At 64.8% G+C, this 56,144-nt stretch carries 54 protein-coding genes (2 of these 54 only partly in view); 23 read left to right on the top strand and 31 right to left on the bottom strand.

What is annotated here, in order from left to right; translation table 11 throughout:
• The 13 genes from EAE28_RS06040 to EAE28_RS05980 form a co-directional block, all read right to left on the bottom strand.
• On the bottom strand, positions 1 to 1,058 hold the 5' portion of the coding sequence (locus EAE28_RS06040) for a HAMP domain-containing protein (RefSeq protein ID WP_127104934.1). It extends 223 nt beyond the left edge of the window; the window shows 1,058 of its 1,281 coding nt (coding positions 1-1,058); it begins with the start codon at positions 1,056 to 1,058; its stop codon lies off the left edge, out of view.
• A gap of 25 nt (positions 1,059 to 1,083) precedes the next feature.
• Entirely contained in the window at positions 1,084 to 1,515 is a 432-nt protein-coding gene (locus EAE28_RS06035) for a hypothetical protein (protein ID WP_127104933.1), read from the bottom strand.
• Positions 1,512 to 1,898, bottom strand: a complete 387-nt coding sequence (locus EAE28_RS06030; RefSeq protein ID WP_127105323.1) for a response regulator — start codon at positions 1,896 to 1,898, stop codon at positions 1,512 to 1,514. Before EAE28_RS06030 ends, EAE28_RS06035 begins: the two co-directional genes overlap by 4 nt.
• A gap of 13 nt (positions 1,899 to 1,911) precedes the next feature.
• The gene (locus EAE28_RS06025) at positions 1,912 to 2,796 is read right to left on the bottom strand and encodes a CheR family methyltransferase (RefSeq protein WP_127104932.1); all 885 of its coding nucleotides are present in this window, start codon (positions 2,794 to 2,796) and stop codon (positions 1,912 to 1,914) included.
• Positions 2,793 to 3,260 carry a chemotaxis protein CheW gene (locus EAE28_RS06020; RefSeq protein ID WP_127104931.1) on the bottom strand — a complete coding sequence of 156 codons (468 nt, stop codon included), beginning with the start codon at positions 3,258 to 3,260 and terminating at the stop codon, positions 2,793 to 2,795. The genes EAE28_RS06025 and EAE28_RS06020 overlap by 4 nt, the downstream gene beginning before the upstream one ends.
• Before the next feature lies 1 nt (position 3,261).
• The gene (locus EAE28_RS06015; RefSeq protein WP_127104930.1) at positions 3,262 to 5,382 is read right to left on the bottom strand and encodes a chemotaxis protein CheA; all 2,121 of its coding nucleotides are present in this window, start codon (positions 5,380 to 5,382) and stop codon (positions 3,262 to 3,264) included.
• The gene (locus EAE28_RS06010) at positions 5,379 to 5,759 is read right to left on the bottom strand and encodes a response regulator (protein WP_127104929.1); all 381 of its coding nucleotides are present in this window, start codon (positions 5,757 to 5,759) and stop codon (positions 5,379 to 5,381) included. Before EAE28_RS06010 ends, EAE28_RS06015 begins: the two co-directional genes overlap by 4 nt.
• Positions 5,756 to 6,040 carry an STAS domain-containing protein gene (locus tag EAE28_RS06005; RefSeq protein WP_127104928.1) on the bottom strand — a complete coding sequence of 95 codons (285 nt, stop codon included), beginning with the start codon at positions 6,038 to 6,040 and terminating at the stop codon, positions 5,756 to 5,758. Before EAE28_RS06005 ends, EAE28_RS06010 begins: the two co-directional genes overlap by 4 nt.
• 336 nt (positions 6,041 to 6,376) lie before the next feature.
• A complete protein-coding gene (locus EAE28_RS06000; protein ID WP_127104927.1) occupies positions 6,377 to 7,360 on the bottom strand; it encodes a TonB family protein in 984 nt (327 codons plus the stop codon).
• Positions 7,357 to 7,740: an ExbD/TolR family protein gene (locus EAE28_RS05995; protein ID WP_127104926.1), complete on the bottom strand. Its 384-nt coding sequence runs from the start codon at positions 7,738 to 7,740 to the stop codon at positions 7,357 to 7,359. Before EAE28_RS05995 ends, EAE28_RS06000 begins: the two co-directional genes overlap by 4 nt.
• Entirely contained in the window at positions 7,737 to 8,099 is a 363-nt protein-coding gene (locus EAE28_RS05990; protein WP_127104925.1) for an ExbD/TolR family protein, read from the bottom strand. Before EAE28_RS05990 ends, EAE28_RS05995 begins: the two co-directional genes overlap by 4 nt.
• Entirely contained in the window at positions 8,092 to 8,748 is a 657-nt protein-coding gene (locus tag EAE28_RS05985; RefSeq protein ID WP_127104924.1) for a MotA/TolQ/ExbB proton channel family protein, read from the bottom strand. Before EAE28_RS05985 ends, EAE28_RS05990 begins: the two co-directional genes overlap by 8 nt.
• A complete protein-coding gene (locus tag EAE28_RS05980; protein WP_127104923.1) occupies positions 8,745 to 9,158 on the bottom strand; it encodes a hypothetical protein in 414 nt (137 codons plus the stop codon). The genes EAE28_RS05985 and EAE28_RS05980 overlap by 4 nt, the downstream gene beginning before the upstream one ends.
• Positions 9,159 to 9,379: 221 nt before the next feature.
• On the opposite strand from EAE28_RS05980, the gene EAE28_RS05975 reads away from it, so the two are divergent.
• From EAE28_RS05975 to EAE28_RS05955, 5 genes are read left to right on the top strand one after another with little or no spacing between them, the layout of a single operon-like run.
• Positions 9,380 to 10,420: a hemin-degrading factor gene (locus EAE28_RS05975; protein ID WP_127104922.1), complete on the top strand. Its 1,041-nt coding sequence runs from the start codon at positions 9,380 to 9,382 to the stop codon at positions 10,418 to 10,420.
• Between the two features lie 3 nt (positions 10,421 to 10,423).
• Positions 10,424 to 11,239 (top strand): heme/hemin ABC transporter substrate-binding protein, encoded by an 816-nt coding sequence (locus EAE28_RS05970; RefSeq protein ID WP_127104921.1) that lies wholly within the window; start codon positions 10,424 to 10,426, stop codon positions 11,237 to 11,239.
• A 4-nt stretch (positions 11,240 to 11,243) separates the two neighbouring features.
• Positions 11,244 to 12,299, top strand: a complete 1,056-nt coding sequence (locus tag EAE28_RS05965; protein WP_127104920.1) for a FecCD family ABC transporter permease — start codon at positions 11,244 to 11,246, stop codon at positions 12,297 to 12,299.
• Positions 12,300 to 12,301: 2 nt separating this feature from the next.
• Positions 12,302 to 13,084, top strand: coding sequence for a heme ABC transporter ATP-binding protein (locus EAE28_RS05960; RefSeq protein WP_127105322.1), 783 nt, complete (start codon positions 12,302 to 12,304; stop codon positions 13,082 to 13,084).
• 52 nt (positions 13,085 to 13,136) lie between these two features.
• Positions 13,137 to 15,224 carry a TonB-dependent receptor domain-containing protein gene (locus EAE28_RS05955; RefSeq protein WP_127104919.1) on the top strand — a complete coding sequence of 696 codons (2,088 nt, stop codon included), beginning with the start codon at positions 13,137 to 13,139 and terminating at the stop codon, positions 15,222 to 15,224.
• Positions 15,225 to 15,258: 34 nt separating this feature from the next.
• Here the strand turns inward: EAE28_RS05955 and EAE28_RS05950 are convergent, their stop codons facing one another.
• Positions 15,259 to 16,173, bottom strand: coding sequence for a hydrogen peroxide-inducible genes activator (locus EAE28_RS05950; RefSeq protein ID WP_127104918.1), 915 nt, complete (start codon positions 16,171 to 16,173; stop codon positions 15,259 to 15,261).
• A gap of 187 nt (positions 16,174 to 16,360) precedes the next feature.
• Between EAE28_RS05950 and katG the strand changes: the two genes are divergently transcribed.
• The gene (gene katG, locus EAE28_RS05945) at positions 16,361 to 18,523 is read left to right on the top strand and encodes a catalase/peroxidase HPI (RefSeq protein ID WP_127104917.1); all 2,163 of its coding nucleotides are present in this window, start codon (positions 16,361 to 16,363) and stop codon (positions 18,521 to 18,523) included.
• A gap of 69 nt (positions 18,524 to 18,592) precedes the next feature.
• Here katG and galE read toward each other — a convergent pair whose 3' ends face one another.
• The 7 genes from galE to EAE28_RS05910 all read right to left on the bottom strand — a co-directional run bounded on the left by galE (position 18,593) and on the right by EAE28_RS05910 (position 25,735).
• Positions 18,593 to 19,576 (bottom strand): UDP-glucose 4-epimerase GalE, encoded by a 984-nt coding sequence (galE, locus tag EAE28_RS05940; RefSeq protein WP_127104916.1) that lies wholly within the window; start codon positions 19,574 to 19,576, stop codon positions 18,593 to 18,595.
• 15 nt (positions 19,577 to 19,591) lie between these two features.
• Positions 19,592 to 20,485, bottom strand: a complete 894-nt coding sequence (gene galU / locus EAE28_RS05935) for a UTP--glucose-1-phosphate uridylyltransferase GalU (protein WP_127104915.1) — start codon at positions 20,483 to 20,485, stop codon at positions 19,592 to 19,594.
• 182 nt (positions 20,486 to 20,667) lie between these two features.
• On the bottom strand, positions 20,668 to 22,092 hold the full coding sequence (locus tag EAE28_RS05930; protein ID WP_164736558.1) for an MFS transporter: 1,425 nt from the start codon (positions 22,090 to 22,092) through the stop codon (positions 20,668 to 20,670).
• A 74-nt stretch (positions 22,093 to 22,166) separates the two neighbouring features.
• On the bottom strand, positions 22,167 to 23,111 hold the full coding sequence (locus tag EAE28_RS05925) for a Gfo/Idh/MocA family oxidoreductase (protein WP_127104913.1): 945 nt from the start codon (positions 23,109 to 23,111) through the stop codon (positions 22,167 to 22,169).
• Between the two features lie 12 nt (positions 23,112 to 23,123).
• Complete coding sequence (locus EAE28_RS05920; RefSeq protein ID WP_127104912.1) at positions 23,124 to 23,978, bottom strand: class III extradiol dioxygenase subunit beta; 855 nt, start codon at positions 23,976 to 23,978, stop codon at positions 23,124 to 23,126.
• Positions 23,978 to 24,367, bottom strand: a complete 390-nt coding sequence (gene ligA / locus EAE28_RS05915) for a protocatechuate 4,5-dioxygenase subunit alpha (RefSeq protein ID WP_127104911.1) — start codon at positions 24,365 to 24,367, stop codon at positions 23,978 to 23,980. Before ligA ends, EAE28_RS05920 begins: the two co-directional genes overlap by 1 nt.
• Before the next feature lie 132 nt (positions 24,368 to 24,499).
• A complete protein-coding gene (locus EAE28_RS05910; RefSeq protein ID WP_127104910.1) occupies positions 24,500 to 25,735 on the bottom strand; it encodes a LysR family transcriptional regulator in 1,236 nt (411 codons plus the stop codon).
• A gap of 126 nt (positions 25,736 to 25,861) precedes the next feature.
• Here EAE28_RS05910 and EAE28_RS05905 point away from each other — a divergent pair, with 126 nt between their 5' ends.
• The 3 genes from EAE28_RS05905 to EAE28_RS05895 all read left to right on the top strand — a co-directional run bounded on the left by EAE28_RS05905 (position 25,862) and on the right by EAE28_RS05895 (position 28,166).
• Complete coding sequence (locus tag EAE28_RS05905; RefSeq protein WP_246022287.1) at positions 25,862 to 26,755, top strand: amidohydrolase family protein; 894 nt, start codon at positions 25,862 to 25,864, stop codon at positions 26,753 to 26,755.
• A 193-nt stretch (positions 26,756 to 26,948) separates the two neighbouring features.
• Positions 26,949 to 27,305: a protocatechuate 4,5-dioxygenase subunit alpha gene (locus EAE28_RS05900; protein ID WP_127104909.1), complete on the top strand. Its 357-nt coding sequence runs from the start codon at positions 26,949 to 26,951 to the stop codon at positions 27,303 to 27,305.
• 12 nt (positions 27,306 to 27,317) lie between these two features.
• Positions 27,318 to 28,166: a class III extradiol dioxygenase family protein gene (locus EAE28_RS05895; protein ID WP_127104908.1), complete on the top strand. Its 849-nt coding sequence runs from the start codon at positions 27,318 to 27,320 to the stop codon at positions 28,164 to 28,166.
• 17 nt (positions 28,167 to 28,183) lie between these two features.
• On the opposite strand, the gene EAE28_RS05890 is transcribed toward EAE28_RS05895, so the two are convergent.
• Genes EAE28_RS05890 through EAE28_RS05880 form a run of 3 tightly spaced genes read right to left on the bottom strand, consistent with a single transcriptional unit; the run spans position 28,184 to position 30,214 of the window.
• Positions 28,184 to 28,984 (bottom strand): iron chelate uptake ABC transporter family permease subunit, encoded by an 801-nt coding sequence (locus EAE28_RS05890; protein WP_220443895.1) that lies wholly within the window; start codon positions 28,982 to 28,984, stop codon positions 28,184 to 28,186.
• Positions 28,974 to 29,735: an ATP-binding cassette domain-containing protein gene (locus EAE28_RS05885; RefSeq protein ID WP_127104907.1), complete on the bottom strand. Its 762-nt coding sequence runs from the start codon at positions 29,733 to 29,735 to the stop codon at positions 28,974 to 28,976. Before EAE28_RS05885 ends, EAE28_RS05890 begins: the two co-directional genes overlap by 11 nt.
• Entirely contained in the window at positions 29,732 to 30,214 is a 483-nt protein-coding gene (locus EAE28_RS05880) for a Fur family transcriptional regulator (protein WP_127104906.1), read from the bottom strand. Before EAE28_RS05880 ends, EAE28_RS05885 begins: the two co-directional genes overlap by 4 nt.
• 75 nt (positions 30,215 to 30,289) lie before the next feature.
• On the opposite strand from EAE28_RS05880, the gene EAE28_RS05875 reads away from it, so the two are divergent.
• Positions 30,290 to 31,249 carry a zinc ABC transporter substrate-binding protein gene (locus tag EAE28_RS05875; protein WP_127104905.1) on the top strand — a complete coding sequence of 320 codons (960 nt, stop codon included), beginning with the start codon at positions 30,290 to 30,292 and terminating at the stop codon, positions 31,247 to 31,249.
• A gap of 39 nt (positions 31,250 to 31,288) precedes the next feature.
• Positions 31,289 to 31,954: an SOS response-associated peptidase gene (locus EAE28_RS05870; RefSeq protein ID WP_127104904.1), complete on the top strand. Its 666-nt coding sequence runs from the start codon at positions 31,289 to 31,291 to the stop codon at positions 31,952 to 31,954.
• A 322-nt stretch (positions 31,955 to 32,276) separates the two neighbouring features.
• Here the strand turns inward: EAE28_RS05870 and gltA are convergent, their stop codons facing one another.
• Together gltA and gltX are read right to left on the bottom strand one after the other, a co-directional pair.
• Complete coding sequence (gltA, locus tag EAE28_RS05865) at positions 32,277 to 33,572, bottom strand: citrate synthase (protein WP_127105319.1); 1,296 nt, start codon at positions 33,570 to 33,572, stop codon at positions 32,277 to 32,279.
• A 61-nt stretch (positions 33,573 to 33,633) separates the two neighbouring features.
• On the bottom strand, positions 33,634 to 35,040 hold the full coding sequence (gltX, locus tag EAE28_RS05860; RefSeq protein WP_127104903.1) for a glutamate--tRNA ligase: 1,407 nt from the start codon (positions 35,038 to 35,040) through the stop codon (positions 33,634 to 33,636).
• Between the two features lie 76 nt (positions 35,041 to 35,116).
• Here gltX and EAE28_RS05855 point away from each other — a divergent pair, with 76 nt between their 5' ends.
• Together EAE28_RS05855 and EAE28_RS05850 are read left to right on the top strand one after the other, a co-directional pair.
• Positions 35,117 to 37,264 (top strand): ComEC/Rec2 family competence protein, encoded by a 2,148-nt coding sequence (locus EAE28_RS05855; RefSeq protein WP_246022286.1) that lies wholly within the window; start codon positions 35,117 to 35,119, stop codon positions 37,262 to 37,264.
• Between the two features lie 128 nt (positions 37,265 to 37,392).
• Positions 37,393 to 38,427, top strand: coding sequence for a Hint domain-containing protein (locus EAE28_RS05850; RefSeq protein WP_127104902.1), 1,035 nt, complete (start codon positions 37,393 to 37,395; stop codon positions 38,425 to 38,427).
• Here EAE28_RS05850 and EAE28_RS05845 read toward each other — a convergent pair.
• Positions 38,424 to 38,717: a hypothetical protein gene (locus tag EAE28_RS05845; protein WP_127104901.1), complete on the bottom strand. Its 294-nt coding sequence runs from the start codon at positions 38,715 to 38,717 to the stop codon at positions 38,424 to 38,426. The two genes, EAE28_RS05850 and EAE28_RS05845, sit on opposite strands and share 4 nt — an antisense overlap.
• 249 nt (positions 38,718 to 38,966) lie before the next feature.
• Between EAE28_RS05845 and rpsD the strand changes: the two genes are divergently transcribed.
• The 8 genes from rpsD (at position 38,967) to recQ (ending at position 48,789) form a co-directional block, all read left to right on the top strand.
• Complete coding sequence (rpsD, locus tag EAE28_RS05840; protein ID WP_127104900.1) at positions 38,967 to 39,587, top strand: 30S ribosomal protein S4; 621 nt, start codon at positions 38,967 to 38,969, stop codon at positions 39,585 to 39,587.
• Positions 39,588 to 39,796: 209 nt separating this feature from the next.
• A complete protein-coding gene (gene hisC, locus EAE28_RS05835; RefSeq protein WP_127104899.1) occupies positions 39,797 to 40,900 on the top strand; it encodes a histidinol-phosphate transaminase in 1,104 nt (367 codons plus the stop codon).
• Positions 40,900 to 41,817 (top strand): prephenate/arogenate dehydrogenase family protein, encoded by a 918-nt coding sequence (locus EAE28_RS05830; protein WP_127104898.1) that lies wholly within the window; start codon positions 40,900 to 40,902, stop codon positions 41,815 to 41,817. Before hisC ends, EAE28_RS05830 begins: the two co-directional genes overlap by 1 nt.
• Before the next feature lie 4 nt (positions 41,818 to 41,821).
• Complete coding sequence (locus tag EAE28_RS05825; protein ID WP_127104897.1) at positions 41,822 to 42,751, top strand: extensin-like domain-containing protein; 930 nt, start codon at positions 41,822 to 41,824, stop codon at positions 42,749 to 42,751.
• Positions 42,752 to 42,847: 96 nt separating this feature from the next.
• Entirely contained in the window at positions 42,848 to 44,023 is a 1,176-nt protein-coding gene (locus EAE28_RS05820) for an acetyl-CoA C-acyltransferase family protein (RefSeq protein WP_127104896.1), read from the top strand.
• Between the two features lie 105 nt (positions 44,024 to 44,128).
• Positions 44,129 to 46,351 (top strand): response regulator, encoded by a 2,223-nt coding sequence (locus tag EAE28_RS05815; protein ID WP_127104895.1) that lies wholly within the window; start codon positions 44,129 to 44,131, stop codon positions 46,349 to 46,351.
• A 70-nt stretch (positions 46,352 to 46,421) separates the two neighbouring features.
• On the top strand, positions 46,422 to 46,709 hold the full coding sequence (locus EAE28_RS05810; RefSeq protein ID WP_127104894.1) for a YggT family protein: 288 nt from the start codon (positions 46,422 to 46,424) through the stop codon (positions 46,707 to 46,709).
• A gap of 4 nt (positions 46,710 to 46,713) precedes the next feature.
• Positions 46,714 to 48,789 carry a DNA helicase RecQ gene (gene recQ, locus EAE28_RS05805; protein WP_246022285.1) on the top strand — a complete coding sequence of 692 codons (2,076 nt, stop codon included), beginning with the start codon at positions 46,714 to 46,716 and terminating at the stop codon, positions 48,787 to 48,789.
• Between the two features lie 2 nt (positions 48,790 to 48,791).
• Here the strand turns inward: recQ and trhA are convergent, their stop codons facing one another.
• The gene (trhA, locus tag EAE28_RS05800) at positions 48,792 to 49,466 is read right to left on the bottom strand and encodes a PAQR family membrane homeostasis protein TrhA (RefSeq protein WP_127104893.1); all 675 of its coding nucleotides are present in this window, start codon (positions 49,464 to 49,466) and stop codon (positions 48,792 to 48,794) included.
• 205 nt (positions 49,467 to 49,671) lie between these two features.
• Between trhA and EAE28_RS05795 the strand changes: the two genes are divergently transcribed.
• Positions 49,672 to 50,226 (top strand): acyl-CoA thioesterase, encoded by a 555-nt coding sequence (locus EAE28_RS05795; protein WP_127104892.1) that lies wholly within the window; start codon positions 49,672 to 49,674, stop codon positions 50,224 to 50,226.
• A gap of 18 nt (positions 50,227 to 50,244) precedes the next feature.
• Here the strand turns inward: EAE28_RS05795 and EAE28_RS05790 are convergent, their stop codons facing one another.
• Positions 50,245 to 51,015 carry a hypothetical protein gene (locus tag EAE28_RS05790; protein WP_127104891.1) on the bottom strand — a complete coding sequence of 257 codons (771 nt, stop codon included), beginning with the start codon at positions 51,013 to 51,015 and terminating at the stop codon, positions 50,245 to 50,247.
• Between the two features lie 240 nt (positions 51,016 to 51,255).
• On the opposite strand from EAE28_RS05790, the gene EAE28_RS05785 reads away from it, so the two are divergent.
• On the top strand, positions 51,256 to 51,819 hold the full coding sequence (locus tag EAE28_RS05785) for a hypothetical protein (RefSeq protein ID WP_127104890.1): 564 nt from the start codon (positions 51,256 to 51,258) through the stop codon (positions 51,817 to 51,819).
• Between the two features lie 41 nt (positions 51,820 to 51,860).
• Here EAE28_RS05785 and EAE28_RS05780 read toward each other — a convergent pair whose 3' ends face one another.
• Positions 51,861 to 52,910 (bottom strand): LLM class flavin-dependent oxidoreductase, encoded by a 1,050-nt coding sequence (locus EAE28_RS05780; RefSeq protein ID WP_127104889.1) that lies wholly within the window; start codon positions 52,908 to 52,910, stop codon positions 51,861 to 51,863.
• 82 nt (positions 52,911 to 52,992) lie between these two features.
• Positions 52,993 to 56,144, bottom strand: the 3' portion of a protein-coding gene (locus EAE28_RS05775) for a 4Fe-4S dicluster domain-containing protein (RefSeq protein ID WP_127104888.1). 43 nt of this gene lie beyond the right edge of the window; only the last 3,152 of its 3,195 coding nucleotides appear in the window; the start codon falls outside the window, past its right edge; its stop codon occupies positions 52,993 to 52,995.

Genomic DNA, 56,144 nt, shown 5'->3' with positions numbered 1-56,144 from the left:
ACAAGTGCCGTACGCTTGAATTTTGTCAACGCGGTGAAGGTTGCTACATGGTCCAGTTCGACAACGACCGCTCTCTCCAGGCCATGCGACTCGAAAGTTTCTACCCAGGCTGAAACCTCGTGCCCATGCAGGCCGGGCACGTTATCGATGTAGCCGGATTCACCAGCCCGGGCCATGGCGATCTGAGGCAAGTCGGGCAGAGGGCTGAGTACGCTGAGGGTGTCTTCCAATCGGTTCGGGCTGCGGCTTAATCCATCCGGTCCGATGATATAGGCATCATCCCTTGGATTCAGGGGCATGATGTTGTTCAAAGCGTCGACAATGCCTTCTTCTGGCAGTTGAATCGCGACGACACCGATTACGGGGGTTCCTGGCGTGTCAAGATCGACAATACGGCGCGCAAGGAACGATGCCGGAGCGTTTCCGCTGGGAAGGTAGTGTTCAAAATCCGCATAGGCTGTAACGGTGGCCGGCGCGTCCATTGCCGCGCGCCATGCTCGTGCGAGCCCCGTATCGGCGTAGAGTCCAGTCACGACGCTGGTCGCAAAGTCGTCCTCTTTGGCAACTGAATACAGGATGTTGCCATCGGTCGAGATTAGGAAAAGATCATAGTAGCCAAAGCGTTCCAGGTGGTCGCGCAAGTATTGATTAAAGGTGTCGTGGACCAGATCATACGCGGGACGGCTGGTGCCCTGGTCGAAGTTCTGGCGTTCACCGGCCGCGAAGGGGTTGTCATCGATATAGGCTTGCCGAAGATCGTTTTGCCAGCCATCAGGTTGCAGAGCCAGAGCGTCGTTGAACTGACGCAGCGCTTCTGGCGCAAGGCTCCCTTCAGCGAGATCTTCGGTCAGGCGGAACATGCCATCAAGCCAGACCCGATAGGCCGTTTCGGTGTGGCCTGCGAGCGACTCGGCCAGATGGTGAGCAAGCGTCTGTTGAGCAGTCTTGATGCTATAATAGTAAACGGCGCTCGCTGCCGCGAGACTGACCGCGAGGGCCACGACCACCATGGCAGGGAGGCGAAGGCCAATCCGCGATTGTGTAAAACGTGTAAGCATGGCTGAATCCTTGATGGAAAGAACGTCAACGCGAGCGCGGTTGGGACGTTTCGGCGATTGATCCTGTGTCGATGTCGCCGACTGTGGCCTCGTCGGGGGACGGTGCGAAAAGGTCTATGGTCGGCTTTTGCCGTTGGGGGTGCGCCTCGGCGCTACCTTGCGCGGCGGCCACCACACGGCGTCGGCTGCGCTCCAATTGGAGCTGCCCCAGACTAACAGCGGAATGCGAAACCAGATCATCGGGAAGTTCCAGGGCCAGTTTCCGCGCGATAGTTTCCAGGTCGTGCAATGATTGGATCGCAAGGTCGAAGTCCTGCACGGCTCGCTTGTTCTGCTGCGTTCGAGCGTCCCCTGTCATTGCCGCTTCGTAGGCGAGCAACATGTGGCGGATTTCGGCCATGACGTCGGCAATCGTGCCCAGGACCGGCGGAATCGGAAATGGGCCATGAAGTGTCATATCTTGCCCACCACCGCTTCGATTGAGGCTTTGAGGCTTTGCGTCGTGAAGGGCTTTTTTATCAGGTTGTTGAGCCCGAGTTTGACGCCCCTTTCCAGGAGCTCCTGACTTGGTGACCCGGTGATAAGGATAAAGCCGATCTGCTGCGTCAGCTTGTTGCTGCGCAGGTTTTCGAGCAAATCGAGGCCGCTCATGCCGGGCATGTTGTAGTCGCTGATCACCAGATGCGCGGGGTTTACCGCCAGACGGTTCAGCGCGTCCTGACCGGATTTTTGGAAGTCGATGTTCTTGATCCCAATTTCTTCCAGCCCTTGTGTCATCAAGCCTCGGCTGACCGACATGTCATCAACGATCATGACTTTGAGGATATCCTTTAGTGCCATTGTTGGTCCTCTTTCATCGGTGCGCATTGGTCGGGAGAGGGCCGGTTTTGCGATAGGCTGTGATGCCGACCGCTTCGAGCCCGTGTTCGGCGGGAGCCGTGATGCGTTCTGAATGTCCGATCAACAAAGAACCGCCATCGTTCAGCGCTTCGGAAAAACGCGTCCACAGTCGGGTTTGCGTCGGCTTGTCAAAGTAGATGGCAACGTTGCGACAGAGGATCACGTCAAAACGCCCGGAAAATGGCCAAGGCTGCATGAGGTTAAGCCGCCGAAACGTAATCAGGGGCTTGAGTTCGGGTCTGATCGTACGAAAGGCTTCAGGCGGGGTGGACGGTTTGGTGAAAAGCCGGGCCTCAAGCGCTGGCGACGGGAAAGCGCAAGACTGTGCCTCATAACGACCACCTTCGGCCGTCACGAGAACCGTCGGATCGACGTCGGTTGCAAGGATGCGGAGATCGAGAGACGCTGCGTCCTTGGCCAGCGCCAGAATGGAACCCGCCAACGAATACGGCTCTTGACCCGATGAGCAACCCGCGGACCACAGGCGCACCCGCTGACCCTTGCGGGCCCGCGCGATGAGACCGGGAAGAACCTCGGCCTCCAACAGCTCGAAGTGATGCGCTTCGCGGTAGAAATGGGTCACATTTGTTGTGAGCGCGGTGATGAAATGATCGCATTCCACGGTGTCGCCGGATTCGATGATCTCGCAATAGGGGTCGAAGCTGGCGAGATTCAGTGCCTTTAGCCGTCGGCCCAGACGAGAGCGAATAAGCGGCCGTTTTGCACTGTCGAGACTTAGGCCCCACCCCGCTTTGGCGATGCGCGCAATGCGTGCAAAATCCGCTTCGGTCAGCTGAAGCTCGGCGTCGGCCGGTGGTGAACGCAGTTGCGCGGTCATGCGGCTTCCTCAGTGCCTTTGGCGAAGAGTGTTTCGAGATCGAGGACACGCAGCATCACGTCATCAACGGGCAACAAGCCCACCACATGATTCCCGGTGCCGTCACGCCGCAACGTCGGGTTCGGGCGAATTGTCTCAACATTGACCGACAGAATCTCAGAAACCGAATCGACGACCAGTCCGACGATCTTGCTGCCGATTGCGGTAACGACGACAATATTGCGTGCACCGATCTCGGTTGCGCCGAGACCAAGCCTGGCAGCCAGATCGACAATGGGGATCACCGCGCCGCGCAGGTTCATCACACCAAGGACCGAATCTTCGGCGAAGGGGAGCGCGGTAACCTGACTCCAGCGCCGGATTTCTCGGATGAGCGTGATCTCGATGCAGAATCCTTGCCCCCCGGCGGTCAGAGAGACAAACTCAATCGTTCGCGCGCTTTCCGTTGTTTCTTTTTCGCTCATCTCAGGCCTCCAGTTCGACAAGTGGTCGGGACGTGCGGCGTGGCGCAACCAACCCGACCAAGGCTTCGGAATCGATGATCAGGGCGATTTTTCCATCGCCCAGAATTGTGGCAGCGGCGATGCCCGTAACGGTGCCGTAGTTCCCTTCGAGGCTTTTGATCACGACCTGTCGCTGGTCCCAGATGGCATCGACGGCGATGGCCACGCTGGTATCGCTTGCGTCGAGGATCACATAGGAGCGGTCGGCCGCGGCAGCGCGCACGGGACGCAAACCAAAGAGCTGGCATAGGTCGACAACCGGCAGGAATGTCCCGCGCACCGAGAGGACGCACTCCCCCGGACCGATTTCATGGATGTCGGAGCGGCTGGGGCGAACGGTTTCGACCACGCTGGACAGAGGAAGAACCATGGTTTCGGAGCCGACGCCGATCACCATTCCGTCGAGCACCGCCAGCGTCAGGGGCAGGGAAATGGTGAAGGTCGATCCTTTGCCGGGCACGCTGGTGATGCCGACCTTGCCGCCAAGCGAGGTGATGGTCGTCTTGACCACGTCCATGCCGACGCCGCGGCCGGAGAGATTGGTCACACTATCGGCGGTCGAAAACCCCGGAGCGAAGAGCAGGGCGTCAATCTCGGGTTCGGAAAGCTTCGCATCGGCGGGGACGAGGCCCTTTTCGATAGCCTTGGCGAGAATTCGTTCGCGGTTTAACCCGGCGCCATCGTCCGCGACCTCTATCACGACATGACCGGATCGATGCGCTGCGGTGAGACGAACACTGCCGATTGCAGGTTTGCCGGCCTGCTGGCGCTTTTCGGCGGATTCGATGCCGTGATCGACCGAGTTGCGCAGCATGTGGGTCAGGGGATCCGCGAGGCGCTCTAGGATTGTTTTGTCAATTTCGGTCGATTCGCCTTCTGAGATGAAGTTCACCGGTTTCGCCGTGGCTTCGCCCGCTTCGCGGACGACGCGACCCATCCGCTGAAACAGTGATTTTACCGGTTGGGCGCGGATTGACATCACCCCTTCCTGAATTTCACGGGCGAGGTAGCGATAGTCGTCCAGCGCGGCCATAATTTCGGAGTCGTTGTTGATGCCGCAGGCCGCCAGTTTCTGGCTGATGACGGCATGGTTGATGATCAGCTCGCCCACCGTGTTGATCAGCCGATCCACGCGATCGGGGTCAATGCGCAACGTCGTTGCGGTCTTCACCGGGGCTTTTGCAGCGGATTGCGCTGGCGTGGCGGCAGCGTTCGGAACGGCGGGCGACGTGGTTGGTTCGGTGATCGCTGGGGCGGTTGCAGGGCCAGACGGCGGGAGGTCCAGCGGGATGCCAAACAGGCTGGCGGGAGGGTCTGTTGGCTCGGGGCTCGTGTCGGGTTCTTGCGCATCGGCAAGGGGCGAAACGTCGAGCGTGCAGAGGCCTTCGGCGAAGGCGAAGACCGCCTTCACGGCGTCGGCGTCGGTGTCGCCGGACAGTGTCAGGGTCCACCGGAGGTAGTTTTCGTCGATATCGATGTCGGTCAGCGGAGGGATCGCGCTGGTGTCGCAGGCGACTGAAAGCGTGCCCAGAGCCGCGAGGGCTGCGAAATAGCGAGCGGGCTCATGGCCATTTGTGTAGAAGGCCGCCGTGGGTTGAAACCGGATGACGAAGCCGCTTGGCGTCGGCGAAGGGTCGTCAATCTGGATGACCGAGAGAGGGGCAAACACGAAGTCCGGTTCGGGCGGCTCTTCGGCTTTGACGGCTTCGGCGTGGCTTTCAAGGTCATTGATCAGGTCCTGGACCGGGTCCAGCGAGGCCGAGCCGGTATCGCGCGTCAGTTCGACAAGCTCCGCAAGCGCATCAGACGACCGTGTGATCAGCCGCAGGATTTCGGCACTGATGTCGAGCTTGTCCGCGCGGATCAGGTCGAGGACAGTTTCGTAGCGGTGCGCGAATGCGACAAGGTCGTTGAAGCCGAAGGCACCCGCCGCACCCTTGATCGAGTGGACCGCGCGGAAGATCGCGTTGATGGTTTCCTTGTCGCGATCCCCTTGGGCGATGGCGTCCAGCCCTTCGGTCAGGGATTCGATGAGTTCTTCGCATTCAGCGAAGAATGTTGCCCTTAGCGCATCGTTGCTCATGCTCCGTCGGCCCCCGTCACCAGTTTGAGGATATCGACCAGTTGATGGTTTTCGAATGGTTTGACGATCCAGCCGGTCGCCCCCAGACCGCGCGCGCGATCCTTGAATTCGACCGAACTTTCGGTGGTGAGCACCAGGATGGGCACCTTGCGGTTGGCGGTGCCCTTTCGGATGGCATCAATCACCCCGAACCCGTCCAGTTTGGGCATGTTGATGTCGGTGATCACCGCGTCGAACCGACTGTGCAGGAAGGTGGAAACCCCATCTTCACCGTCGACGGCGGTGGTGACGTCGAAGCCTGCTTCGGACAAGGTTTGCGACACCAGTTGTCGAATGGTGCGGGAGTCATCGATCGCGAGAATGGTTTTGCCGGTCATACCCCGTCCTCTGTCAACAGGTGGTCGAGTCCCAGCGCGGTCAGGCTGGCTTGGGCGGCCTGTGACGGCTGCGCGATGAGCAGGGTCTGATCCCGGGCCGCAGCGGTTCGTCGTGCGGCCAGAAGCAATTGCGCAACCGAGCCGGGGACAGCCCCGCTGTTCGATGCGTTGATGACCAGACGGGGTCCGGTACGCGCGAGGATGGCATCAATGACCGCCTGCGGCGCGTCCATCCACTCGTCCGGATCGAGGATCAAGGGTTCAGGTTCGGTTTCGGCCACGGCTTTCACCTTCGCAATTCAAGGAACGTCCTGTTGGCCTTGGTAGACGGCCAACTCTTAAGATTGCGTTCCCGCTGCAACGATCCGTTGCGCGTTTATCAGGCGAAGGGTTGGGCACGCTCTCGTCGGGGCGAGAGGGGTTCAGCGTTACGGCAAACCGGTAACGGTATAATTATATTGATGGAATCATGAAGGCTGCAGCGCGCGGCGATCAGGTGAGGCGCGCCGGTCTTTGGCCCCGTCAATCGGGGGCGCTTCGTCTTTGCTGAAAAAGCGACAGGATAAATCGCGCCCGTCACGGCATCGGGGCGCGATTCTTTTCAGGGGAAAGCGCGTTCACCGCCCGACAAATTCAAAGGAGAACCGCCGTTGGGCGCCGGGTGGCGGTGCCGGGAAGGGCGCGGCGCGGCGGATGTGATCCAGCGCGGCGCTGTCCAGCGCGCGACTGCCCGAGGCCTGCGCGATGCTGACCGAGGCCAGCCCGCCGCCGGGCGCGACGGTAAAGGCGACCACAGCCACACCGCGCGCGCGAACGGATTGCTGCCGGACGCGGCGGATCGCGCGCATCACCTGACCGGGATAGTTCGACGCCTCGGCGTTGCCGGGGGCGCTGGCGACGGGGGCCGGGCGCTCGGCGCGCTGTGTCGCGGCACCCGTGGTGCCGTCGGCGCTGCCACGGCGGGCGCTCCGTTCGCTGTTGCCCGCGGGCTGCGCGGCACTTGCCTGCCGCGGTGACGGGCGTTGCTGAGGGCGCGGCGTGGTGGCGTCGGCGGTGCGGACGGTGACCTCGGGTCCCGGGGTGGCCGTTGGCAGCGGAGGTGTGGGCGCTGCCTCGGCCAGCGACGGCGCGCTAGGCGGCGTGGGCTGAACCGGCGTGGCGAGCGCGGTTGCGAGCGGCTCGGACGGGCTGCTGGGGGTCTGGGCCGCAAGCGGGGTGTTGCCGGCAACGGCAGCGGGGGCCAGCGTTCTGGGGGCCGCTGCGGCTGCAGAGGTCTGCGGCGCAGCCGGGGTCTGGCTTGCCGCTGCGGCTGCGGGTGGCGGGGGTGGCGCGGTCTGTACGGGCGGGGTCTGCGGGGCAACGGGGGCTTGGGTCGGCTCGGCCATCGAGGCCGCTGAGGGCAGGGCGCCTTGCGTGAAATCCTCGAAGGCACTGCCCAACGCCGCGGGAGCCGAGGCTGCGCCACCGGCGATCTGCACCGGATCGGTCGAGGGCACGAGCGCGCTGAGCAAGATCCCATGCGCGGCGACCGAGACTGCGCCGGTCATCGCCAGCGCGCGCCAGTCGAAGGCAGCGCGCTTTGCTTGGGCAGACAGGATCATGGCTGCCCCCGTTCGCCCAGAATGACCACCCGTTCCGCCCCCGCCGCCCGCAACGCGGCGCTGAGCGTGACCAGTTGCGCGGCCGGAGCATTGCGGTCGGGCAGCAGGCGGGCGATGCGCGGCTCAATCAGCGAGGCGACATAGGTGTCCGCGTCGGTCGGCTGTTGCTGGTGCAGCAGCGTGCCGTCGGCGGTGATGACCAGCGCTTCGGGCGGGGCTTTGCCGTCCAGATCCGCGATCTGCACCAGCGCGATGCCGTCGCCCGGCGGCGGCGCGATGGTGCCAGCGATCAGGAAGAAGATCAGCATCAGAAAGACCACGTTGATCAGACCGATCGTCGGTTCACCCTTGGCACGGGTCGGGGGCGGGACAAGGCTCATGGCAGCACCTGAAGGTTCAGTTCGGCCCCGCGCAGCACGGCCAGAACATCGACCAGCCGTTGAGCGGTGACGCCCTCGGCCAAAGAGACCAGCACGAGGCCTTCGGTCCCCTCAAGCCGGGCGCGCAGGGCGTCCAGAGCGAGGGGTTCGGTGTTCACAGCCAGCGACTCGGGTGCAAGCTGGACGAAGAGGGGGGGCTCGGATGCGGAACCACCGGGCGTGCCGGCGCTCAGCTCCAGCTCGCCCAGTTTGGTGAAGGTCGAGGTCAGCATGAAGAACAACAGCAGCAGGAAAATCACGTCGATCAGCGAGGTGAGCGACAGGTTGGCCCGCCGCACCGGGGGCACCAGGCTAGGCATGGCGCGCGCCCACACCGGCGCCCAGACCGGCACACAGAGCGGTGTCGATGATCCGTTCTGCCATACGCGCTTCATGCGCGATACGCCCGTCGAACCATGTCAGCACCAGCGAGGCGGGCATCGCCACGACCAGCCCGACAGCGGTGGTCAGCAACGCCACCCAGATCCCCCCGGCCAGCGCCGAGGGATCAACCGCCGAACCCGCCGATTGCAGGCCCTGAAACGCCTCGATCATGCCCAGAACAGTGCCAAAAAGCCCCAGCAACGGTGCGACCTGCGCCACAGAATCCAGCACGCGCAGACCTGCGGAGAGCCGCGCCAGACGCCCGGCGGCAAGCCCGGTCAGACGGGCGCGCAGCGCAGGGTCGTCGCGGTGCGTTTCCTCGGCGGCGCGCAGGGCGACGACGGCGACGGCGGCGAGGTGCGTCGGGGCTGCGGCAGCCTCGGCGCAGGCGCGCTGCGCGTCACCCTTGTCCCAAGCGCCGAGCGCCTGATCCAGGGCGGCGTGACGACCGACCCCCAACCGCACGAATTGCCACAGCTTGGCCAGCACCAGCGCCACGGCAATCAGCGACATGGCCAGCAGGATCATCACCACCGGCCCGCCCAGATCGGCGACGCGGTTGAGCGCGTCCATCAACAGTGTCATTGCAGCACCTCGACCGGAACGCGGCTTTCCAGCGCCAAGGGTGCCGTGCAAGCGGCGCTGTCAGCGGGTGCGCAATCGTTGAGGCCGTTGATCAGCAGTCGGCTGACGTCTTCGCAGCCCAGTCCACCGATCTCGAACGAGCGCACGCGCATCCGGTCCGCTGGCAGATCCTGCAAGTCGAGCAGTGTCATTGCCGCAACCTGGCCCTGCTGGCCGAACAACACGGCTTCAAGCACCAGCCGCGACACGTCTGCCCCGGTTCCATTCTGCGCGACAAAGACCAGTTGGCAGGCACCGTCGCGCGGGTGCAGGGCGTTCAGCTCGATGCGCAGGGGATCGGCCTGCGCGGCTTGGGCAAAACTCGCCATGGCGCAGAGGGCCAGCGGCAGAAAACGGGGAAAGGTGGCCATGGGGGCTCCGGGACTGAGACGGGATCTGCTGGCTGGCCGATGGCTGGCGCGCTGCGAAAGCCCGGAAAGAATTCCGTTTTTCCGCTTGCATCTTTTCGCTAGAATACCTTACAGAACTTGTCAAGTAAGCCGCGTTTGCGAACGCGCTCCCTGCGCCATCCAGCTTTCCGCCAGAGCCGCGCCGTCCCCGACAGCCGAATTCTGACCGCAAAGGAAAGCTCATGAACACCATCGCCCCTGATTCGCCCGCCGCGCTGCGCAGCGCCCGTGCCGAGAACCCCAAAAGCCGGACCCGTGATCTGGCGCAGACGCTGGGCGTGACCGAAGCCCATCTCGTTGCCGCCATGGTCAATGGCACATCCGTTGTCCGCATCGACCCGTCGCCGGACCGTCTGTTCCCGGCGATCGAGACGCTGGGCACTGTGATGGCGTTGACGCGCAACGACAGCTGCGTGATCGAGCGTGACGGGACGTATCTGGACTATCGTTCGGGACAACACGCCGCGATGGTGCTGGGGCCGGACATCGACATGCGTATGTTCCCGTCGCATTGGGTGCATGGTTTCGCCGTGCACGACGGTGACAAGCGCTCGATCCAGATCTTCGACGCGGCGGGTGATGCCGTACACAAGGTACACCTGCGCGAGGCCTCGAATATCGCGGCGTTCGACGCGCTGGTTGCCGAGTTGCGGGTCGAGGATCAGTCGGACCAGATCGACACCACTGCGCGCGCGCCGACCGAAGCGGCCAAGTCGAACCCTGAAAAACTCGATATTCTGCGCAAGGAATGGGACGGCATGACCGACACCCATCAGTTCATGCGCCTGACCTCGAAACTGCGGATGAACCGCCTGGGCGCGTACCGCATCGCTGGTGAACCCTACGCCATATCGCTGACGCCTGACGCCTTTACCGAGGCGCTGCATCGGTCGGCTGCGGGTCAGATCCCGGTGATGATCTTCGTCGGCAACCGCGGGTGCATCGAGATCCACGGCGGGCTGATCCACCGGGTCGAGCCGATGGGTCCGTGGATCAACGTCCTCGACCCCGGTTTCAACCTGCACCTTCGCGCCGACCACATCGCCGAGGTCTGGCTGGTCAACAAGCCGACCAAGCAAGGCCCGGCAATCTCGATCGAGGCGTTTGACGCCGAGGGCGGGCTGATCCTGCAGATGTTCGGCAAACGGGATCCCGACACCGACGCGTGGATCGCGATGACCGAGGCGCTTGGCGCAGAAATGCCTGCCCAAGCGGGAGCCTGAGCCATGCGGCTTTCTCTGATCGCGGCGGCCTGTCTGGCCGCCACGCCGACGCTGGCGCAAGAGCGTGTGGTGGTTGCGGGCTCGGCGCTGGCCGAGATCGTTGCGGCGCTGGGCGCGTCTGACCGGCTGGTCGGACGCGACACCACGGTCAGCTACCCCGAGGCGCTGACCGCATTGCCCGATGTCGGCTACATGCGCGCCCTGTCGGCTGAAGGGCTGCTGTCGCTGGGGCCGGATCTGATCCTTGCGGATGTCGATGCAGGCCCGCAGGCGACGCTGGATCTGGTCGCCGCCACCGATGTTCCGGTTGTCCGCGTCACCGGCGGCTATACCGCCCAAGGGGTCATCGACCGGATCGAAGCCGTCGCGCAAGCGCTCAGCCTCGACCCCGCGCCGCTGGTCGGGCAGGTGCAAAGCGCCTTTGCCACGCTGGCCGAGGCGCGCGTGGATGCAGCACCCGTCAGTGCGATCTTCGTACTGTCGGCGGCAGGCGGTCGGATTCTGGCCTCGGGTCAGGGCACGGCGGCTGAGGGCATCCTGGAGCTGGCAGGCGCGCAGAACGCGATCACCGGGTTCGACGGCTATCGCCAGATGACCGACGAGGCGATCATTGCCGCCGCGCCGCAGGCCATCGTGATGATGGACCGCTCGGGCGATCACGCATTGAGTGATGCCGACATCCTTGCCCATCCCGCGCTGGGCCTGACCCCGGCGGCCGAGGCCGGGCGCATCATCCGGTTGGATGGCGCGTTCCTGCTGGGCTTTGGCCCGCGCACCCCTGAGGCCGCGCAGGCCCTGATGGACGCGCTGGAGGGCTGAGCCGATGGTCGCGATCCCCAGCGAGGCCCCAATGCGCAGCGGTGACCGCTCCCCGCGCGCCCGCGCGATGCTGCTGGCGCTGGTGCTGCTACTGGCGGCCACCGGCGCGGCCTCATTGGCCGTGGGCGCGGCGGGGGTCTCGCCGCTGGCGGTGCTGGGTGACTGGCTGGCCGGGGCCGAGATCGCCATGCGTGAGCGGGTCATCCTGTTCGACATCCGCCTGCCGCGCCTGATCACCGGAATGCTGGTCGGAGCCTCGCTGGCGGTGTCGGGTGCCGTGCTGCAAGGGCTTTTTCGCAACCCGCTGGCCGACCCCGGCATCATCGGGGTCAGCGCCGGCGCCGGTCTGGGCGCGGTGTTTGCCATCGTTCTGGGCGGTTTGTTGCCCTTTGGCGGGCCGCATCTGGTGCCGCTGGCGGCCTTTGTCGGGGGCTGGGGCGTGACGATGCTGCTGTATGCTGTCTCGACCCGGGCCGGGCGCACCTCGGTCGCGACCATGCTGCTGGCCGGGATCGCGCTGGCGGCGCTGGCCGGGGCAGGCATGGGGGTGATGATTGCGCGCGCGGATGATGCGCAGCTGCGGGATCTGACCTTCTGGAACCTTGGCTCTTTGGCCGGGGCCAGCTGGGCCAAACTGGCTGTCGCCGCGCCGGTGATGCTGGCCGGTCTGGCCGCCGCGCCCTTCCTTGCCCGGGGCCTCAACGCCCTGTCGCTGGGCGAGGCGGCAGCGATGCATCTGGGCATCCGGGTGCAGCGGGTGAAAGCGCTGGCGGTGCTGTCGGTCGCGGCCTCGGTCGGGGCGGCGGTGGCGATTTCGGGCGGGATCGGCTTTGTCGGCATCGTCGTGCCGCATCTGCTGCGCCTTGCCATCGGGCCGGACCACCGCTTTTTGCTGCCCGGCTCGGCGCTGCTGGGGGCGGTGCTGCTGTTGGGGGCCGACATGATTTCCCGCGTGGTCGTCGCCCCGGCGGAGCTGCCCATCGGCATCGTCACCGCGCTGGCGGGCGCGCCGGTGTTCCTGTGGCTCTTGCTGCGCAAACGCGGATTGGTGGACCTGTGAGCATACTGCAAGCCCTTGATCTGGCGGTCTCTCTCAGCCGCAAGCCGATCCTGCACGGCGTTCATTTCAATGCCCGTGCCGGTCAGTTGACCTGCATCGTTGGCCCCAATGGCTCGGGCAAAACCACGCTGCTGCGGGCCCTCACGGGCGAGCTGCCCTATACCGGCCAGATCCTGCTGGACGGCACCGCCCTGAGTACCCAGCGCCCCGAAGCGCTGGCCGAGCGCCGCGCCGTGCTGCCGCAGGCGATGCCGCTGGCTTTCCCGTTTACCGTGCTCGAAGTGGTGCGGCTGGGCCTGACCGGCACTGCCGCGCTGGCCTCGGACGCCGCCGACCTGCCACGCCGCGCGTTGGAGCGGGTCGGGCTGAGCGGCTATGAGGGGCGGCTGTTCCAACAGCTGTCGGGCGGCGAGCAGCAACGCGCGCATCTGGCGCGGGTGCTGGTGCAGGTCTGGCGGCCCGTGGTCGCAGGCCAGCCGCGCTGGCTGTTTCTGGATGAGCCCGTCGCCTCGCTGGACATTGGCCATCAGCTGCAAATCATGCGGCTGGCGAAAGAGTTCGCGCAGGCGGGCGGCGGGGTCATTGCCGTGATGCACGACCTCAACCTGACCGCGATGACCGCCGATGCCGTCTGCCTGATGGAGGGCGGGCGCGTGCTGGCCCATGGCGCGGCGCGTGACGTGTTTACCGATTCCATCCTGAGCCGCGCCTATGGCTGCGCGCTCAAGGTGTCTACCCCGCCGCCCGATGGCGGCGTGTTCATCCTGCCGCAAGCTGCGGCCTGATCACCCAAAACGCCAGCGGTCCAGCCAGCGAAATCAACCGTAAGAGGGACCCATGTCACCCACCATCCGGCGCTTTGGCGCTGTCTCGACCCTTGCGCTGGCAACAGCGCTTGGCACCCCCGCCGCCGCCCAGACACCACAGGACAACAGCGTCTTCACCATGCTGGGCCGCATCATTCTGGGCGCGGGCCGCGCCCGTGTCGCCATCGACACGCCACAGGCTGTGACCGCGCTTGAGACCGACGACATCGAGCGCGAGCAAGCCTCGACGCTTGGCGATCTGCTGCGCGCCGTACCGGGGGCCGAGGCCTTTGGCGGCTCGGCGATGACCGGGCAGTTCCTGAACATCCGGGGCGTCGGCACGTCGACCTCGTCCGATGAGAACCGCATCATCGTCACTATCGACGGCGTGCAAAAATACTACGAGCAATACCGCGTCGGCTCGCATTTCGGCGAGCCTGAGCTTTATCGCCGCGTCGAAGTGCTGCGCGGGCCGGGCTCGTCGCTGCTGTATGGCGCGGGCGCAATCGGCGGCGTTGTTGCGTTCGAGACGCGCGATGCCTCGGACTTCCTGACCGACGAGTCCAACACCGCCCTGCGGCTGCGCGCGGGCGGCAATTCCAACGGTGAGGGCTATCTGGGCTCGGCCATTCTGGCGCACCGGTTCAACGAACGGGTCGAGATGCTGGCGGCGGTCACCACCCGGTCCGAGGGCGATGCCGATGCGGGCGACGGCTCGCTGATCACCGGCTCGAACATGCAGTCACGCTCGGTGCTGGTCAGCGGCACGATCCGGCTGTCGGACGAAAGCGAACAAAGGCTGCGCTTCTCGGCCTCGCGCTGGACTACCAGCGGCGAGCAGGTGCCCTATTCGGCCTATGGCAATTTCTCGATCTTCGGCAATATCGACCGCGACGTGACCGACGATTCCGCGCAGATCACCTGGGAAAACCCGGCTTCGGACAACCCATGGGTCGATGCGCGTGTGCAGCTGTCGTGGACGCAGTCGCGGGTCGTGCAAGAGAATGCGACGAATTATCCGGGCTATCCCTTTGCCCCGCCCTCGGGCCTGTGGCAGGATTCCGAATATGCCTATGAAGGTCTGGCGCTTGATGCGCGCAACACCTTCACGATGATGGGCGATACGTGGGAAAACTACCTGACCATCGGCGGCACCGTCGCCCAGCGTGACCGTGTCGCGGTGGTTGGTGGAACCGGCTATGCGTCACAGCCCGGCGGCACCAGCGACACCTGGGGCCTGTATCTGCAGAACGAGTTCATCCTGAACGACCGTCTGACCATCCTCGGTGCGCTGCGCTATGACCACACGCGGCTTGAGGCGACGTCAGGCGCCGATGCCAGTCTGCTCAACCAGCCGGTGACGCATGGCGGCACGGCTGCCTCGCTGGCGATGCACTATGACATCAACGATGCGTGGTCGGTCTTCGGCTCGCTGGCTGATACCACCCGCCTGCCCACGATCGACGAGGTCTTCGACAGCGCCGATCCCACCGCGACCAACCCGCTCGGGCTGCGCCCGGAACACGCGCGCACCATCGAACTGGGCTTCTCGTGGCAGGGGCGGGACGTGTTCATGGCTGGTGACGGGCTGGACCTGAAACTGACCGCGTTCAACAACCAGTTCCGCGACATGATCACCCGCACCGGCGGCGGCGTGCCGTTTACCAACATCGGTCGCGCACGCATCCGCGGGGTCGAGCTGGAAGCTTCGTATCAAAGCGAGCGCTGGTTCGGGCGCGTGGCCGCCAGCATGATCGACGGGGTGGATCAGACGACCGGTCGCGTGCTGGCCTCGACGCCGTCGCATCAGATCCTGCTGGAACTGGGCCACCGCCTGCCGGCGCAGAACCTCGAATTCGGCTGGCGCGGCACGTTCGCAGGCGGCATGGAAACCGCGTCGGGTGACACGGTGCCGGGTTACGGCGTGCACGATCTCTTCGTGACCTGGCGCCCCGACCAAGGCGCGTTGCGCGGGGTCGAGGTCCAGCTGGCGGTCAACAACGTCTTTGACCGTTACTATTACAACGCGCTGGATGTCGGCGGCTACGGCTATGCCTTCTCGAATCCACGATCGGGTCGCGACGTGCGCCTGACGTTGGGTCGTACCTTCAACTTCTGATCCCTCGGGTTGGGTACGAAGGGATTGTCCCGGGTCACACCGGGGCAATCCGCTTTGACAGCACCTCTGCTGTCTGGCGCACGACACCCGCGATCTGGGTGAGCTGCTGCGCTAACGGACTGGAATTGCGCCAGATCATGCCGATGGTGCGCTGTGGTTGCGGCTCGGGGAAGTGCGACACGGCGACATCGGCCGAGCGGGTCTCAACCGCCACCGCCATTTCCGGGATCAGCGTCACGCCGATACCCGCGCCCACCATCTGCACCAGCGTTGACAGCGACGAGCCGTCGAGCAACTCGCGGGGCAGGGTGCTTTGCAGGTTGCAAAAGCTCAGCGCCTGATCGCGAAAGCAATGCCCTTCTTCCAACAGCAACAAGCGCATCTCGCGCAGGCGCTCGGGGCTTGGCACCGGCTTGCCCGCGTCGCTGTCGGGGCGCACCAGCACGAAGCTTTCGGAAAACAGCGCCACCTCGGTCAGCGCGGGTTCCGAGACGGGCAGGGCGACGATGGCCGTGTCCAGACGCCCTTCGTGTAACTCGGTCAGCAGCTTGGGCGTCACCGTCTCGCGGATGTGGATGTCCAGATCGGCGTTGATCCGCGTCAGGTTGCCGATCAGCGCGGGCAGCAGATAGGGCGCGATGGTGGGAATCACCCCCAGCCGCAACCGCCCGGTCAAACGATCGCGTGAGGCGCGGGCGAGATCCTCCAGCTCTTCGACCGAGCGCAGGATTTCGCGCACCCGGATCGCGAAGCCCTCACCGAAGGCGGTCAGCCGGACCTGCCGCGCGCCACGCTCGAACAGTGGGGTGCCGAGGGATTCCTCCAACTCTTTGATCTGCATTGATAAAGCAGGCTGCGAGATCGCGCTGGCCTCGGCTGCACGGCCGAAATGGCCGTGGCGCGCGAGGGCCTCGAAATAGCGGAACTGCTTGAGTGTGAGGTTTGTCATAACTTCAGCTTATCGGGATGATCAGAAAATACAACTTAGACTAATCGCAGCTCTGCGCTAGGCTCTCTCTAACGGAGGCTTGGAGGAGTCGGCATTCCAGCACGACACCCGTCCCACCGCTCGATCTATCGGGCAGCGGGGCGGCTTCAGGCCTGCGCCTTAATTGCGACCCAGACAGGAGAGAGAGATGGATGGGAATACCGCGGGCAAATGCCCGGTCATGCATGGCAGCAACACGGTCAGCTCGAAATCGGTGACCGAGTGGTGGCCGAATGCGCTGAACCTCGACATCCTGCATCAGCACGATACCAAGACCAACCCGATGGGCGCTGCGTATAATTATCGCGAAGCCGTCAAGACGCTCGATTTCGACGCGCTCAAGGCCGATATGCGCAAGCTGATGACCGAAAGCCAGGACTGGTGGCCGGCGGACTGGGGCCATTACGGCGGACTGATGATCCGCCTGTCGTGGCACGCGGCAGGCTCGTACCGGCTGGCCGACGGGCGCGGCGGTGGCGGCACCGGCAACCAGCGCTTTGCGCCGCTGAACTCGTGGCCCGATAACGCCAGTCTGGACAAGGCGCGCCGCCTGCTGTGGCCACTCAAGAAGAAATACGGCAACAAGATCAGCTGGGCCGACCTCATGGTGCTGGCCGGGACCGTCGCCTATGACATGATGGGGCTGAAAACCTTTGGTTTCGGCTTTGGCCGCGCCGACATCTGGCACCCCGAGATCGACACCTACTGGGGTGCCGAAAAGGAGTGGCTGGCCCCCTCGGACGGCCGCTACGAGGACGTGTCCAAGCCCGACACGATGGAAAACCCCCTCGCCGCCGTGCAGATGGGCCTGATCTATGTGAACCCCGAAGGGGTGAACGGGAAATCCGACCCGATGGCGACCGCCGCGCAGGTGCGCGAGACCTTCGCGCGCATGGCGATGGATGACGAGGAAACCGTGGCGCTGACCGCCGGAGGTCACACCGTCGGCAAGACCCACGGCAACGGCGATGCCGCGCTGCTGGGGCCTGAGCCCGAAGCGGCTGGTCCCGAAATGCAGGGCATGGGCTGGGCGAACCCGCTGCAGAACGGCCATGCAAACCGCGCGGTGACCTCGGGGCTGGAAGGCGCGTGGACGACCAACCCGCTGGTCTTCGACATGGGCTATTTCGACATGCTCTTCGGTCACGAGTGGGAGCTGCGCAAGTCGCCCGCCGGTGCCATGCAATGGGAGCCTGTGACCATCGCTGAATCCGACAAGCCGCTTGATGCCTCGGACCCCAGCCAGCGCCACAACCCGATGATGACCGACGCCGATATGGCGATGAAGGTCGACCCGATCTACAACGCGATTTGCCGCAAGTTCATGGCTGATCCCGCGTATTTCAACGACGTCTTCGCCCGGGCGTGGTTCAAGCTGACCCACCGCGACATGGGGCCTAAAGCCAACTATATCGGCCCCGACGTGCCCGCCGAGGATCTGATTTGGCAGGATCCGATCCCCGCCGGTCCGACCGGCTATGACATCGCGGCGGTCAAATCCATGATCGCGGCCTCGGGTCTGAGCCTGTCGGACATGGTGACGACGGCCTGGGACAGCGCGCGGACCTACCGGCAATCGGACATGCGCGGTGGTGCCAATGGCGCGCGCATCCGTCTGGCACCGCAAAAGGACTGGGCGGGCAACGAGCCTGAGCGTCTGGCCCGCGTGTTGTCGGTGCTGCAACCGATCGCGGCACAGAGCGGCGCCTCCATCGCCGATGTCATCGTGCTGGCGGGCAACCTGGGCGTCGAGCAGGCGGCCAAGGCTGCTGGCTTCGAGGTGACCGTGCCGTTCAACCCCGGTCGTGGCGATGCGACGGCCGAGCAGACCGATGCCGACAGCTTCGACGCGTTGGAACCGCTGGCCGATGGCTATCGCAACTGGCTGAAGGCCGACTATGTGGTCAGCCCGGAAGAGCTGATGCTGGACCGCACGCAACTGATGGGGCTGACGGCTGCCGAAATGACGGTGCTGGTGGGCGGCATGCGCGCGATGGGCACCAACCACGGGGGCACCGCGCATGGGGTGTTCACCGACCGTGTGGGCACGCTGACGCCGGACTTCTTCACCACGCTGACCGACATGGCCTATACGTGGGTCAAGGCGGGTGATCACTACGAGATCCGCGAGCGCAAGACGGGCGCGGTCAAGTACACGGCGACGCGGATGGATCTGGTGTTCGGTTCGAACGCGATCCTGCGCGCCTATGCCGAGGTCTATGCTCAGGACGACAACACCCCGAAATTCGTTGAGGATTTCGTGGCGGCCTGGGCCAAGGTGATGAACGCCGACCGCTTCGATCTGGCCTGATCGACGCGACGAAACGACAGCGGGCGCGACCGAAAGGTCGCGCCCGTTTTCATACGGTGCATCAGGGCGTCAGCCCGAATATCCGCCGGTCTTGTGCCAGGTCCACGCGTCCTTGATCATCACCTTGAGCGACGACCGCGAAGGGTTCCAGCCCAGTTCATTCAGCGCGCGGTGCGAGCCCGATATGAGCGCCGCTGCATCGCCACCGCGACGCGGGCCAAAGCTGTGCGGCACCTTGTAACCCGTGGCCGCGCGGGCATGGCCGATCACTTCCCTGACGGTAAAGCCTGCGCCGGTGCCCAGATTGAACACCCGGCTTTCCTTGCCGTCCAGCAGCCACTCCAGCCCCAACACATGCGCCTCGACCAGATCCATCACATGAACATAATCGCGGATGCAGGTGCCATCGGGGGTGTCGTAATCGGTGCCATAGATCACCAGTTCGGGGCGCTGGCCGTCGATGGCTTCCAGCATCACCGGGATCAGATGCGTCTCGGGGCGGTGGCATTCGCCGATCTCGCCCTCGGGGTCGGCACCCGCCACGTTGAAATAGCGAAAGATCACGTGGTTCAGGCCTGAGGCTGTGCCAAAATCGCGCAGCATCTCTTCGACCGCCTTCTTGGACGACCCATAGGCGTTGATCGGTTGCTGCGCGCTGTCTTCATCCAGCAGAACGCCGTCCTGCTCGCCATAGGTGGCGCAGGTTGACGAGAACACGAAATCCCTGACCCCCGCTGCCACAGTGGCCTCGATCAGCGTCAAAGACCCCATGACGTTGTTGCGCCAGTATTTACCCGGGTCGGACATCGCCTCGCCGATTTCGCTGAAAGCGGCGAAATGCATGACGGCAACGGGATCGTAGGCCGCAAACGCAGCATCCAGTGCGGCACGATCGTTCAGGTCGCCTTGAATGAAGGGGCCGTATTTTACCGCCTGTGCCCAGCCGGTCGATAGATTGTCATAGCAAACCGGCACATAACCGCGTGCCGCCAGAACCTTGCAGGCGTGCGAGCCGATATAGCCCGCACCCCCGGTGACCAGGACGTGTCTCACCGCCTCAGTCATTTTTCAGCCAATCTCGGCCTCGCGCTTTTGCAGTCTGTCGCGGATCAGGTCGTAGAACTTGTCGCGGAACTCGTCATGATCCAGAGCGTGGTCCACAATCGCGGTCAGGTAGCCCATCTTCGAGCCACAATCATAGCGCGTTGCGGTCATTTCCATCGCTGCAACCTTGCCTTGGGCGGCGAGGATGTCGATGGCGTCGGCCAGCTGGATCTCATTGCCGGCGCCGGGCTTGAGCGTGCGCAGGATGTCGAAGATCTCGGCGTTGAAGACATACCGGCCCATCGAGGCCAGATGCGACGGCGCATCCTCAAGCTTGGGCTTCTCGATCAGACCGGCAACGGTGACACGCCCGTCCGGGCCGACAGGGCCGGGTTTGACGATGCCGTATTTATGCACGACGTCAGGCTCAACCTCGGTCACGCAAAGATAGTTGGTCGGGTTCGCGTCATAGGCGGCGACCATCTCAGACGTGGGCAGGCTGGGACCCTTCATCAGGTCATCGGCCAGCAGCACGACAAACGGGGCATCGCCCACGGCAGGGGCGGCGCACAGAACGGCGTCGCCCAGGCCCTTGGGTTCGGGCTGGCGGATGAAGATGCAGTTGACGCCCTGCGGCACGATGTTGCGCACCATGTCGCGCTCGGCGTGCTTGCCCTTCTGGGTCAGCTGGAACTCCAGCTCGAGGTTGGCGTCAAAGTGGTCGCCAATGGCGCGCTTGGGGCGGCCGGTCACAAAAATGATGTCCGTAATCCCGGCGGCGATCGCCTCTTCAACAGCGTATTGGATGATAGGGCGGTCGATAATCGGCAGCAGTTCTTTCGGCATCGCTTTGGTCGCCGGCAAAAAACGCGTGCCCAAGCCTGCTACAGGAAAAACAGCTTTCTTGATCTTCGTCATAATATCCAACGGTTCCTTTGGAACGTGCAGTAACACTGTACCACTTCTAAAGGAGGACACACGCAACACAACCGGGAAAACGGGTTCAGGCCCGGCTTCACCCGTGGCGCGCTGCGCTGCGCGCAAGAAAACGCCGAACTCAACGCAGAATTCTGCCGCTCAGGCTGGCCGCGCCGTGGCGTTCACTCGACCCTGCGGGCCGGGTTGAGGACAACCAGAACCCACTCGAGCACGACAAACCCTGCAATGGTGGCAAAGGTGGCGCGGAACGCCAGTTCCCAGCCCGCACGGCTTACCGTGTCGGCCGAAAGCGCCCCTGACAGGATCGCCCCGGCGTCGCTGCCCGATGGCGCTACGGCAAACAGCACAAAGGCAGTCAGCGCCGTGCCGACCACCGCGCCGATCGAGCGCGCGAAGGTGATCGCGCCAATCGCGCGGCCGCGGATTTCATCGGCAGCGGTGACCTGCACCACGGTGTTGAGCACCGGCATCACCCAGCCAAATGTCAGGCCGATAAGCAGGTAATTTGCCATCAGCGCCGGGCGGCTCAGCTCGGCCCCATAGAACGCCAGAAACATCAGGGCGGCGACCGAAACGGGCAGGCTGAGGCTGGGAAACAGCACAGTGCGCCCCGTTATGGTGACAAGATTCCCGGCGATGATACCGGCGACGCCAAAAGCGACGGTCAGTGCCAGCATCGTCGTGGCGGTGACAAACGCCCCATCGGTGCGCAGGATCGCGTGAAACAGCGGGATTGTGGTGACCAGCGAGACCAGCGCCGCTCCGTGGCAAAAGATCGCCAGACTGGCGCGGTTCAGCGCCGGGGTTTTGAAGATCACCGCCGGGAACAACGCGTTCGCCGCGCGGCGTTGCGAGCTGAGCAGGCCGAAGATACCCGCCGCGGCTGCAACCGCGGCCAGCCCGGCCCAAAGCCGCAGGCCGGGCACCGAGACCATCTCGATCGCGCCGGTCAGGCCCGTGACCAGCAGGACCAGCGACAGGAAGCCTTGCAGATCAAAGCGACCGGCGGCAGCGGCGCGCCGGGGGATCTTGGTGCGCAGCAGCACGGTGATCGCCAGCAATGCCAGCGGAATGGTCACCAGAAACAGGCTGCGCCAGCCGAAGGTCACCACCAGAACGCCCGCCACCAGCGGCCCGGCGGTCGAGGCGAGCACGCTGATCGCCGCGATATTGCCTTGCGCACGGCCCCGGTCGCGCGGGGCCACCACATCGCCGATCAGCGCCTGACTGAGGGACATCAGCCCGCCGCCGCCCAACCCCTGCAACAGCCGCGCCGAGGCCAGCACCGGGAAATTCCACGCCATCGCCGCCAAGGCGGTTCCGGCGATATAGACGCACAGCGCGATCAGCAGCATCCGCGCGCGCCCGTAACTGTCGCCCAGCACTCCATAGACCGGCCCGGCGATGGTCAGCGCGATCATATAGCCCATCACCAGCCACGGCAGCCGCCGCACTTCGCCCAGATCGGCCCCGATATTGGGCAGCGCGACCGAGACCATGGTCTGATTGGCAATGGCCAGAAACGCCGGGATCGCGATCAGCGGCAGCAAGGAGAGGGGAGAGCGGTAGATCGGGGTGTCGGGCACAGGGGACGCATCCGCGGGCATGGAAAAAGGCGCCGTCCCGAGGGGCGGCGCCTTTCTTTAACGCGTTAAGCGTCTCAGGTGAAGCACTTCTCGATACGGTCGAGCGTGCGCATCGCATCCAGCACCTGATGGACCGAGCCATTCGGCTCGCGGCCTTCTTCGATTGCGGCGATGAACTCGCGGTCGATCAGCTCGATCCCGTTGTTCGACACCGCGACGCCGGTCAGGTCGATCGGCTGTTCCTTGCCGTCGAACAGATCGTCATAGCGCGCCAGATAGGTGCCGTTGTCGCAGATGTAGCGGAAGAACGTGCCGAACGGGCCATCGTTGTTGAACGACAGCGACAGCGTGCAGATCGCGCCCGAGGGCACTTTCATGCCGATGGACATGTCCATCGCGATGCCCAGCTCGGGATGATGGGGGCCTTCCAGCCCGTAGCACTCGCTGACCACTTCGCCGGTCTGATACTGGAACAGATCGACGGTGTGGCAGGCGTGGTGCCAGAGCAGATGGTCGGTCCAGCTGCGCGGCTCGCCCTTGGCGTTCATGTTCGAACGGCGGAAGAAATAGGTCTGGACGTCCATCTGCTGGACCTTCAGTTCCCCCGCTGCGATCTTGTTCTTGATCCACTGGTGCGACGGGTTGTAGCGGCGGACCTGACCGGCCATCGCCAGCACGCCCGTTTCCTTCTGCACGCGGCAGATCTCTTCGCTTTCCGCGACGCTGTCGGCCATCGGGATCTCGATCAACACCGGCTTGCCCGCCTTCATGCAGGCAATCGCCTGCTCGGCATGCAGCTGGGTCGGCGTGGCCAGAATCACCGCATCGACATCGTCGCGCGCCAGGCACTCGGCCAGGTCGGTCGCGGCGTGGCCGATGCCGCGATCTGCGGCCAGCTTGTCGATCTTTTCACGGGTCGGGCCCATGACCGAGGTCACGGTCACACCCTCAATGGCACTCAGCGCATCAAGGTGCTTGATCCCGAAGGCGCCATAAGCGCCGGCGACACAAATTCGCATCGGTTCCCCCCTTTAGGCGTTCTTGTTCTCAAGGATGATGTGGCCCACAGCCGTGTTCGAGGCCGGGACGTGGTAGTGACGATGCACTTCGACGACGTCGTCGTCCAGCGCGCCGCGCATCACGTGCCACATGACCATCTCGACGCCTTCCGAGCCTGCCTCACGCAGATAGTCAACGTGCGGCATCTTCGACAGACCGACCGGGTCCGAGGTCAGCTTGTCCAGGAACATGGTGTCGAATTCGGGGTTGATCAGACCGGCGCGCTTGTATTGCAGCTGGTGCGACATGCCGCCCGTGCCAAAGATCACGACGTTCAGGTCTTCGGGGAAGCTTTCGACAGCGCGGCGGATCGCCTTGCCCAGATTGTAGCAACGGTTGCCGGTCGGCGCGGGGTATTGCACCACGTTCACGGCCAGCGGGATCACCAGAACGCCCCAGTCATCTTCGGGCTTCTTGTCGCCATACATGACGCTGAGCGGCACGGTCAGGCCGTGGTCGACTTCCATCTCGTTCATGATGGTCAGGTCGAATTCGTCCAGAATCAGCGACTGGGCGATGTGGCTTGCCATTTTCTGGTGGTTCTTCACCACCGGCACCGGACGCGGGCCGTAACCCTCATCGGCGGGGGTGAAGGTGGCCGCAGCCCCCAGCGCGAAGGTCGGAATGCACGAGGCATCGAACGCCGTGCAATGGTCGTTATAGACTAGGAAGACCACGTCAGGCTTCTTCTCGGCCATCCATTTGCGCGAGAATTCAAAGCCTTTGAACACCGGCTGCCAATAGGGCTGGTCGGTGATCCCGGTGTCCATGGCAACCCCGATCGCGGGGACGTGCGAGACCCCGACGCCTGCAGTAATGCGAGCCATTATTCTTCTCCCCACTCGGATTTATAGCGGTTGCCTTCGATGGAGCGGCCCCCGTTCAGCATCATCTCGCGATAGGATTCGACACCCATCCCGGTCATCAGACCCGCAAGGTTCTGAAAGTTGATGCCGTCATTCGCCGCCAGCTTGGACGTGTAATAGACGTTGCCGCCCAGCTCGAGCAGGCGGTTCCACTGGCGCTTGAGCACGGCTTCGCGCTGTTCGGGCGTCATGGGGAAGCCGTCGAGATAGGCTTCTTCATTCGCGTTGAACGCGTCGCGGTTCTTTTGCAGACGCAGCGTGATGCAGAACTGGTTCAGATGATATCCTTCGCGCGAACGGTCGGCGTCAAAGACGAACGTTCCGGGGATATCCTCATAGTCCTTTTTCATTGGTGGCTCTCCCGATTATCGTGATGCTCCGAACCTTCGCGCAGGGGCGCGGGCGGGCAGGCGATCACGAGATGTATACATTGAAGCCGCCCTGCGACACAATTGAATCGCGCCGCCTTGCATTGAAAAAAGCTATTCGGGCGGCAGGTTTTCGCCAGCCCCCGCCGGGCTGCACTGGCGCAAAAGCGCCAGAAACCGGGCCTGCGTGTCGGTCGGACGCCAGCTGGTGCGATACGTCAGACCTATCGTGCGCAGGTCATTTGTCAACGGTACGTTGAGCGGGACGATATGACCGGCGCGTTCCTCTTCGCTGATCTGATGGCGCGAGACGATAGAGATATAGTCGCCTTCCGCCAGAATGCCGCGCAGGAACACCAAGGACGACGACACCACCCGCACGGGCGTGCGCGGGCGTTGGTCAATGCGCAGGGTTTCAAACAGATAGGTGCCCGCAGGCGTGTTCTTGGGCGGCGCAACCCAGGGGTACGCGAGGGTGTCTTCAAGGCTGATCTCGGCCCGGCCTGCCAGCGGATGGCTGGGATGGGCAACGATGGCCAGCGCGTCGTCAAACAGCGGCTCTTGCGTCACATCCTCGGCGGGCAGCGGGTTGCGCAGCGCGCCGATCAGGCAGTCCAGATCCCCTTCGCGCAGCGAGCGCAGCAGCGCGTCGTAGCGCCCGTCGACCACCTGCACCTGCACACCCTGCGTCGCGCTGATCAGCGCATGCGTGGCGCGCGGCACGATCAGCGTGCGCGCCATGGGCAGCGAGCCGAGCAGGAACGTGCCGCGATCATCGCCCATCTCGCGGCCGATTTCCTCGAACCCCTGCCGGATTTCGGCCTGCGCCAGCTTGGCACCCAGCACAAAGGCCTGCGCAGCGGTGGTCAGCTCGACGCCCGAGGCCGTGGTCAGGAAGAACGGCACGCCCGCCACGTCCTCAAGGCTGCGCGCGGCGCGGTGGACGGTGGGTTGCGACAGGCCCAGGGACTGCGCGGCGACGGTGAAGCTGCCGGTTCCGGCCACGGCAATGAGGGCGCGCAATTGGGCGGCGGTGATCAGATGATCAAACGACGCGCGCTTGCCGCCCGTATCGCGCGCGCCGCGCAGGGCCATCCGCGCGCCGGTGTTGAGGTGATCCAGTGCCGCCTCGACCCGCCGGACGAACAGCGCACCGCAGGCCGTGGTGCCAAAGCGCCGCGTGCGCCGTACCAGCAGGGGCGCGCCCACGTCCCGCTCCAGCCGGGCGATGGCCTGCGTGGCGGCGGGTTGCGACAGCAAACACCGTTCCGCCGCCGCCGAGACCGACCCGGTGCGCGCCGTCTCCAGAAACACGCGCATGTGGCGCAGGTTCGGCAAGCTGTCAGCCATTTGACACCTGAATAGCGAAAACTTATTTTACGGCCTTGGTTTGAAATAGGCAAACTGTGTTCATTGCGGCATGGTGCGCGCAAACGGCTGGGCCCGCTGCACGAGGCCCGTCGCAGGAGGAACAACATGACGACGCAACCGCAGCCGATGGATGCCGACTGGCTGGTCTATCACCCCAATCCCAAGACGCCCGATTTCGTGCTGCCCAAGGGCGCGGTCGATGCGCATTGCCACGTCTTCGGCCCCTCGGCCGAGTTCCCTTACGCGCCCGAGCGCAAATACACCCCCGGAGACGCGGGTAAGGACAAGCTGTTCGCCCTGCGCGATTTTCTGGGGTTCGAGCGCAATGTGATCGTGCAGGCGACCTGCCACGGCAAGGACAACCGCGCCATGGTCGACGCCTGCGTCGCTGCCGGTGACAAGGCGCGCGGCGTGGCTTCGGTGGGCAAGGACATCACCCGTGACGAGCTGAAAGCGATGCACGAAAGCGGCGTGCGCGGCGTGCGCTTCAACTTTGTGAAACGGCTGGTCGACGCGACCCCGCCCGAGGTGTTTCTGGGCATCGCCGACAAGATCCAGGAATTCGGCTGGTCCACGGTCGTTTATTTTGAAGCGCAGGATCTTGAGGGACTGGAGCCTTTCCTGACCTCGCTGCCCGGCATCATCGTCGTTGACCACATGGGCCGCCCGGATGTGACCAAGGGCGTCGATCACCCGGATTTTGAGCGTTTCATTAACCTGATGGCGCAGAATGAAAACGTCTGGACCAAGGTGACCTGCCCCGAGCGGCTGACCAAAACAGGCGCGCCCTATGACGATGTTGTCCCCTATTATCAGGCCATCGTGGACCGGTTCGAGGACCGCGTTCTGTGGGGCACCGACTGGCCGCATCCGAACATGAAATCGCACATGCCCGATGATGGCGCCTTGGTTGATTACATCCCCCGGATCGCCCGCACCGAGGCGCAGCGCCAGAAGCTGCTGATCGACAACCCGATGCGCCTCTACTGGGCCGACTGACCGACGCTTGCTAAACCAAACCGACGGGCGTGCCGAAAGGCGCGCCCGTTTCGCATTCCGCGCGCCGCTGCGTCTATAACTTCTCTGTCTGCGCTATTGGTTTCGCGCCGACCGGACCGCCCATTTGATTCAGGTCAAATTTCCGGGCGCGCCTGCATGGGACACTGGCCCTGCAAGCGATGGAGGACACGCGATGGACCAGCCCGGCTACGACTATCACATTGATATTCCTGGCACGACTTTGTTCGACGGCAAGATGGCCATGAAGGGCTATGCGCTGAACAAGATGTGCTATTCGTTCAACCAGCAGATCAACCGCGAGGCGTTTCTGGCGGATGAAGAGGGCTATATGGCCAGGTTCGGCCTGAACGACGAACAGAAAGAGGCGATCCGCAAGCGCGATGTGCTCGGCCTGATCGACGCGGGCGGGAACATCTATTACCTCGCCAAATTCGCCGGGATCTTCAAGCTTTCGGTGCAGGATGTCGGCGGTTTGCAGACCGGCAAGACCACCGAAGAATTCCAGCAATATCTGGCCAGTCAGGCATAAGGAGACGCGATCATGGCACGCATTCTGGGCGGTATCACCACCTCGCACATCCCCGCCGTGGGCAACGCGATCAACAAGGGCCTGCAGGACGATCCCTATTGGAAACCGTTCTTCGACGGCTATCCCAAGGTCCATAAATGGGTTCAGGACAACAAGCCCGACTATGTGATCAACATCTACAACGATCACGGGCTGGGCTTCTTTCTGGACCGCATGCCGACCTTCGCCATCGGTGCGGCGCATGAGTACCGCAACGAGGATGAGGGCTGGGGCCTGCCCGCCCTGCCGCCGTTCCCCGGCGCGCCGGAGCTGAGCTGGCACATCATCGAGTCGATGGTGGCCGATGAGTTCGACATCACCTCGTGTCAGGAACTGGCGGTGGACCACGGCTTTGTGGTGCCGATGCAGCTGTTCTGGCCGGGTGCGCCCAACAACCCCGACATGCCGCGCGCGGTGCCGATCAGCGCCAACACCGTGCAGCACCCGATCCCGACGCTGAACCGGGCGCTGAACTTCGGCAAGGCTTTGCGCAAGGCGCTGCTCAGCTTCCCCGAGGATGCCAAGATCGTCGTGCTGGGCACCGGGGGCTTGAGCCACCAGCTTGACGGCCAGCGCGCGGGCTTCATCAACAAGGAGTTCGACCGCTACTGCCTGGACAATATCGTCCACAATCCTGAGGAGCTGACCAAGATCACCCGTCAGGAACTGGTCAAGAACGCCGGTGCGCAGGGCACTGAATTCCTGATGTGGATGATGATGCGTGGGGCCTTGGGCGACGACGTGACCGAGATCACGCGCAACTACCACATCCCGATCTCGAACACCGCTGCCGGTACGCTGCTGATCGAGTGTGCGGCCTGAGAATGGGGAAGGGGGCCTTAGCGGCCCCCTTTTTTCACCGCTCCGGTGATCACCGACAGGGCAAACAGCGCCGATGCCGCGACGACGATGCTGGGCCCGGCGGGCGTGTCCAGCGTCAGGGACGCGCCCAGCCCCAGCACCACGCTGATTGCCGCCAGCGCGACGGAGACCAGCGCCATCTGCTCGGGCGTGCGGGCGAAATTGCGCGCGGCGGCTGGGGGGATCACCAGCAGCGCGCCGATCAGCAATGCGCCCACCACCTTGAGCGCCACGGCCACCACCAGCGCCAGCGCCAGCGTCAGGATCAGGCGTTCACGGTCAGGATTCAGCCCCAGTGAGCGCGCCAGATCCTCGCTGATCGTGGCGGTCAGTAAGGCCTCCCACCGCCAAAGCATCAGCCCGCAGACCGCCAAAGCGCCGCCCGCCATCACCCACAGATCCGTGCCGCGCACGGTCAGGATGTCGCCGAACAGGAAGGCGTTGAGGTCTACCCGCACCCCGTGCAGGAACGACACCGCCACCAGTCCCAGCGCCAATGCGGCATGCGCCATCACCCCCAGCGTCGTATCCAGCGCCCAGCCACGCCCGGCCAGTGCCGAGACAAGCAGCGCCATCGCCAGCGCGGTGGCCAGCGTCCCGGCGAACAGCGACACGCCGAATCCCAGCGACAGCGCGACGCCCAGAATCGAGGCATGCGCCGTGGCATCGCCAAAATACGCCATCCGCCGCCAGACCACAAAACAGCCCAGCGGCCCGGTCGCCAGCGCCACCAGCAATCCCGCCGCCAGTGCGCGCAGGACGAAATCGTCAATGATCATGGGTGCAGGTCTCGTGGTCGTGGGGGTGGTCGGGGTGATCCATGCCATGATCATGGTGGTGCTGATAGAGCGCCAGCGCGCCGCCGGTGCCCAGCCCGAACAGCGCGCGGTATTCCGGCGCGTTCGACACGACCGAGGGCGTGCCCTCGCAGCAGACATGCCCGTTCAGGCACACCACCCGATCCGAGGCGCTCATCACCACGTGCAGATCGTGGCTGACCGAGAGCACAGCGCAGCCGATCTCACGGCGGACCTCTTCGATCAGCCGGTAGAACGCGGCCGTGCCCGGTTGGTCCAGCCCCTGCGTCGGCTCATCGAGCACCAGAAGCTGCGGATCGCCGGCCAGCGCGCGGGCCAGCAGCACCCGCTGGAACTGACCGCCTGACAGGGTGGACAGCTCGCGCGCCTCCAGCCCCTGCGCGCCGGTGCGCATCAGCAGCGTGGCGATCTCGTCGCGGCTGAGTTTGCGCTCCAGCCGCAGGAACCGCGACACGGGCAGGGGCATGTTCGGGTCCAGATGCAGCTTTTGCGGCACATAGCCCACACGTAGCCCGGCGGCTCGGGTCACGCTGCCCTGAACGCCGGGGATCATGCCCAAGAGCGCGCGCAGCAGCGTGGATTTGCCCGAGCCATTGGGGCCGACAATGGTGACGATCTCACCGGGGCTGAGGGTAAAATCGACATGCGACAGGACCGGTGGCGCTGCCCCGTAAGCCACACTCAACCCGCGCGCCTGCAACAGGGCGCTCATGCGTCGGCGCTCGTCTGGCAGGCGGTACATAGGCCCAGAGCCTCGATATTGGCACGCTCGACGGTGAAACCGACGGCCCCGGCGCTTTGCGCGAGGACCTGGCGCAGAGGGGCGGCAGGCACCTCGGCCACAGCGTCACAGCCCCGGCAGATCAGGAAGGCCGCCTGATGCTCCTGACCCGGATGGGTGCAGGCGGCGAAGGCGTTCAGCCGTTGAATGCGGTGCGCCAGCCCGTGCTCGACCAGAAACTCCAGTGCCCGGTAGGCGACTGGAGGCTGATGGCCGAATCCGTCCTCGGACAGACGCTGCAGCACGTCATAGGCCCCCATCGCGCCGTGACGCTCGAGCAGGATCTCCAGCGTGCGGCGGCGCACCGGGGTCAGGCGCAAGCCGCGCGCATGCGCCAGCGTTTCGGCGCTGCGCAGGGCGGTGCTGACGCAGTCATGATGGTCGTGCGGCTCAAATGCGGGGGTGGTCATGCGGGGCCTTGCGGTCGGATATGTGATACTATAACAAGTAACAGTATAACATTTCCCACAGCGGTTCCAAGCCCCATGACATCTCGTATTCTCCCCTGCGCTCTGGGCGCGTCCCTCTTTGCGCTGCCCGCTTTTGCCGATGTGCCGCGCGTGACAACGGATCTGCCGGTGACCCAGTCGCTGGTCGCGCAGGTGATGGGCGATCTGGGCACGCCCGAGGTGCTGCTGGGTCAGGGTGCGGACCCCCACCACGCGCAACTGCGCCCCAGTCAGGCCCGTGCCCTGTCGGGGGCGGGTCTGGTCGTCTGGGTGGGTGAGGGGCTGAGCCCCTGGCTGGAAGGCCCGGTCGAGACGTTGGCCACCGGGCCGGTGCTGGAGCTTGCGGCAGTCGAAGGGCTGACGGTGCAGGGGTTTCAGGCGTCGTCTCTCCTGGGCGAGGGCGAAGACGACCATGGCCACGATCACGATCACCACGATCACGATCACCACGACGAAGACGGCCACGATCATTCCGGGCAAGACCCGCATCTGTGGCTCGCGCCCGAAAATGCGGCACTCTGGCTGAACGCCATCGCCGCCGAATTGAGCACGCTCGACCCCGAGCATGCCGACCAATACGCCGCCAACGCCGAAACCGCGGTGGCGGGCGTGTTGCAAACCCGTGACGAAGTCGCCGCCATCCTCGCGCCGGTCGGCGATGCGGGGCTGGTGATGTTCCACGACGCCTATGGCTATTTTGCCAGCGCCTTTGGCCTCAACATTCTGGGCACGATTTCGGAAGGCGACGCCACCGCACCCGGCGCTGCCCGCCTCACCACGATCCGCGCGGCACTGGACGGAGCAGGGGCCGTTTGCCTGTTCCCCGAAGCCAACCACCCGCTCGACTTCGCCCAGGTTGTGGCCGAGGGCAGCAGCGTCCGGCTGGGTGCACCGCTGGACCCCGCGGGCGTGATGCTTGAGCCGGGCCCCGCGCTCTACGGCGACCTGATGCGCGGGCTGGCCACGGCCATCGCCGCCTGCGCGACGCAGGGCTAACGGCTTGACGCGGTGCGCCGCACATGGCTCCCTTGGACCATGTGCGGCCGCTTCGCGATCACCTTGCCAGACGATGCGATGGCGCGGCTCTTCGATGCCGCGCCGGCCAATGACCTGCCGCCGGTGCCGCGCTACAACATCTGCCCGACCCAGCCGGTCGCGGTAGTGATCAGCGCCGAGGGGCGGCGGCGCTATGGGCCGATGCGCTGGGGCTTTATCCCGCGCTGGTACAAGACCCCGACCGATGGCCCGCTCCTGTTCAACGCGCGCTCGGAAACCATCGCCGAGAAACCCGCCTTCCGCGAGGCCGCCCGTCAACGGCGCTGCCTGATTCCGGCCTCGGGGTTTTACGAATGGACGAAGGATGGCGAGACGCGGTTGCCTTGGTACATCACGCGGACCGACGGCGCGCCGATGGTTTTCGCCGGGGTCTGGCAAAGCTGGCAAGGGACTGAAGGTACGCGGATCGCCAGTTGCGCCATCGTCACCGCTGCCGCGCAGGACGAGATGGTGGCGCTGCACGACCGCGTGCCGGTGGTTCTGCACCCCGACGACTGGGCCAAATGGTTAGGCGAAGACGGCCACGGTGCCGCGCGCCTGATGGAGGCCCCGGGGCAAGGGGTATTGGGCTTCCGGCGTGTTGGGCAGGCGGTAAACTCGAACCGCGCCGAGGGGCCAGAGCTGATCGAACCGTTTGACGGGTAGCGACGTGCGGGCCTCGGAGGCATCAAACCTCCTCGGCCCGCGCAGCCTGCCGCCCGCACCCACTTCAGGGGTGAGGAGCGATTGGACAATTGTCCAGTGGACGACAGTCCGCGACGAAACACGCGCCCCTTTGGAATCCCCCCGTGCATAGTTGAAGACAGAAAATGAAACAGGGTTAGCGAACCCTTATCATCTGTCCTTAAATATCCTGGGGGGTGAATTGGCCGTCAGGCCAAGAGGGGGGCAACGCCCCCCTGCCTCGGCCCCAATAGCAAAACGCCGCCCGGTGAGGGGCGGCGTTTGCGGTTCCGAAAAGCCGGGCTCAGCGGTTTTCGACGTCGCTGTAATCGCGGCGCGGCGCGCCGGTGTAGAGCTGACGCGGGCGACCGATTTTCTGATCGCTGTCGCCGACCATTTCTTTCCACTGCGCAACCCAGCCCACGGTCCGCGACAGGGCGAAGATCGGGGTGAACATCGCGGTGGGGAAGCCCATCGCTTCGAGGATGATGCCCGAGTAGAAATCGACGTTCGGGTAGAGCTTTTTGGACACGAAGTATTCGTCCTCGAGCGCGATGCGCTCCAGCTCTTTGGCGACTTTCAGGGTTTCGTTGTCGTGGATGCCCAGAAGTTCGAGCACCTCGTCGGCCGATTCCTTCATGACCTTCGCGCGCGGGTCGAAGTTCTTGTAGACCCGGTGACCAAAGCCCATCAGACGGAACGGATCGTTCTTGTCCTTGGCTTTGGCGATGTACTCGGGGATGCGGTCCACGGTGCCGATTTCGCGCAGCATTTCCAGGCACGCCTGGTTGGCGCCGCCGTGGGCAGGGCCCCACAGGCAGGCGATACCCGCAGCGATACAGGCGAAGGGGTTGGCACCCGACGACCCGGCCAGACGCACCGTCGAGGTCGAGGCGTTCTGCTCATGGTCGGCGTGCAGCATCATGATGCGGTCCATGGCCTTGGCCAGGATCGGATCGACCACGTAATCTTCGGCCGGGACAGCAAAGCACATGTGCAGGAAGTTGCCGGCGTAATCGAGCGAGTTCTTCGGGTACACGAAGGGCTGGCCGATCGAATACTTATACGCCATGGCGGCGATCGTCGGGATCTTGGCGATCAGGCGGATCGCGGCGACCTCGCGCTGCCACGGGTCTTCGATATCGGTCGAGTCGTGGTAGAAGGCCGACATCGCGCCGACCACGCCGACCATGGTGGCCATCGGGTGCGCATCGCGGCGGAAGCCGCGGAAGAAGTTGTGCATCTGCTCGTGGACCATCGTGTGACGGGTCACACGGGTCTCGAAGTCGATCATCTGCTGGGCGCTGGGCAGTTCCCCGTAGAGCAACAGGTAGCAGACTTCGAGGTGATGCGACTGGGCCGCCAGCTGTTCGATGGGATAGCCGCGATAGAGCAGCTCACCCTTGTCGCCGTCGATATAGGTGATGGTCGACGAGCAGGCCGCGGTCGAGGTAAAGCCCGGGTCGTAGGTAAAGACGTCGCCTTGTGCGTAGAGCTTGCGGATGTCGAGCACGTCGGGGCCGACGGTAGGCGAATAGATCGGCAGGTCCAGTGACGTATTGCCAATCGTGAGTTGTGCACTTCCCTTGGATTCTGCCATCATGTCCCTCGCTTTATGTCCAGTGTTTTGCAGCCCGGAGCGCCGGCGCCGCGGGTCTTTCTCAGCCGCCCGTCGCGGCATCTTGCAGCCGCGCGAGGGTTTCTTCACGTCCCAGAACCACCATCATGTCGAACACACTTGGCGACACGGTCCGCCCGGCAAGAGCGGCCCGCAGGGGTTGCGCTATCTTGCCTAAGCCGAGGCCATGTTCCGCCGCGAGGTCGCCCACAATGGTTTCGAGTCTCTCGCGTTCCCAGCTAGCATTTCGCAGATGCGGCGTCAATTCATTCAGTATACTACGGGATACCGGATCAAGGGATTTTCCCGCCTTTTCATCCGGTTGGATGGGGCGCTGGGTCAGAACAAAATGTGCCCTTTCAAGGATTTGACCAAAGCTTTTTGCTTTGTCCTTGAGCTGCGGCATGGCGCGCAAAAGCGCCTCTTCCTGCGTTTCGCTCAACGGTGCGGCATCGGTTGCGGTCAGGTAGGACCGCAGCTCTTGCAGCACTGCGGCATCGTCCAGCACCGAAAAATGCTGCGCCGTGAGATGGTCGAGTTTCTTGAGGTCCAGACGCGCCGGAGCCCGCCCGATTCCGCCCAGATCGAACCATTCCGTCGCCTGCGCATCACTGAAGAATTCGTCGTCCCCGTGGCTCCACCCAAGGCGGGCCAGGTAGTTGCGGATCGCAGCCGAAGGGTAGCCCATGCGCTGATAATCCTCGATCCCCAGCGCGCCGTGGCGTTTGGATAGTTTCTTGCCATCCTCACCGTGAATCAGCGGGATATGGGCGAACTGCGGCACCGGCCAACCCATCGCCTGATAGACCTGCGCCTGGCGTGCCGCGTTGTTCAGATGATCGTCCCCCCGGATAATATGCGTGACCCCCATGTCATGATCATCGACCACGACCGCGAGCATATAGGTCGGCGTACCATCAGAGCGTAAACAAACCATGTCATCGAGCTGGTCATTACGGAACACAACCCGCCCCTGCACGGAATCCTCGATCACCGTCTCGCCGTCACGCGCGGCTTTGACCCGCACGACATAGGGTGCGTCGGGATGCGTCGCGGGATCGGCGTCGCGCCAGGGCGATTGGTATAGGGTCGAGCGGCCTTCGGCCCGGGCGGCCTCGCGGAAGGCTTCGATTTCGTCTTGCGTGGCAAAGCACTTATACGCGTGGCCCTGCGCCAGCATCTGATGCGCGACCTCGGCATGACGGTCGGCGCGTTCGAACTGGCTGATCGCCTCGCCGTCCCAGTCCAGTCCCAGCCAGGTCAGGCCGGAAAGGATGGCCGCCGTCGCCTCGGGTGTCGAGCGGGCACGGTCGGTGTCTTCGATGCGCAGCAGGAACTTGCCGCCACGACCGCGCGCGTAGAGCCAGTTGAACAGGGCAGTGCGTGCGCCGCCGATGTGCAAAAAGCCCGTGGGCGAAGGGGCGAAGCGGGTGACCACGGGGGAATTCATCAGTCGTTAACCTTTCGGAAACCACGGGAGACGTAAGCTGGGCGCAAGCTCTAGGCAATGACGGGGGCAAGAACAAGTGTCGAGCCCCGTCGATCCCTTCGAGCCAGACCTGGCGGGCGGCTCTGCGTGTGACGGTGAAGATGGGCCGATCGCCGCGCCGGTCAACCCGGCATTCCGCGTGGTCATTGCGGTGCTGGACAGCCTTTCCGCAGCGCGCGGCGCTCTGTTCCCTTTTGCGCCTGTGGTGGTGGGGCTGGGGGTGGGGGCGTTTTTTCTGCTTCCGCGTGAGCTGATGCTGCGGGAGGTGGGCGTGTTGGCCGCTGGCATGGTGGCGCTGGCTGCTGCTGCCCTGCGCGGGCCAGAGGGCGCGCGTCCAGTTGCTCTGGCGCTGGCACTTGTCTGTGCCGGGACGTTGCTGGCCGCATGGCGCGCGCAATCGGTCGCGGCACCTGTGCTCGGCTGGCATCGGTACGGTCCGGTCGAGGGACGGATCGTGATGGTCGACCGCTCGGGGTCGGACGCTGTGCGGTTGACGCTGGACCGGGTCGTGCTGCCGGGCGTGGATCCGGCGCGGGTGCCTGCGCGGGTGCGGGTGTCGGTACATGGCACGCTGGAACTGGACCCGGTGGCGGGCACGCGGGTGATGCTGACCGGCCATCTGGCCCCGCCCGGCGGCCCGGTCGAGCCGGGTGGCTTTGATTTCCGTCGCCTTGCCTGGTTCGACCGGCTGGGCGCGGTGGGCTATTCCCGCTCGCCGGTGCTGGCGCTGGAAGACCCCGCGCCGGGTCTCGCGCTGGCCCTGACCCGGCTGCGGCAACGGCTGGCCGAGGGGATCCGCGCCCGTCTGCCGGGTGAAACGGGCGGCTTTGTTGCGGCGATCCTGACGGGGGATCGCTCGGGCGTCGGGCTGGAGACCATCGAGGATCTGCGTCGTTCCAATCTTGCGCATCTGCTGGCGATTTCCGGGCTGCACATGGGGCTGTTGACCGGCGTGGTCTACGCGACGTTGCGCGCGGCCCTTGCATTGTTCCCGCTGCTGGCGCTGCGCCTGCCGATCCGCAAGCTGGCCGCGCTGGGGGCCTTGCTGGCGGCGGCGGCCTATCTGGCGCTTTCGGGGGGGAATGTGGCGACGCAGCGCGCCTTTGTTATGGCGGCGGCGATGCTGGGCGCGGTGCTGGCCGAGCGGCGGGCACTGTCGATGCGCTCGGTCGCGCTGGCCGCGCTGATCCTGCTGGCGTGGCGGCCTGAGGCGCTGTTGTCCGTCGGTTTCCACATGTCCTTTGCTGCGACGGTGGCGCTGGTTGCGGTGTTTCGCTGGCTGCGTGACCGGCGGATGGGAGAACTGCGCGTGCGACCCTCGGGCTGGCGGCGCGCCCTGGCGCCGGTGGGCAGTGCGGCACTGTGCTCGCTGGTTGCCGGGGTGGCTACCGCGCCCTTTGCGGCGGCGCAGTTTCACCGCGTGGTGGAATACGGGCTGATCGCCAACCTGCTCAGCGTGCCGCTGATGGGCCTGCTGGTGATGCCGGCAGCGGTGTTGGCGGCGGTGCTGTGGCCGGTCGGGCTGGAGGGCGTCGGGCTGTGGTTGATGGGGCTGGGCACGCGCTGGATTCTGGGCGTGGCAAACCGGATCGGCAATTGGGACGGGGCGGTGACGATGGTCGTCACGCCGCCGGGCTGGGTAGTGTCGGTGCTGTCGCTGGGGGCTTTGTGGCTGGTGCTCTGGCCGGGGCGGGCGCGGCTGGCAGGGGTGCTGGTTGTGGCCGTGGCGCTGGGCGGCTGGGGGCTGGCCGAGCGTTCGCCCCTGCTGATCGACGGCGAGGGCGCGCTGGTCGGGCTGATGGGGCCGCAGGGCAGGGCGCTCAGCCGGGCGCGCGGCGCGGGGTTTGTGGCGCGCAACTGGCTTGAGGCGGACGGCGATGACGCGTGGCAGGAACAGGCCGCAGCGCGGGCGGGTTTCACGCCCGTCGAGGGCGGGGTGCGGTTCCATTTTGCAGGGCGCGACTGGGCGCATCTGACCGGGCGGCGCGGGCTGGCGGCGCTGTCTGCGCAATGTCGGGACGGGGCGGTCGTGGTGATCGACCAACGGGTCGACGCGCCACCGCAAGGATGCCGGCTGCTCGATCAGAGGGCGTTGCGCGCGACGGGCGCGATCGCCGTGGCCGCGGACGGGCACGAGGTGACAGCGCGCGAAACGGCGGGGCGGCGGCTGTGGAGCGGCTGGTAAAGCGCAAAGGTTGAGTCCTCGGCGCAACAGATCCGGGTTTTTCGCGACAGGGACGGGGCGTGTGGGAAGTTCCGTCTGGCCTCGCTTGCGTCTGCTGGCTATTTTTTCGGAAACAAACAGGCAAAATAATGAGCAGTGTTTCCGGGTTCAGCGGCGTGTACGCCGTCGGTTGGGCGCAGACTGCGCCCGGTGAAGAATGGGGGCTGGCCCCTGAGCTGGTGAGCGTCGGCATGTCCTGGCGCTGGCGCGGATCGGCGCGGCGGCTGGATGCCGGGGTGGCGGCGCTCTGGCTCGACAGCCCGCAGGACCGCAACAACCCGCGCCAGCGCGCCCGTCGGCGGCTGCGGCGGCTCTCGCTGGCCGAGATGCCCGAGGCGGCGCGCGAACCGGGCGCGGACGAGGGGTTGCCAAGCGATTCGCTGGTGCTGACCGATGGCAAGCGGCTCTATCCGGCGCGGATCGTGCGGCAGGCGGGGCGCATGCTGGCGGTGTTTCATCCGCTGTTGCCCCGGCCGGATGCGGAACTCTGGATCGCCGCCCTGAACATCGCGCCCCCGCAGGCAGCGCGGCGCACCGGGGTGATCTGCTTTCTGCCCGGTACGATGATCGCCACACCCGACGGTCCGCGCGCGGTGGAAACGCTGGAGCCGGGCGCCGCCGTCACAACCCGCGACCACGGCGCGCAGCCAGTGGTCTGGCGCGGCGAGACTCGGTTGTCGGGGGCCGAGCTGTATCTCTACCCCCACCTGCGCCCGCTGCGCATTTGCGCGGGCGCGTTGCCCGGCGCGCGACCGGATGCGGATCTGCTGATCTCACCGGGGCACCGGTTGCTCCTTGGCGCGTCTGGTTACAGCGGCGCGGGCGAAGTGCTGGTCGCGGCCGAGGATCTGGAGGACGGGCGGCGCATCCGGCGTGACTTCACCTTGGGGGCGGTGCGGTATGTGCATCTGATGCTGGCGCAGCACGAGATCCTTAGCGCGAACGGGCTCGCCTGTGAGAGCTTCCACCCCGGCCTCGCCGATGCGCGCGTGCTGCAATGGCACGCCAGATCGCTGGAGAAAGCCGCGCCGGGTTTGGTCGCCGACCCCGCGCGCTATGGCGATCCGGCGCGGCGCTGTCTGAGCCGGGGCGAGGCGGCGATCCTGCAACCGGCTTTTGTCTAACGCAGCCAGCGCCGGAACCGCGAACGCAGCCGCACCATCAGCCCGCCCACGGCGGGGCGCAGCAGTGGCAGATCCACGGCCAGCAACAACAGGCCGACGGGCAGCATCCAGACGCCCAGAATGGGCAGGAAGCCCAGAAACCCTCCGATGATCAGCAAAATGGCGGCGGGCAGCCGCATCCATAACCGACCCGGCGCGGTCAGTCGCTGCAAGGCACCGCCGATGCGGGGATAGCGACGCTCGATCTGGGCGATCTGGCGGCGAAAGCGGCGGTCGGTGGGCGTGGACATGAGGGCCTTGGGTTGTTGGTGGCTCTATGTGGGGCGCGCAGGCTGCGGGCGCAAGCGGCAGGGTTTGTCACAGAGCAGTCATTGACAGTGCCGGGACGGGCTGTATAAGCGCGCCGTCCGGGTGCCCTGTTCCGTAACAGGGTGACTGGCTTTTCATTGGTGTTGGTGGACCTCGCAAGAGGAACCCTGTCGCCCCGGTCAAACGGGGAAAGGACAACGCCCTTCGATACACAAAGAAGGAGATCAGCCGTGACCAAACGCACGACTGCCAAGTACAAACTCGACCGCCGCATGGGCGAGAACATCTGGGGCCGCGCCAAGTCGCCGGTCAACAAGCGTGAATACGGCCCCGGCCAGCACGGTCAGCGCCGCAAGCAGAAGCTGTCGGACTTCGGTACCCAGCTGCGCGCCAAGCAGAAGCTGAAAGGCTACTACGGCGATCTGACCGAGAAACAATTCAAGCGCATCTACGGCGATGCCGCCCGCGTCAAAGGTGACACCGGCGAGAACCTGATCGGCCTGCTCGAGCGCCGTCTGGACGCCGTGGTCTACCGCGCCAAGTTCGTGCCGACCATTTTCGCCGCCCGCCAGTTCGTGAACCACGGCCATATCACCGTGAACGGCAAGCGCGTGAACATCGCGTCGTACCGCGTCAAGGAAGGCGACGTGATCGCCGTTCGTGACCGCTCCAAGCAGCTGGCCATCGTTCTGGAATCGGTCAGCCTGACCGAGCGTGACGTGCCCGACTACATGGAAGTCGACCATTCCAAAATGACCGCGACCTACACGCGCACCCCTTCGCTGGCGGATGTGCCCTACGCGGTTCAGATGGAACCGAACCTCGTCGTCGAATATTACGCCAAGAACTAATCCGGTTTCGGCTTAGGTCTTGCTACGACAGGAAGGGCCGCGCCGGGGAACCGGGGCGGCCCTTTTCTCATGCGCGGTGCCGGTGGACAGGCCAAAGGTGCGTATTTTCGGCAAGATGAAGCCGCAGCCCACGCAGGCAAAGCTCAGGCGGGTAGCCGCCTTGGCGAAGACAGGGTAAACGCGCCAGAGCGGCGCCCGAGGATAGACCGATGCCCGAGGACAGACCGAGAACCGACGCCATCCGCCCGCAACCCGGGATCATGGAGATCGCCCTGTACGTCAGTGGCGAGAGCAAGCTTGCCGGGCACACCGATGTGCTCAAGCTGTCGTCGAATGAAAACCCTTACGGGGCCTCGCCCAAGGCACAGGCAGCTTTTGCCGCCGCCGCCGGGAATTTGCATCGTTATCCCAATACCGATCACGCCGGTCTGCGCGCCGCGATCGGCGAGATCCACGGGCTCGACCCTGACCGCATCATCTGCGGTGTGGGCTCGGACGAGGTGTTGCAGTTCATCACCCAAAGCTACGCTGGACCGGGCGATGAGGTGATCACCACCGAGCATGGCTTCTCGATGTATCCGATCCTCGCGCATGCTGCCGGGGCGGTTCCGGTCGAGGTCCGGGAAGTCGGGCGCCGCATTGATGTGGACGCCATTCTGGCGGCAGTCACTGAGCGTACGCGGATCGTGTTCATCGCCAACCCGGCCAACCCGACCGGCACAATGGTGGGCGAGGCCGCGCTGCACCGGCTGGCCGCCGGGCTGCCGGAAACGGCCCTTCTGGTGCTCGACGGGGCCTATGCCGAGTTTGCCGAGGGCTTCGATGGCGGTGCCTCGCTGGTCGACACCTACCCCAATGTGGTGATGACGCGGACCTTCTCGAAGATCCACGGCCTTGGCGGGTTGCGGATCGGCTGGGGCTATGCGCGGCGCGAGGTCATCGACGTGCTCAACCGTGTGCGCCAGCCGTTCAACCTGAGCGTAGCGCAGATGGATGCCGCCGAGGCAGCGATCCGCGACGTGGGTTTCACCCGCTTCTGCGCCACCGAGAACGCCAAATGGCGCGACTTCCTGCGGCAGGCACTGGTGCAGATGGGTATCGGCTGCGACGAGAGTTTCGCCAACTTCATCCTTGCCCGCTTTGCCAGCCCCGAAGAGGCCGACGCCGCCGATCAGGCGCTCAAGGCTGACGGGATTCTGGTGCGCAAGGTGGCGGGCTACAAGCTGCCCAACTGCCTGCGCATCACCATCGGGGATGAGGACGCTTGCCGCCGGATCATCGGCGTGCTGGCCGCGTTCAAAGGGGTGCGGTGATGGCACAGGTCTATGAACGCGTCGCACTGATCGGGCTGGGCCTGATCGCGGGGTCCATGGCGCATGCGATGAAGCGGCGCGGGCTGGCCGGGCATATCGCGGGCTATGCGCGCAGCGCCGAGACGCGGGCGGCGGCGGCGCAGATCGGCTTTGTCGACAGCGTGCATGACAGCGCGGCTGAAGCCGTCGCGGGGGCGGATCTGGTCGTGCTGGCCGTGCCGGTCGGTGCGATGGAGGCTGTGGCGGAAGAGATCGCGCCGTTCCTCAAGGCAGGGGCGACGGTGACGGACGTGGGTTCGGTCAAGCAGGCGGTGATCGACGCGGTCGGGCCCCATCTGCCTGAGGGCGTGCATTTCATCCCCGGTCACCCGCTGGCCGGGACCGAGCATTCCGGCCCCTATTCCGGCTTTGCCACCTTGTTCGAGAACCGCTGGTGGCTGCTGACCCCGGTTGAGGGATCGGACCCCGACGCCGTTGCGCGGCTGAGCGCGCTTTGCACCGGGATGGGCGCGAATGTCGATACGATGGACGCGCCGCACCATGATCTTGTGCTGGCCGTGGTCTCGCATACCCCCCACCTCATCGCCTACACGATGGTGGGGGTGGCCGACCACCTCCGCCGAGTTTCGCAGACCGAGGTGATCAAATACTCGGCCTCGGGCTTTCGGGACTTCACCCGGATCGCGGCCAGTGACCCGACGATGTGGCGCGATGTGTTCCTCACCAACAAGGAGGCGACGCTCGATATTCTGGGTCGCTTTACCGAGGAACTCTTTGTGCTGCAGCGGGCCATCCGCATGGGCGACGGGCCGCTGTTGCACGAGTATTTCACCCGCACCCGCGCGATCCGGCGCGGGATCATCGAGGCGGGACAGGACACCGACGCGCCGGACTTCGGCCGCGTCAGGAAGGACTGAACGAATGGTGCTGTTGCGGTGGGTTCTTGTGGTGCTGGTGCTGGTCCTTCCGGGGGCAGCGTGGAGCGATGCACCCGAGACCTCACCGCGCCCGCGCATGCGCCCGCCCTCGGGCGCGGTTGTGTCGATTGCCGATGCAGCGGTCGCCGAAGCCACGGCAGCCCGGCAGGCCGCCGAACAAGCCGAAGCTCTCCGCCTTGCCACCGAACGCGCTGCCGCTGAGGCGCTGGCTGCACGTCCACCGGTGACGGTTAATCCGCTTGCCGTGGCCACCAGTCTGTTCCCGCGCCACCGCACCGACAGCGTCATGCAGCGCTATGCCGCTATCGCGCGCGATCGCGCCCGCGACCGGCAGGTCGCCGCCCCCGCGGCAGTGACCGCGCCGACCCGCAGTGGTGGCCCGCAACAGCGCGGGATCTGCGGTGTGCGGGGGCTTGAGGGCCGCGAATTGCCGCGCATCACCTCGTCCACGCGCGGTTGCGGCATAGATCAGCCGGTCAGCGTGACCAGTGTGCAAGGCATCCCTTTGTCCATGGCCGCGACCATCGACTGCGACACCGCGCGCGCCTTTGATCGCTGGGTGCGCACCGAAATGGTGCCCGCCGTAGGTCGCACCGGCGGCGGTGTGGCGCAGATACGGGTGATCGGGGCCTATTCCTGCCGGACCCGCAACAGCCAGCCCGGCGCACGGATTTCCGAACATGGCCGGGGCCGCGCCATCGATGTCGCAGGCTACAGACTGGTCAATGGTGACACGGTGAGCGTGCTGCGGAACTACCGGCGCGGCAGCCACAGCCGGTCGTTGCGGCGCATGTACGAGGCTGCCTGCGGTATCTTCCGCACCACGCTCAGCCCGGATTCGGATCGCTTCCATCAGGACCACTTCCATTTCGATCTGGCCCAGCACCGGGGCGGCGGCACCTATTGCCGCTAAAGCAGTCTGACGCTGCGTGACGGATGCGATGCGCGCTTTGAGCGCGCGGGCACGGGGTGTAGAACCGCGCTGACATCAGACGAAAAAGGGATGGACATGGACGAGATCGTCATTCTGGGCGGCGCACGCAGCCCCATCGGCACTTTTGGCGGCAGCCTTGCCGATATCGCTCCGGCGGATCTGGCCACCACGGTCAGCAAAGCCGCGCTGGAACGCGCCGGTGTCGAGCCCGCACAGATCGGCAACGTGGTTTTTGGCCATGTGATCAACACCATCCCGCGCGATGCCTATCTGTCGCGTGTGGCGGCGATGGGCGCGGGTATCCCCGACACCACCCCGGCGATGAACGTGAACCGGCTGTGTGGCTCGGGGGCACAGGCGATCGTCTCGATCTTCCAGTCGCTTATGCTGGGTGACGCCGATTTCGGTCTGGCCGGTGGCGCTGAATCGATGAGCCGCGCGCCCTACATTGTGCCGTCGGCGCGCTTTGGCCAGAAAATGGGCGACACCGCCGCGCTGGACATGATGCTGGGCGCACTGACCTGCCCGTTCGGCACCGGTCACATGGGCGTCACGGCTGAGAATGTCGCGGGCGAGCATGACATCACCCGCGAAGCGCAGGACGCCTTTGCGATGGAAAGCCAGATCCGCGCGGCGCGGGCGATTGCCGAGGGGCGCTTTGCCAGCCAGATCGTCCCGATCGTCTCGAAGGGCCGCAAGGGCGACGTGGTCTTTGACACCGACGAGCACCCCAAATCGACGAGCCTTGAGAAACTGGCGGCCCTGCGTCCGGCGTTCCGCAAGGATGGCTCGGTGACAGCGGGCAATGCCTCGGGCATCAACGACGGCGCGGCAGCGCTGGTTCTGGCGCGCGGCGACGCGGCGGCCAAGGCAGGACTGAAACCGCTGGCGCGGGTTGTCGGCTATGCGGTCGCAGGCGTGCGGCCCGAGGTGATGGGCATCGGACCGATTCCCGCCGTGCAGAAACTGTGCGAGCGTACCGGCCTGTCGATCAGCGATTTCGACGTCATCGAGTCGAACGAGGCCTTCGCGTCTCAGGCGCTGGCGGTGAACAAGGGGCTGGGTCTGGATGCGGCCAAGGTGAACCCGAACGGCGGCGCCATCGCGCTGGGCCACCCGGTCGGCGCGACGGGCGCTATCGTCACGGTCAAGGCACTCTATGAACTGCAACGCACCGGCGGGCGCTATGGCCTGATCACCATGTGCATCGGCGGCGGTCAGGGTATCGCACTGGCAATTGAGCGCCTCTGAGGTTTGAAAACCGTCCGCGTTTAAGACTGTCTTTACCGTTCGCGGCAATTCTGAGCGGACCGGCCCTGCGCCGGTCCGTTTTCTTTTTTGCCGGGGCCGTCGCGGATGACATTGTTCGACAAGCTGACGCTGGAACGCCGGGCACGCCTGACGGCTGAGCGTCGGTTGGAGCAGCGCAATCGTGAACTGGACGCAGCGCTCGCGCAGCTGGACCAGATGCGCATCGATCTGCACGGGCTGCGCCAGAACGGGCGTGCTTCGGCGCTTGAAGATGCGCAGCGCGTAGTTGAGGTGCAAAGCAAGGCGCGCGCGGAAACCGAAAACGCGCAGCGTACCGCCACGATGGCTGAACGGCGGCTGTGGGACTCGATCAACACCATCCGCGACGGGTTCGCCGTCTTCAACCGCGATCAGGAGCTGGTGATCGCCAACCACGCCTATCTCGATGTTTTCTCAGGCATTCCCGAGGTTCAGGTCGGCATCAGCTATCGCCGTCTGGTTGAGATCCTTGCGCATGAGGAACGGGTCGCTTTCGACGGGATCACGCCCGAAGCATGGACGCAAACCATGCTCTCTCGGTGGGAGCACGAGCATATCGAGCCGATCACGCTGGTCTTCACCCGTGGCGATACCGCGCGTATCCACGACCGGCGCGCGCGCGGGGGCGATATTGTCAGTCTGGTACGCGACATCACCGAAACCCAACGCTACGCCGCCGAGCTGGAAGAAGCGCGCGAACGGGCCGAGGCGGCGAACCGCGCCAAGTCAGCCTTCCTCGCCAACATGAGCCATGAGATCCGCACGCCGATGAATGGCGTCGTCGGCATGGCCGAACTGATGTGCGACACCGCGCTGTCCGACGAGCAGCGCCTCTACGCCGAGACGATCCGCTCCTCGGGTGAGGCGTTGCTCAACATCATCAATGACGTGCTCGACTTTTCCAAGATCGAAGCCGAAAAGCTCACGCTGCACCCCGAACCCTTTGATCTGGAACGCTGTATCCATGAGGTGCTGATCCTGTTGCAGGCCGGGGCGCGCAAGCGGTCGATCGACCTGCTGATGGATTATGACCTGTTCCTGCCAACCCGCTTTCTGGCCGATCCGGGCCGCATGCGGCAGGTGATGACCAACCTGATCGGTAACGCCGTCAAGTTCACGCAAACCGGTCATGTCCTGATCCGTGTTGTCGGGATCGAGGCAGGCGAATTCGCTCAACGCATCACCGTCACCGTTGAAGACACCGGCATCGGCATCGCGCCCGAGCATGTCGAGCGGATCTTTGGTGAATTCGCGCAGGTGGATGAACAGGCGAACCGCAAGTTTGAAGGGACAGGGCTGGGACTGGCGATCACCCGCCGCCTGATCGAGCTGATGGGCGGCGAGATCTGGGTCGAAAGCGAGCTGGGCAAGGGCGCCTGTTTTGGCTTCGCGTTGACCCTGCCGCTGTCCGAGGATGCCGACCCCTTGACCGCCGAACCCATCCGGCTGGAGCGGGTGATGATCGCCGAAAGCCATCTGATCAACCGCACCATTCTGGAACGCCAGCTGACTGCGCAGGGTGTTCAGGTGACCCTGTGTGCGTCGGGCGCTGAGGTGCTGGAGAAATTCGAGCACGGGCAGGGGGATGGGATCGAGCTGTTGCTCACGGATCACCTGATGCCCGGTATCGACGGGTTGGATCTGACTGCCAAACTGCGGAAGGCGGGCTTTGACACGCCGATTGTACTGCTCAGCGCCAACCCCGCCAGCGTGCGCAATCATCCCGCCATAGGCGAGCTGCGCGCCGTGCTGCAAAAACCGATCCTGCGTCAGGACCTGTTGCGCCAGTTGCAACTGTCCTCCGCCCCGGGGGCGCTGCCTGCCGCCCCTGCCGCCGGCGCCGCGCCGCGCCCCGATCCGTCGCCGCTGGCGGGCGGTGGCCGACGCATGCGTGTCCTCGCGGCCGAAGACAACCGCACCAACCGGCTGGTGTTTTCCAAGATGCTCGACGGGCTTGAGGTCGATCTCAGCTTCGCCGAGGACGGTGAGCAGGCGGTTGAAGCCTTTCGCACCACCAAGCCAGATCTTGTGTTCATGGACATTTCGATGCCGGGCATGGATGGCCGCTCGGCGACCCGTGCGATCCGCCAGCTGCCCGGCGGGGCCCAGGTTCCCATCGTCGCGCTGACCGCCCATGCGATGGCTGGCGACCAAGAAGAAATCCTCGCCGCCGGGTTGGATCACGTGATGACCAAGCCGCTGAAGAAACCGCTCCTGCTGGAGATGGTCGCGCGCTATTGCCCGCAAGACGCCAGCCTGCCCGCCCCGTCGCTGGATCGCACCGGGTGATCGCGCCTGCGGGGTTGCGGCGCGGCCTCGCAGGCCTTACCTCAGGGGCAAAGCCGCATATGAGGACGCCATGCTGTCAGTGATCCAGATCCTGTTTCTTGTGCTCAACGTGATCTGGTGGATCGTGATCGCCCATGTGATCATGAGCTGGCTGATCAACTTTCAGGTTCTGAACCTCCGGCAGCCGCTGGTGGCGCAAATCTGGGACGGTCTGAACCGCGTGCTCGAACCGGTCTACAGCCGTATCCGGTCTTTCCTGCCCAATATGGGCGGTCTGGATCTGGCCCCTTTGATCGTGCTTTTGGCGATCTATGCGATCCGGATTGTGATCACGAACAACATCTCGGTTTTCCTCTGACCCCGTGGACAGCCCTGACATCTCTGCCCCTGCCGCCGATCTGACCCATGCCCTGTTGGCGCGGGTTTTTGGCTTCTCTGCGTTTCGCCCCGGTCAGGAAGAAATCGTCGATGCGGTGATCGCCGGGTCCGACGTTCTGGCGATCATGCCGACCGGCGGCGGAAAATCACTGTGTTTTCAGTTGCCTGCTCTCGCCCGTGACGGGCTGACTGTGGTCATTTCCCCTCTGATTGCGCTGATGCGCGATCAGGTGCGCGCGCTGCAGGAAGCGGGTGTGGCAGCGGGGGCGATCACCTCGGGGAACACACCGGAAGAGAATGAAGCGATCTTTTCCGCGCTGGAAGATGGTCGGCTCAAGATCCTCTACATCGCGCCGGAACGACTGGCGTCCTCGGCCACCACCAACCTGCTGCGTCGGTCGAACTGCCGCCTGATCGCGGTGGACGAGGCGCATTGCGTCAGCCAATGGGGCCATGATTTCCGCCCTGATTACCTGCGCATCGGTGATCTGCGGCAGGCGTTGGGTGTGCCCCTTGCTGCCTTCACCGCGACCGCCGATGCTGCCACGCGGGACGAAATCGTCCACCGTCTCTTTGCCGGAACCCCACCACAAAGCTTTCTGCGCGGTTTCGACCGGCCCAATATCCGGCTGGCTTTTGCGGTCAAGGACAACCCGCGCAAGCAGATCATGAGCTTCGCGGCGGCGCGCAAGGGTCAGTCCGGCATCGTCTATTGTGCGACACGTGCGCGCACCGAAACCCTTGCCCGCGCGCTGGAAGAGGCTGGTCACACCGCCTGCGCCTATCACGGCGGGATGGAGGATTGGGAGCGCCGCAAGGTTGAGGGACTGTTTCAGACCGAAGAGGGGTTGATCGTTTGCGCCACGGTGGCCTTCGGCATGGGCGTGGACAAGCCGGACGTGCGCTGGGTCGCGCATGCGGACCTGCCCAAGTCGATCGAGTCCTATTATCAGGAGATTGGCCGCGCTGGTCGCGACGGTTTGCCCGCCGATACCTTGACGCTGTACGGCCCCGACGACATTCGCTTGCGCCGCGCACAGGTCGACGATTCCAACGCCCCGCCTGAGCGCCGAGAGGCGGATCACGCGCGGCTCAACACGCTGCTCGGTCTGGCCGAGGCTTGTGGGTGCCGCCGCCGCATGTTGCTGGCGTATTTCGGTGAAGTCAGCGAACCTTGCGGCAATTGCGATCTGTGCGAAACGCCTGCCAAGACTTTCGATGCGACCGAGGCCGTGCGCAAGGCGCTGTCGGCGATGTTGCGCACAGGTGAGAGCTTTGGTGTGGGCCATCTGGTCGATATTCTGACCGGGACGATGACCGACAAGATCACCCAACGCAGTCATGACCAGCTTCCTACTTTCGGCGTCGGGCGCGAGCTGAGCAAGGCTGCCTGGAATGCGGTGTTCCGGCAAATGATGGGCCGTGATCTGGTCCGTCCCGATGCCGAGCGGCACGGCGCGCTGCGCATGACGCAGGATGCGCGGCCGATCCTGCGCGGCGAAAGCGCGATTACCTTCCGCGCTGATACGATCCAGCGCGCGAGTACACGGGCAGAGCCGCGTGCGCTGGTGTCGGACGAAGACGCGCCGCTGCTATCGGCGCTCAAGGCCCTGCGCCGGTCTCTGGCGCAGGCGGGCGGCGTGCCGCCTTATGTGATCTTCAACGACCGGTCATTGGTGGAAATGGCGGAGAAGCGCCCGCAAACGCTGGATGATTTCGCTGGAATTACCGGTGTCGGTGCAACCAAACTTGAGCGGTATGGCGCGCGCTTCCTGCAGGTGATCACCGGTGAAGAGACCGAGGCCGCGCATCCGGCACGGCGGAAGCTTGCGGGAACAGAGGCGGGCGGGGTCTTTGACCGGCTGACCGAAGTGCAGGCTCAACTGTCGCGGGGCGAGGACGGCACGGGCAAGTATCTGAGCTGCACCCACGCCACCTTGCGGACCATCGCCGAGCGCCGCCCGCGTAATCTGGCTGACATGGAACGTATCGCCGGGATGGGCGCGGCAAAGGTCGAACGCTTTGGCGAGGCGTTTCTGGAGATCTTGAGCGAAAGCTAGTCTCAGCTCAGGGCGGTTTCCGGCCCGAGCAGCACAAAGACCAGAACAGCGGCATAGAACACGAAGCTGGCTGCCAGAACAAAGACGTGCCAGATCGTGTAGTGGAAGGGCAGGCGCCGCCACAGGTAGAACACGACGCCAAGGGTATACAACCCGCCACCCACGGCCATCAGGATCAGCACCGGCAGCGGCAACGCCGAGAACAGGGTGCCGCCAGCAACCACTCCGGCCCATCCCATGCCCAGATACAGGATCAGCCCGGCCCATTTGAACCGTTCCGGCGAGATGATCTTGAGCGTGATCCCGGCGAAAGCCGCGCCCCACACGCCAATTGTCAGCGCAACGCCGTGACCAGAGAGCAGCGTAAAGGGCGTGTAAGTGCCTGCGATTTTTAAGTATATCGCGGAATGATCCAGTCGTCGCAGCAGCCATTCCTTGGCCGTCCCAACGCCAGAGGTTTCCCCGATATTGTACAGCGCCGAGCACAGGATCATCGCAAAAAGCGCGCCGCCATACACCGATACCCCGGTCACCGAGGCTACATCGCCCCGGTAAAGCGCGGTCAGCACGATCAGGACAGGAACCGCCATCAGGACCAGCGTCAGGCCCATGACATGCACAACAGCGTCCGAGACCTGTTCGGCCTTGGAATACGCGGTGCGCAGGGCGCTGGTCATTGGGGACTCCTGGGGCATGGTGGCAGCTTACGCCGTGGTGCTGTGTGGGGCAACGCCGACGCACGGTAAACTATGGCAGCCAAACGTAACCGTTTCGTCAACGCGCTGTATCGGCCGTGACGGCAAAGCCCGGTCTGACGCCGCGACGCGGCTTGACGCCATGCGCCCCCGGGTCCAGTGGACGGGCGCAAGAAAAGGGGTTGGTATGTATCCAGTCATCCGGCTGCTCAAGGAAACGTTGAAATTCCGGGGGAAATCTCTGTCCCCGTTCGACACGCATCTTTCGCATCATCGCTGCTGGCCGTGGGATCTGGACCCGTGGAGAGAGCTGAACAACGGTCGCACCCTGACCTTGTATGATCTGGGTCGGGTACCGTTTTCAGCGCGAATCGGCATGACGGCAGCGTTGATGAAACAGCGCTGGGGCATGACGGTGGCAGGCTCGAGCGTGCGGTACCGCCGGCGGGTGCGGATGTTCCAACGCTTTGAGATGCGGACGCGATCGCTGGGCTGGGACGGTCGGTTTTTCTACATCGAGCAGTCGATGTGGCGGCAAGGTGAGGCGCTTAACCATGTGCTGATCCGCGCCGCCGTGACGTCCCATAGCGGGATCGTATCGCCTGCCGCGCTGGTTGCTGCGATGGGCTATCCCGATCTGGTCAGCCCCGCGCTGCCCGAATGGGTGCAGGCCTGGATAGCGGCTGATGCACAGCGGCCCTGGCCGCCAATGGGCGATGGGAAAAGCGCGGGCCTCGTGTAGAGGCCCCGCGCCGAGGGGTCAGCAAAGGGCGACGTCGACGGTGATCTCAATCTCACTGTCGTCGCAGTTACCCTCGTCGGTAGCGGGCGGCAGGAACAGATCATGACCCAGATCTGAGACAACCTCTTCCACGGTGTCGCCGACCTTGTCGAACAGGCTCTCCAGATCCTTGCCGCCATAAAGCAGCGTCTCGTCCAGGTCCGACGTCAGCTCGGTGATCGCGTCGTCCAGCGCGCTGCCATCGAGCCCCAGATCGTCGAGCAGATTGTCGAGCAGGTCGCCGACATCCCCGCCCAGCAGACCGGTGCCCAGCCCGGTCGTGTCGAGCGTCTCGGCAACCGTCTTGCCCACCGTGTCGATCAGATTGTCCAGGCTTTCGCCCAGATTTTCAGGATCGAGCGGCGCATCGAGCAGGCCGTTGATGTCGTCGCCGAGCTGATGCAAAATCTTGTCGACTTCATTGCCGCCGTAAACCAGCGTCGTGTCCAGCGAGCCGCCGATATCGGACACCCCGTTATCCAGCGTGCTGCCCAGATCGCCCAGGCCAAGGGCGCCGAAGATATCCTCAACCGTATCGCCTGCCTCATCGGTGACGTCACCGACCGTCAACCCGAGTGAATCAGTGATTTCGGCCACGCCATCGCCGAGAGAATCGAGCAGACCGTCAGCGCCATTGCCGACTGTGTCGAGAAGATTACCCAACAGGCCGTGGTCATTGGTGACCGGGCTGGTCACAACGGGGGTGCGCCCGAGCGAGAGCGAGCCGAGCAGTCCAAAACGAAAACCCATTTTTACCACCTACAGATAGAGGACTAACAAGCGTCTAAGGTGGAGATGATTGCGCGATTTTAAGATTCATCAAATATGCATATTTTGAAACAGATTGTTTATGGCCACGAATAATCCCAGTTTCGCCACAATTGCCAAAGGCAGCAGGCGGGGCGGTCAGCTGCCTCAGCTGGGGCTTTTCTTTTCGCGCCGGATCTCTACCATTTCAGTCTGATAGACGGGATAATACGCGAGGTTCCCATGCCCGGACTTGGCCATAACAACGGACCGACGATGGAGCCGGGCGAGAGCTGGCGCCGCCACGCCTGGGGCAAAGCACGCGCGCAGCTGATGCCGGTGCTGCCGATTGAGGTGGTGCGCCTGCGGGTCAAGCGGGCGGCCGAGGTCGGGTTGGATTACAAGACCTACGCATCAATCCGTGCGGCGTCGGGCCATGATGTGATCGCGTTTCTCTTTTCGACCAATGCGTTGCGGCTCTTGGCGCCGCAGCCGTCGCTGCCGTTGGATCGACAGCAGAAACTGGCGGCAATCGTCGATACGGGCCGCGTCGCCCTGACCCGGGCGCCGTTGACCCCCGAGCACGTCCTCGATCTGGCCTCAGGTCTCATCGACCATGCAGCCAGCGCCCCGCGTCCCTTCGCGCCATGGGGCGAGAGCCGCAAGGCGCTGCTGGCCGCGATCAGCGCGCAGAAGTGGCCGGCGGACCGGGTGGTGATGGTGGGCGACACCTCGGAAGAACGCGTCTGGGCGCAGTCGGCGCGGCTGGGGTATTACCTGCCCGCCGACCGCTATTTCGCGGCCTGAACCCAGACCTGGAACTCAGGCCCCGAATTCAGGCCCCGAACTCAGGTCTTGTCGGTGGCCAACAGGTCGCGGACCATCGGGATCACATGCTCACCGTAGAGCCGCAGGCACTCCATGTTCAGCGCGTGGGGCACCGGGCCGCTGGTGTATTTCATGTCGAAGCGTTGGATGCCCAACCCCTTGACCGAGCGCGCAATTTTCCGTGCGACGGTTTCGGGCGAACCGACAACGAGCGCGCCTTGCTCGATCTCGTCGATGTAGCGCGCCTTGGTCATCGGCGGCCAGCCACGCTCGCGCCCGAGGCGGCCGAACATTTCCTGATGGTGCGGCCAGAGCGCCTCGCGCGCCTCCTCATCCGTCGCGGCGACAAAGCCGGGCGAGTGGATGCCGATCGAGCGCGCTTTCGTCTCCAGTTGAGTCACCGCGCGGTGGTACAGCTCGACATAAGGTTTGAACCGCAGCGGGTCGCCGCCGATGATCGCCAGCATCAGCTGCAAATCGTGCCGCGCCACACGCACCACCGATTCCGGGCTGCCGCCGACGCCCACCCAGGTGGTCATCGGCTGGCCCAGCGGCGGATAGATGGTCTCGTTGTTCAGCGGGCTGCGGGTTTTCCCGCTCCATTTGGCTTTGCCGTCGCGCAGCAGGCGGGCAAAGATATCGAGCTTCTCCTCGAACAGTTGATCATAGTCCTGCATGTCATAGCCGAACAAACCATAACTTTCGGTAAAGCTGCCCCGCCCCAAAATCGGCTCGGCGCGTCCGTTCGACACCGCGTTCAGCGTCGAAAACCGCTGGAACACCCGCACCGGATCGTCGGTCGACAGGATCGTCACCGCCGTGCCCAGCTTGATGCGATTGGTCTTCCCGGCAATCGTGGCCAGCACGATCTCGGGCGAGGAAATGGCGAAATCGGACCGGTGATGTTCACCCAGACCGATAAAGTCGATGCCCAGCTGGTCGGCATAGACCGCCTGATCCACGACATCGCGCAGAACCTGGTCCATCGGTTTGGGCTGGCCCTGATCGTCGTGGCTGACATCGCCAAACGTATCGAGGCCAAGGGAAATCTCGTGTGCAAGATCTGTCATGGCAAACTCCTGTTTGCAGCAGACCTAAGCTGCGCCCGGCTGCCGGTAAAGGCACCCGGGCGCATGGGGTCTGTGCGCAGGCTCACAGGTCGACGGCGATCACCCCGTCCGGCGCGTTGGCGCGCGAGCAGCACAGGATCACCCGCTTTTCGCGTTCCTTGGCCGACAGCACATAGTCGCGGTGCTCGATCCCCTCAGGCGTATGGTGGTTGGCCGAGCACACGCCGCAGATTCCGTCCGAGCACTTGGTGGGCACGTTGATCCCCATCTGAGCCAAGGCATCAGTGGCGGATTGATCGGCAGGCACCGCGATGTCGCGGCCCGATTGCGTCAGGCGCAGGGTGAACGGGTGGTTCACATATTCGGGCGCTTCGGGCACGGCGAAATATTCGCGCGCCAGTGCCTCATCCGGCCAGCCCTGCGCGCGGGCGGTGTCGAACACCGCATCCATGAACGTGCCGCCGCCGCAGGTGTAGAGCCGCGCGCCGGGTGTATAGGGCGGGATCAGCGTGGCCATATCGACGCGGGGTCCGTCGGTTTTGACATGGCTTTCCGCCTTGTCCGCCCAGGGCGCTGCGGCGATCTCGGCCCCGAACGGAGCGGTGCCGCGCGCGAGGTAGTGCAGGCGGAAATCGCCGCCCAGAGCGTGCAGCCGGTGCGCCATGGTCAGCATCGGCGTGATGCCGATGCCGCCGCCGATGAGCAGGGTAAAGGGTGCTGCCTCATCCAGCGGGAAGAGGTTGGTCGGCGGCGTGACAAACACTTTCCGCCCTTCGCGGAACACCCGGTGCATGAGCAGTGAGCCGCCCCGGCCTTGCGCCTCTCGCTGGACGCCGAGCACGTACTTCGACGCATCTGCCGGGTCGCCCGCCAGCGAGTATTCGCGCTGGAATTCGGGTGCGATAACCACGTCGATATGCGCGCCCGCCTCGAAGGGCGGCAGCGGCTGGCCGTCCGCGCGCGTCAGCTCGAAGCGCACGGTGTCGTCGCTCAGATCCTCGCGTTTGGTGATCGTCACGGGGAACACGGGCGGCTCTCCCGGCACTTTCACGCCGGGCACCAGACCCTCGGTCTCGCCGCGCGCCAGCCGGTTGCGGTATTCTTCGGGCGTGAGCAGGGTGCGGTAGCGCGCGATGCCTTCCTCGCGGTTCAGCGGATGGGTGATGGGGAAGGGCGGTGGCATGCTGTCGGCGGGATAGACGGCGAGCGTCTGATCCTCATAATTCAGCACCAGATCGCGGCTCAGCTCGCGCCGGTTGGTCGCCCCTGCCGCGACATAGCGCTTGCCCGCCTTGTCCAGCTCGATGTCCCACCACCACGCCTTGACCGGGTTGATCGACCCGCGCCCCAGCTTGTCATCTAGCGCCGCCAGCGCCTTGGCCGAGCCCGGGGCTTTCATCGCCAGCCAGCGGAATGGGGCCTCGGCAAACAGGCCCTGCAGGTTCCACGGGCAGGTCTTCATGCAACGCCCGCACATGCCGCCCGCGCTGTTGGTGATCCGGTAGCGGGCGCATTTCTCGGCGTCGGATTTCCAGATCTCATATCCGTTGTACATCAGTTTTGGACCAGCGGTGATCGCCCCGGACGGGCATTCACGCGCGCATTTGTTGCAATTGTCGCAGAAGGTCTGCAGACCAAAGTCGATGGGTTGATCATGGACCATCGGCATATCGGTGGTCACCGTACCCGATTTCAGCCGCGGGCCGAGGTAGGGGTTCAGGATCACCTCGCCGATCCGGCTGACCTCTCCCAACCCGCTGAGCAGCAGCAGCGGCGGCTGTAAAACGTCGCCGTCGATCACCGTATGCACCCGCGCGGAATAGCCCAGACGGCGGATCTGCTCGGCCACGACGCCGCCCAGCAGGGAAAAGCGCAGATAAGCGCGCATGGATTGCGCGACGCTGATCCAGTCATCGCCTGACGCGCCCTCCATCGTCTCATGCCCCTGATCCAGCAGCATGTTGACGGCATTGGCGTGATAGGGCGTGATCGCCTCACCGGCGGAATTGTGCGAGTAATAGGCCCAGTGCGGCACGCCGCACAAACCGACCGCATCGGTGCTCAGGTAGTAGCTGGCAGCTTTCAGATTTTCTGCATTACGCTCGGGGTCGGTCGCCTGAATGGGCCCCCGCGCCTCGCCAAACTGTAACAAAAGCAACGCGCCGAGGGCGCGGCGGGCGCAGGCGCCGATGGGGGATTTGGCGACATAGCGGCCGCCCTTGGTGGCCTCCTGCACCGATTTCCCCATATCGCCATAGAGCGCGCGAGCGAAGAAATCGGCGCGCTTGGGGAAGCGCGGCACACGGTCGTGGTCGATCAACGTGCTGGGGGTTTCGCGCCTTTTGAGCCGCTCGAAGGGGAAAGGGCCCTTGCGGAACTCGCGGTGGGCGAAGGGTTCGGCGGTAGCGGCGCGTCTGGGTGCGGCGGCCCCGGTCCACCAGCCCGGCCCATGGCTGCGGGCCGAGCGCCCGTCGCCGTCGAGCGGCGCGTCGGGGGCCAGCTCCAGCGTTGTGGTCACGGCGGCGAGGCCATAGCGGGTGCCCAGATAGGGGTTCACCGCCGCGCCGCCCTGAATCGACGCCATCCCGGCCGAGACCGCCAGCCGCGTCAGATCCACCTCGGACGTGCTGGCCGAATGCGCCCGGGCGTCATGCCCCAGCATGCGCAGATAGGACGACAGCACGACGGCAGTGTTGTTGGCCAGCAGCGCCGCACGCTGGGCCTGCGTGCCGTGTAGCCAGTCGGTGCCCGGCTCGCCCTGCGCGGGGTCGCGGGTGTAGCCGACGGCGATGACAAGGGCGAAACGATGCGCGGTGACCGGACCATGCGGGCTGCCCGCGGCGTCGAGGACATCGGCATAGATCGCGTCGATCCCGGCGGCATGGGTCTTGGGCTGGCCCTGTTCCAGTTCGACGCGCAGGGCATCGATCATCGGGTTGCGATGCGGCTCAGGCAGGTGGTGCTCGGGCAGCAACGCACAGACGCCCATTTGCGCAGCGTCGAAATAGTAACCAGCGGCCTTGAGGTGGTTCGAGCGCTCCTGCGGATCGTCAGGGATTTCCGCTTCTCCATGAACGATCGGGCCCTGCCGCACCGTGTCGAACATCGCCTGATAACGCGCCATGGCGTGGGCGAGCGACTGCGGATCGGGATGTTCGAAAGACAGCGGAGGCGACCAGGGCAGGGTGCTCAGATCAGGTGCCAAGCCCCGGCGCAGGCGTTCCAGCGGGAAGG

The organism is Pararhodobacter zhoushanensis (assembly GCF_003990445.1).
Taxonomy (GTDB): domain Bacteria; phylum Pseudomonadota; class Alphaproteobacteria; order Rhodobacterales; family Rhodobacteraceae; genus Pararhodobacter; species Pararhodobacter zhoushanensis.
The sequence above is the reverse complement of the archived record's forward strand: the minus strand, read 5'-3'. Positions and strand labels throughout refer to the sequence as shown.

Bases quoted from the DNA above. Each gene is read 5' to 3' on its own strand.
- EAE28_RS06025 (WP_127104932.1), bottom strand. From the start codon at position 2,796: ATGACCGCGCAACTGCGTTCACCACCGGCCGACGCCGAGCTTCAGCTG.
- EAE28_RS05955 (WP_127104919.1), top strand. From the start codon at position 13,137: ATGTCACCCACCATCCGGCGCTTTGGCGCTGTCTCGACCCTTGCGCTG.
- EAE28_RS05820 (WP_127104896.1), top strand. From the start codon at position 42,848: ATGGACGAGATCGTCATTCTGGGCGGCGCACGCAGCCCCATCGGCACT.
- EAE28_RS05825 (WP_127104897.1), top strand. From the start codon at position 41,822: ATGGTGCTGTTGCGGTGGGTTCTTGTGGTGCTGGTGCTGGTCCTTCCG.
- hisC (WP_127104899.1), top strand. From the start codon at position 39,797: ATGCCCGAGGACAGACCGAGAACCGACGCCATCCGCCCGCAACCCGGG.
- EAE28_RS05950 (WP_127104918.1), bottom strand. From the start codon at position 16,173: ATGACAAACCTCACACTCAAGCAGTTCCGCTATTTCGAGGCCCTCGCG.
- EAE28_RS05870 (WP_127104904.1), top strand. From the start codon at position 31,289: ATGTGCGGCCGCTTCGCGATCACCTTGCCAGACGATGCGATGGCGCGG.
- EAE28_RS06010 (WP_127104929.1), bottom strand. From the start codon at position 5,759: ATGACCGGCAAAACCATTCTCGCGATCGATGACTCCCGCACCATTCGA.
- EAE28_RS05880 (WP_127104906.1), bottom strand. From the start codon at position 30,214: ATGACCACCCCCGCATTTGAGCCGCACGACCATCATGACTGCGTCAGC.
- EAE28_RS05885 (WP_127104907.1), bottom strand. From the start codon at position 29,735: ATGAGCGCCCTGTTGCAGGCGCGCGGGTTGAGTGTGGCTTACGGGGCA.
- EAE28_RS06020 (WP_127104931.1), bottom strand. From the start codon at position 3,260: ATGAGCGAAAAAGAAACAACGGAAAGCGCGCGAACGATTGAGTTTGTC.
- EAE28_RS05900 (WP_127104909.1), top strand. From the start codon at position 26,949: ATGGACCAGCCCGGCTACGACTATCACATTGATATTCCTGGCACGACT.
- EAE28_RS05970 (WP_127104921.1), top strand. From the start codon at position 10,424: ATGCGGCTTTCTCTGATCGCGGCGGCCTGTCTGGCCGCCACGCCGACG.
- EAE28_RS05985 (WP_127104924.1), bottom strand. From the start codon at position 8,748: ATGACACTGTTGATGGACGCGCTCAACCGCGTCGCCGATCTGGGCGGG.
- EAE28_RS05980 (WP_127104923.1), bottom strand. From the start codon at position 9,158: ATGGCCACCTTTCCCCGTTTTCTGCCGCTGGCCCTCTGCGCCATGGCG.
- EAE28_RS05795 (WP_127104892.1), top strand. From the start codon at position 49,672: ATGTATCCAGTCATCCGGCTGCTCAAGGAAACGTTGAAATTCCGGGGG.
- gltX (WP_127104903.1), bottom strand. From the start codon at position 35,040: ATGAATTCCCCCGTGGTCACCCGCTTCGCCCCTTCGCCCACGGGCTTT.
- EAE28_RS05895 (WP_127104908.1), top strand. From the start codon at position 27,318: ATGGCACGCATTCTGGGCGGTATCACCACCTCGCACATCCCCGCCGTG.
- EAE28_RS05920 (WP_127104912.1), bottom strand. From the start codon at position 23,978: ATGGCTCGCATTACTGCAGGCGTCGGGGTCTCGCACGTCCCCGCGATC.
- ligA (WP_127104911.1), bottom strand. From the start codon at position 24,367: ATGAAAAAGGACTATGAGGATATCCCCGGAACGTTCGTCTTTGACGCC.
- EAE28_RS05905 (WP_246022287.1), top strand. From the start codon at position 25,862: ATGACGACGCAACCGCAGCCGATGGATGCCGACTGGCTGGTCTATCAC.
- gltA (WP_127105319.1), bottom strand. From the start codon at position 33,572: ATGGCAGAATCCAAGGGAAGTGCACAACTCACGATTGGCAATACGTCA.
- EAE28_RS05990 (WP_127104925.1), bottom strand. From the start codon at position 8,099: ATGCCTAGCCTGGTGCCCCCGGTGCGGCGGGCCAACCTGTCGCTCACC.
- EAE28_RS05890 (WP_220443895.1), bottom strand. From the start codon at position 28,984: ATGATCATTGACGATTTCGTCCTGCGCGCACTGGCGGCGGGATTGCTG.
- EAE28_RS05780 (WP_127104889.1), bottom strand. From the start codon at position 52,910: ATGACAGATCTTGCACACGAGATTTCCCTTGGCCTCGATACGTTTGGC.
- trhA (WP_127104893.1), bottom strand. From the start codon at position 49,466: ATGACCAGCGCCCTGCGCACCGCGTATTCCAAGGCCGAACAGGTCTCG.
- EAE28_RS05845 (WP_127104901.1), bottom strand. From the start codon at position 38,717: ATGTCCACGCCCACCGACCGCCGCTTTCGCCGCCAGATCGCCCAGATC.
- EAE28_RS05830 (WP_127104898.1), top strand. From the start codon at position 40,900: ATGGCACAGGTCTATGAACGCGTCGCACTGATCGGGCTGGGCCTGATC.
- galU (WP_127104915.1), bottom strand. From the start codon at position 20,485: ATGACGAAGATCAAGAAAGCTGTTTTTCCTGTAGCAGGCTTGGGCACG.
- EAE28_RS05850 (WP_127104902.1), top strand. From the start codon at position 37,393: ATGAGCAGTGTTTCCGGGTTCAGCGGCGTGTACGCCGTCGGTTGGGCG.
- EAE28_RS05975 (WP_127104922.1), top strand. From the start codon at position 9,380: ATGAACACCATCGCCCCTGATTCGCCCGCCGCGCTGCGCAGCGCCCGT.
- EAE28_RS05815 (WP_127104895.1), top strand. From the start codon at position 44,129: ATGACATTGTTCGACAAGCTGACGCTGGAACGCCGGGCACGCCTGACG.
- EAE28_RS05995 (WP_127104926.1), bottom strand. From the start codon at position 7,740: ATGAGCCTTGTCCCGCCCCCGACCCGTGCCAAGGGTGAACCGACGATC.
- EAE28_RS06030 (WP_127105323.1), bottom strand. From the start codon at position 1,898: ATGGCACTAAAGGATATCCTCAAAGTCATGATCGTTGATGACATGTCG.
- katG (WP_127104917.1), top strand. From the start codon at position 16,361: ATGGATGGGAATACCGCGGGCAAATGCCCGGTCATGCATGGCAGCAAC.
- EAE28_RS05875 (WP_127104905.1), top strand. From the start codon at position 30,290: ATGACATCTCGTATTCTCCCCTGCGCTCTGGGCGCGTCCCTCTTTGCG.
- EAE28_RS06015 (WP_127104930.1), bottom strand. From the start codon at position 5,382: ATGAGCAACGATGCGCTAAGGGCAACATTCTTCGCTGAATGCGAAGAA.
- EAE28_RS05785 (WP_127104890.1), top strand. From the start codon at position 51,256: ATGCCCGGACTTGGCCATAACAACGGACCGACGATGGAGCCGGGCGAG.
- EAE28_RS06035 (WP_127104933.1), bottom strand. From the start codon at position 1,515: ATGACACTTCATGGCCCATTTCCGATTCCGCCGGTCCTGGGCACGATT.
- EAE28_RS05790 (WP_127104891.1), bottom strand. From the start codon at position 51,015: ATGGGTTTTCGTTTTGGACTGCTCGGCTCGCTCTCGCTCGGGCGCACC.
- EAE28_RS06000 (WP_127104927.1), bottom strand. From the start codon at position 7,360: ATGATCCTGTCTGCCCAAGCAAAGCGCGCTGCCTTCGACTGGCGCGCG.
- EAE28_RS05810 (WP_127104894.1), top strand. From the start codon at position 46,422: ATGCTGTCAGTGATCCAGATCCTGTTTCTTGTGCTCAACGTGATCTGG.
- EAE28_RS05965 (WP_127104920.1), top strand. From the start codon at position 11,244: ATGGTCGCGATCCCCAGCGAGGCCCCAATGCGCAGCGGTGACCGCTCC.
- EAE28_RS05910 (WP_127104910.1), bottom strand. From the start codon at position 25,735: ATGGCTGACAGCTTGCCGAACCTGCGCCACATGCGCGTGTTTCTGGAG.
- EAE28_RS05925 (WP_127104913.1), bottom strand. From the start codon at position 23,111: ATGCGAATTTGTGTCGCCGGCGCTTATGGCGCCTTCGGGATCAAGCAC.